The 56,032-nt window shown below is 68.7% G+C and carries 53 protein-coding genes, 1 other RNA gene and 1 pseudogene (1 of these 55 cut by a window edge); 16 read left to right on the forward strand and 39 right to left on the reverse strand.

Annotated elements, in window-relative coordinates; translation table 11 throughout:
• Window positions 1-373 precede the first annotated feature (373 nt).
• Both F3H13_RS09240 and F3H13_RS09245 read right to left on the reverse strand, forming a co-directional pair.
• Complete coding sequence (locus tag F3H13_RS09240; protein WP_149798752.1) at window positions 374-574, reverse strand: dodecin; 201 nt, start codon at window positions 572-574, stop codon at window positions 374-376.
• A 128-nt stretch (window positions 575-702) separates the two neighbouring features.
• The gene (locus F3H13_RS09245) at window positions 703-1,488 is read right to left on the reverse strand and encodes a sulfite exporter TauE/SafE family protein (protein WP_149798753.1); all 786 of its coding nucleotides are present in this window, start codon (window positions 1,486-1,488) and stop codon (window positions 703-705) included.
• Window positions 1,489-1,662: 174 nt separating this feature from the next.
• On the opposite strand from F3H13_RS09245, the gene F3H13_RS09250 reads away from it, so the two are divergent.
• Together F3H13_RS09250 and F3H13_RS09255 are read left to right on the forward strand one after the other, a co-directional pair.
• The gene (locus tag F3H13_RS09250; protein ID WP_149798754.1) at window positions 1,663-3,462 is read left to right on the forward strand and encodes a 5'-nucleotidase C-terminal domain-containing protein; all 1,800 of its coding nucleotides are present in this window, start codon (window positions 1,663-1,665) and stop codon (window positions 3,460-3,462) included.
• Window positions 3,463-3,546: 84 nt separating this feature from the next.
• Complete coding sequence (locus F3H13_RS09255; protein WP_149798755.1) at window positions 3,547-4,695, forward strand: MBL fold metallo-hydrolase; 1,149 nt, start codon at window positions 3,547-3,549, stop codon at window positions 4,693-4,695.
• 133 nt (window positions 4,696-4,828) lie between these two features.
• On the opposite strand, the gene F3H13_RS09260 is transcribed toward F3H13_RS09255, so the two are convergent.
• From F3H13_RS09260 to F3H13_RS09325, 15 genes are all read right to left on the reverse strand, one after another.
• On the reverse strand, window positions 4,829-5,167 hold the full coding sequence (locus F3H13_RS09260) for a DUF7116 family protein (RefSeq protein WP_149798756.1): 339 nt from the start codon (window positions 5,165-5,167) through the stop codon (window positions 4,829-4,831).
• Between the two features lie 103 nt (window positions 5,168-5,270).
• On the reverse strand, window positions 5,271-5,516 hold the full coding sequence (locus F3H13_RS09265) for a DUF5816 domain-containing protein (RefSeq protein ID WP_004597528.1): 246 nt from the start codon (window positions 5,514-5,516) through the stop codon (window positions 5,271-5,273).
• A 90-nt stretch (window positions 5,517-5,606) separates the two neighbouring features.
• The gene (locus F3H13_RS09270; RefSeq protein WP_149798757.1) at window positions 5,607-5,981 is read right to left on the reverse strand and encodes a HesB/IscA family protein; all 375 of its coding nucleotides are present in this window, start codon (window positions 5,979-5,981) and stop codon (window positions 5,607-5,609) included.
• Window positions 5,982-6,067: 86 nt separating this feature from the next.
• Entirely contained in the window at window positions 6,068-7,267 is a 1,200-nt protein-coding gene (locus F3H13_RS09275; RefSeq protein WP_149798758.1) for a mechanosensitive ion channel family protein, read from the reverse strand.
• Window positions 7,268-7,319: 52 nt separating this feature from the next.
• Complete coding sequence (locus F3H13_RS09280; RefSeq protein ID WP_149798759.1) at window positions 7,320-8,012, reverse strand: HAD family hydrolase; 693 nt, start codon at window positions 8,010-8,012, stop codon at window positions 7,320-7,322.
• Window positions 8,012-8,806 (reverse strand): phosphonate ABC transporter, permease protein PhnE, encoded by a 795-nt coding sequence (gene phnE / locus F3H13_RS09285; protein ID WP_149798760.1) that lies wholly within the window; start codon window positions 8,804-8,806, stop codon window positions 8,012-8,014. Before phnE (F3H13_RS09285) ends, F3H13_RS09280 begins: the two co-directional genes overlap by 1 nt.
• Window positions 8,806-9,642 (reverse strand): phosphonate ABC transporter, permease protein PhnE, encoded by an 837-nt coding sequence (gene phnE / locus F3H13_RS09290; protein WP_149798761.1) that lies wholly within the window; start codon window positions 9,640-9,642, stop codon window positions 8,806-8,808. Before phnE (F3H13_RS09290) ends, phnE (F3H13_RS09285) begins: the two co-directional genes overlap by 1 nt.
• Before the next feature lie 3 nt (window positions 9,643-9,645).
• Entirely contained in the window at window positions 9,646-10,494 is an 849-nt protein-coding gene (gene phnC, locus F3H13_RS09295) for a phosphonate ABC transporter ATP-binding protein (RefSeq protein WP_149798762.1), read from the reverse strand.
• Window positions 10,495-10,497: 3 nt separating this feature from the next.
• On the reverse strand, window positions 10,498-11,715 hold the full coding sequence (phnD, locus tag F3H13_RS09300) for a phosphate/phosphite/phosphonate ABC transporter substrate-binding protein (RefSeq protein ID WP_149798763.1): 1,218 nt from the start codon (window positions 11,713-11,715) through the stop codon (window positions 10,498-10,500).
• A 331-nt stretch (window positions 11,716-12,046) separates the two neighbouring features.
• On the reverse strand, window positions 12,047-13,324 hold the full coding sequence (hisD, locus tag F3H13_RS09305) for a histidinol dehydrogenase (protein ID WP_149798764.1): 1,278 nt from the start codon (window positions 13,322-13,324) through the stop codon (window positions 12,047-12,049).
• Window positions 13,325-13,389: 65 nt separating this feature from the next.
• On the reverse strand, window positions 13,390-13,599 hold the full coding sequence (locus F3H13_RS09310) for a hypothetical protein (RefSeq protein ID WP_149798765.1): 210 nt from the start codon (window positions 13,597-13,599) through the stop codon (window positions 13,390-13,392).
• 6 nt (window positions 13,600-13,605) lie between these two features.
• Window positions 13,606-14,571 carry a phytoene/squalene synthase family protein gene (locus tag F3H13_RS09315; protein WP_149798766.1) on the reverse strand — a complete coding sequence of 322 codons (966 nt, stop codon included), beginning with the start codon at window positions 14,569-14,571 and terminating at the stop codon, window positions 13,606-13,608.
• 159 nt (window positions 14,572-14,730) lie between these two features.
• Window positions 14,731-14,862, reverse strand: coding sequence for an HVO_2523 family zinc finger protein (locus F3H13_RS16525; protein WP_262488597.1), 132 nt, complete (start codon window positions 14,860-14,862; stop codon window positions 14,731-14,733).
• 128 nt (window positions 14,863-14,990) lie between these two features.
• Entirely contained in the window at window positions 14,991-15,539 is a 549-nt protein-coding gene (locus F3H13_RS09320) for a hypothetical protein (protein WP_149798767.1), read from the reverse strand.
• Between the two features lie 149 nt (window positions 15,540-15,688).
• A complete protein-coding gene (locus tag F3H13_RS09325) occupies window positions 15,689-16,267 on the reverse strand; it encodes a cysteine hydrolase family protein (protein ID WP_149798768.1) in 579 nt (192 codons plus the stop codon).
• A 180-nt stretch (window positions 16,268-16,447) separates the two neighbouring features.
• Here F3H13_RS09325 and F3H13_RS09330 point away from each other — a divergent pair, with 180 nt between their 5' ends.
• Both F3H13_RS09330 and F3H13_RS09335 read left to right on the forward strand, forming a co-directional pair.
• The gene (locus F3H13_RS09330) at window positions 16,448-18,196 is read left to right on the forward strand and encodes an Hvo_1808 family surface protein (protein ID WP_149798769.1); all 1,749 of its coding nucleotides are present in this window, start codon (window positions 16,448-16,450) and stop codon (window positions 18,194-18,196) included.
• A gap of 94 nt (window positions 18,197-18,290) precedes the next feature.
• Complete coding sequence (locus tag F3H13_RS09335) at window positions 18,291-19,451, forward strand: nicotinate phosphoribosyltransferase (protein ID WP_149798770.1); 1,161 nt, start codon at window positions 18,291-18,293, stop codon at window positions 19,449-19,451.
• A gap of 24 nt (window positions 19,452-19,475) precedes the next feature.
• Here the strand turns inward: F3H13_RS09335 and F3H13_RS09340 are convergent, their stop codons facing one another.
• Window positions 19,476-20,078 (reverse strand): TIGR00296 family protein, encoded by a 603-nt coding sequence (locus F3H13_RS09340; RefSeq protein WP_149798771.1) that lies wholly within the window; start codon window positions 20,076-20,078, stop codon window positions 19,476-19,478.
• Between the two features lie 174 nt (window positions 20,079-20,252).
• Between F3H13_RS09340 and rnpB the strand changes: the two genes are divergently transcribed.
• An RNA gene (gene rnpB, locus F3H13_RS09345) (RNase P RNA component) lies at window positions 20,253-20,636 on the forward strand.
• A 592-nt stretch (window positions 20,637-21,228) separates the two neighbouring features.
• Here rnpB and htpX read toward each other — a convergent pair.
• Window positions 21,229-22,098, reverse strand: a complete 870-nt coding sequence (gene htpX, locus F3H13_RS09355; RefSeq protein WP_149798773.1) for a zinc metalloprotease HtpX — start codon at window positions 22,096-22,098, stop codon at window positions 21,229-21,231.
• A 139-nt stretch (window positions 22,099-22,237) separates the two neighbouring features.
• Between htpX and F3H13_RS09360 the strand changes: the two genes are divergently transcribed.
• Both F3H13_RS09360 and F3H13_RS09365 read left to right on the forward strand, forming a co-directional pair.
• Entirely contained in the window at window positions 22,238-23,176 is a 939-nt protein-coding gene (locus tag F3H13_RS09360) for an NAD-dependent epimerase/dehydratase family protein (RefSeq protein WP_149798774.1), read from the forward strand.
• Between the two features lie 190 nt (window positions 23,177-23,366).
• Window positions 23,367-23,819, forward strand: a complete 453-nt coding sequence (locus F3H13_RS09365) for an OsmC family protein (RefSeq protein WP_149798775.1) — start codon at window positions 23,367-23,369, stop codon at window positions 23,817-23,819.
• A 55-nt stretch (window positions 23,820-23,874) separates the two neighbouring features.
• Here F3H13_RS09365 and flaJ read toward each other — a convergent pair whose 3' ends face one another.
• The 10 genes from flaJ to F3H13_RS09415 all read right to left on the reverse strand — a co-directional run bounded on the left by flaJ (window position 23,875) and on the right by F3H13_RS09415 (window position 35,637).
• A complete protein-coding gene (gene flaJ, locus F3H13_RS09370) occupies window positions 23,875-25,611 on the reverse strand; it encodes an archaellar assembly protein FlaJ (protein WP_149798776.1) in 1,737 nt (578 codons plus the stop codon).
• 58 nt (window positions 25,612-25,669) lie between these two features.
• Window positions 25,670-27,343 carry a type II/IV secretion system ATPase subunit gene (locus tag F3H13_RS09375; RefSeq protein ID WP_149798777.1) on the reverse strand — a complete coding sequence of 558 codons (1,674 nt, stop codon included), beginning with the start codon at window positions 27,341-27,343 and terminating at the stop codon, window positions 25,670-25,672.
• 71 nt (window positions 27,344-27,414) lie between these two features.
• Window positions 27,415-28,164 (reverse strand): ATPase domain-containing protein, encoded by a 750-nt coding sequence (locus tag F3H13_RS09380; protein ID WP_053770468.1) that lies wholly within the window; start codon window positions 28,162-28,164, stop codon window positions 27,415-27,417.
• A 1-nt stretch (window position 28,165) separates the two neighbouring features.
• On the reverse strand, window positions 28,166-28,660 hold the full coding sequence (locus tag F3H13_RS09385) for a flagellar protein G (RefSeq protein WP_149798778.1): 495 nt from the start codon (window positions 28,658-28,660) through the stop codon (window positions 28,166-28,168).
• A complete protein-coding gene (locus F3H13_RS09390; protein WP_149798779.1) occupies window positions 28,661-29,134 on the reverse strand; it encodes a flagellin in 474 nt (157 codons plus the stop codon).
• Window positions 29,124-31,052, reverse strand: a complete 1,929-nt coding sequence (locus F3H13_RS09395; RefSeq protein WP_149798780.1) for a FlaD/FlaE family flagellar protein — start codon at window positions 31,050-31,052, stop codon at window positions 29,124-29,126. The genes F3H13_RS09390 and F3H13_RS09395 overlap by 11 nt, the downstream gene beginning before the upstream one ends.
• 151 nt (window positions 31,053-31,203) lie before the next feature.
• Window positions 31,204-31,791, reverse strand: coding sequence for a chemotaxis protein CheD (locus F3H13_RS09400; protein ID WP_149798781.1), 588 nt, complete (start codon window positions 31,789-31,791; stop codon window positions 31,204-31,206).
• The gene (locus F3H13_RS09405) at window positions 31,788-32,978 is read right to left on the reverse strand and encodes a chemotaxis protein CheC (protein ID WP_149798782.1); all 1,191 of its coding nucleotides are present in this window, start codon (window positions 32,976-32,978) and stop codon (window positions 31,788-31,790) included. Before F3H13_RS09405 ends, F3H13_RS09400 begins: the two co-directional genes overlap by 4 nt.
• The gene (gene cheY / locus F3H13_RS09410) at window positions 32,978-33,334 is read right to left on the reverse strand and encodes a chemotaxis protein CheY (protein WP_149798783.1); all 357 of its coding nucleotides are present in this window, start codon (window positions 33,332-33,334) and stop codon (window positions 32,978-32,980) included. Before cheY ends, F3H13_RS09405 begins: the two co-directional genes overlap by 1 nt.
• A gap of 92 nt (window positions 33,335-33,426) precedes the next feature.
• Window positions 33,427-35,637 (reverse strand): BGTF surface domain-containing protein, encoded by a 2,211-nt coding sequence (locus F3H13_RS09415; RefSeq protein WP_149798784.1) that lies wholly within the window; start codon window positions 35,635-35,637, stop codon window positions 33,427-33,429.
• Window positions 35,638-36,048: 411 nt separating this feature from the next.
• On the opposite strand from F3H13_RS09415, the gene F3H13_RS09420 reads away from it, so the two are divergent.
• Window positions 36,049-36,489 (forward strand): zinc ribbon domain-containing protein, encoded by a 441-nt coding sequence (locus tag F3H13_RS09420; protein ID WP_149798785.1) that lies wholly within the window; start codon window positions 36,049-36,051, stop codon window positions 36,487-36,489.
• An 11-nt stretch (window positions 36,490-36,500) separates the two neighbouring features.
• On the opposite strand, the gene F3H13_RS09425 is transcribed toward F3H13_RS09420, so the two are convergent.
• The 5 genes and pseudogenes from F3H13_RS09425 to F3H13_RS09445 all read right to left on the reverse strand — a co-directional run bounded on the left by F3H13_RS09425 (window position 36,501) and on the right by F3H13_RS09445 (window position 40,453).
• On the reverse strand, window positions 36,501-37,259 hold the full coding sequence (locus F3H13_RS09425; protein ID WP_149798786.1) for a DUF7500 family protein: 759 nt from the start codon (window positions 37,257-37,259) through the stop codon (window positions 36,501-36,503).
• A gap of 518 nt (window positions 37,260-37,777) precedes the next feature.
• A pseudogene (locus F3H13_RS16725) lies at window positions 37,778-38,326 on the reverse strand (archaellin/type IV pilin N-terminal domain-containing protein); the annotation flags it as partial.
• A gap of 2 nt (window positions 38,327-38,328) precedes the next feature.
• Window positions 38,329-38,940, reverse strand: coding sequence for an archaellin/type IV pilin N-terminal domain-containing protein (locus F3H13_RS09435; protein WP_149798787.1), 612 nt, complete (start codon window positions 38,938-38,940; stop codon window positions 38,329-38,331).
• Between the two features lie 356 nt (window positions 38,941-39,296).
• Window positions 39,297-39,893: an SHOCT domain-containing protein gene (locus F3H13_RS09440; RefSeq protein WP_149798788.1), complete on the reverse strand. Its 597-nt coding sequence runs from the start codon at window positions 39,891-39,893 to the stop codon at window positions 39,297-39,299.
• 221 nt (window positions 39,894-40,114) lie between these two features.
• Window positions 40,115-40,453 carry a hypothetical protein gene (locus F3H13_RS09445; RefSeq protein WP_149798789.1) on the reverse strand — a complete coding sequence of 113 codons (339 nt, stop codon included), beginning with the start codon at window positions 40,451-40,453 and terminating at the stop codon, window positions 40,115-40,117.
• A gap of 186 nt (window positions 40,454-40,639) precedes the next feature.
• Here F3H13_RS09445 and F3H13_RS09450 point away from each other — a divergent pair, with 186 nt between their 5' ends.
• Window positions 40,640-40,978: a helix-turn-helix domain-containing protein gene (locus tag F3H13_RS09450; RefSeq protein WP_017343751.1), complete on the forward strand. Its 339-nt coding sequence runs from the start codon at window positions 40,640-40,642 to the stop codon at window positions 40,976-40,978.
• Window positions 40,979-40,996: 18 nt separating this feature from the next.
• Here F3H13_RS09450 and F3H13_RS09455 read toward each other — a convergent pair whose 3' ends face one another.
• Window positions 40,997-41,728, reverse strand: coding sequence for an RAD55 family ATPase (locus F3H13_RS09455; RefSeq protein ID WP_121598121.1), 732 nt, complete (start codon window positions 41,726-41,728; stop codon window positions 40,997-40,999).
• A gap of 144 nt (window positions 41,729-41,872) precedes the next feature.
• Here F3H13_RS09455 and F3H13_RS09460 point away from each other — a divergent pair, with 144 nt between their 5' ends.
• Complete coding sequence (locus tag F3H13_RS09460; RefSeq protein ID WP_149798790.1) at window positions 41,873-42,436, forward strand: HalX domain-containing protein; 564 nt, start codon at window positions 41,873-41,875, stop codon at window positions 42,434-42,436.
• Between the two features lie 204 nt (window positions 42,437-42,640).
• A complete protein-coding gene (locus tag F3H13_RS09465; RefSeq protein ID WP_149798791.1) occupies window positions 42,641-44,161 on the forward strand; it encodes a molybdopterin-dependent oxidoreductase in 1,521 nt (506 codons plus the stop codon).
• A gap of 22 nt (window positions 44,162-44,183) precedes the next feature.
• On the opposite strand, the gene F3H13_RS09470 is transcribed toward F3H13_RS09465, so the two are convergent.
• A complete protein-coding gene (locus tag F3H13_RS09470; protein ID WP_149798792.1) occupies window positions 44,184-45,602 on the reverse strand; it encodes a single-stranded-DNA-specific exonuclease RecJ in 1,419 nt (472 codons plus the stop codon).
• A gap of 178 nt (window positions 45,603-45,780) precedes the next feature.
• Here F3H13_RS09470 and F3H13_RS09475 point away from each other — a divergent pair, with 178 nt between their 5' ends.
• From F3H13_RS09475 to F3H13_RS09485, 3 genes are all read left to right on the forward strand, one after another.
• Window positions 45,781-47,079 carry an O-acetylhomoserine aminocarboxypropyltransferase/cysteine synthase family protein gene (locus F3H13_RS09475; protein WP_149798793.1) on the forward strand — a complete coding sequence of 433 codons (1,299 nt, stop codon included), beginning with the start codon at window positions 45,781-45,783 and terminating at the stop codon, window positions 47,077-47,079.
• 4 nt (window positions 47,080-47,083) lie between these two features.
• A complete protein-coding gene (gene metX, locus F3H13_RS09480; protein WP_149798794.1) occupies window positions 47,084-48,382 on the forward strand; it encodes a homoserine O-acetyltransferase MetX in 1,299 nt (432 codons plus the stop codon).
• 497 nt (window positions 48,383-48,879) lie between these two features.
• Entirely contained in the window at window positions 48,880-50,532 is a 1,653-nt protein-coding gene (locus tag F3H13_RS09485; protein WP_149798795.1) for a long-chain fatty acid--CoA ligase, read from the forward strand.
• A 40-nt stretch (window positions 50,533-50,572) separates the two neighbouring features.
• On the opposite strand, the gene F3H13_RS09490 is transcribed toward F3H13_RS09485, so the two are convergent.
• A complete protein-coding gene (locus F3H13_RS09490) occupies window positions 50,573-51,040 on the reverse strand; it encodes a DUF5807 family protein (RefSeq protein WP_149798796.1) in 468 nt (155 codons plus the stop codon).
• 315 nt (window positions 51,041-51,355) lie between these two features.
• On the opposite strand from F3H13_RS09490, the gene F3H13_RS09495 reads away from it, so the two are divergent.
• Together F3H13_RS09495 and F3H13_RS09500 are read left to right on the forward strand one after the other, a co-directional pair.
• A complete protein-coding gene (locus F3H13_RS09495; protein WP_149798797.1) occupies window positions 51,356-53,839 on the forward strand; it encodes a DEAD/DEAH box helicase in 2,484 nt (827 codons plus the stop codon).
• A gap of 46 nt (window positions 53,840-53,885) precedes the next feature.
• Complete coding sequence (locus tag F3H13_RS09500; RefSeq protein ID WP_149798798.1) at window positions 53,886-54,110, forward strand: antitoxin VapB family protein; 225 nt, start codon at window positions 53,886-53,888, stop codon at window positions 54,108-54,110.
• 8 nt (window positions 54,111-54,118) lie between these two features.
• On the opposite strand, the gene F3H13_RS09505 is transcribed toward F3H13_RS09500, so the two are convergent.
• Window positions 54,119-55,237, reverse strand: coding sequence for a molybdopterin-dependent oxidoreductase (locus tag F3H13_RS09505; RefSeq protein ID WP_149798799.1), 1,119 nt, complete (start codon window positions 55,235-55,237; stop codon window positions 54,119-54,121).
• Window positions 55,238-55,298: 61 nt separating this feature from the next.
• Window positions 55,299-56,032 carry the 3' portion of an MBL fold metallo-hydrolase gene (locus F3H13_RS09510; RefSeq protein WP_149798800.1) on the reverse strand. 94 nt of this gene lie beyond the right edge of the window, so the window shows 734 of its 828 coding nt (coding positions 95-828); the start codon falls outside the window, past its right edge; it ends in the stop codon at window positions 55,299-55,301.

Raw genomic sequence — 56,032 nt, forward strand, 5'->3', positions numbered from 1 at the left:
GCCGCTGACTCCCACCTGTTATTTTTGCCAGCAGGGAGTCGCCGACACTTCGACGGACTTGGAGGTATCTTTGGGCTTGCTCGACCAACAGGCACAGACGAACGCTTCTGGCATTCGCGTTCACCGTGTTGGTGTTTCGGATATTGTCTCATTAGCGGCGGCGAGGCCGCCTCCGAAGGCCGTTCGGAATCGCTCCGTTCCGACCTGACCTTACCCTCAGATACGAATTGACACCACTTGAAACTGCGGACTTTGGAAACTCGGGGATACCACCGGACAGTGGTTCGTGTAGAGTTCTGTCGGATTCATCCTGCGGCTAAAGCCGCAGGTATTCTCCTCGAATCTGTATAAATGACCGAAAACCGCGTTCCGCTCAGCCTTCGAGCTCGAACGCGACCTCGACTTCGGCCTGGTACTCGCGGTCGGCGTCCCCCTGAAGCTCGACTCCGAACTCCTCTACCTCCGCCCAGTAGACGTTCTCGAGGGTGTCCTCGGCGCGGTCGAGGGCGTCGTCGGCCGCGGCGTCGAAGCTCTCCTCGCTCGTCCCGATCAGCGTGATTTTCTTGAACACCATGTCAGGTGCTGGTAGGACACACGGGGGGATAAAAATGGGCGTCCGCGGACGAGGATGAGAGACGGCGGCCCGAGCGCGACGCGATCCCGTCTCGCGGTCGATCTCGGGAGCCGAGGAGCCGAACGCGCTCAGAGTTCCGGAACGGACGTGTACAGCAGGATGACGGCGTTCACGGTCAGGAGCGCCAGCACGACCCACTGGAAGATGCGCTCGGGGATGTGGTCGAAGATGTACACGCCGATCCAGGCGCCGAGGAACACCATCGGCACGGCGACGAGGGCCTCGATCATCAGCGGCGCCGTCACGTCGCCGGTGTAGGTGAGACTCCCGAGGCGGTACAGCATGAGCGTCCCGAAGAAGGCGGTGAACGTTGCCTTCATCTCCTCGTCGCTCCAGAACCCGCTCGCCGACATGAACGCCCCGTAGACGATCATCGGCGGGCCGGGAACGGCGACGGCGCCGCCGAGGACCCCCGCGAGCAGCCCGGCCGTCGCGCCGATTACCTTCCCCGGTCGGTAGTCGTTCTCCTCGATCCAGTCCGTGACGACGTCGAGCTGCTGGGTCGCGCCGACGACGATGACCGCTAGCACCAGAACCCCGCCGATAGCGACGCGCATCTGTGCCGCGTCGAACCCGCTGAACACGACGATTCCGAGCGGCATCCCGACGAGGAGCCCGCCGACGGGGACGATCCATATCTCCCAGTCGAACGCGTCCCGGACGCTCCACCAGACGCGGCCGTTGGCTACCACCGCCGTCGCCGTGAAGATGATCGACGCGCTCGAGGGCGACCGAAACAGCGGCATCATGCCCATCGACACCTGCGCGAAGCCGAACCCGGCGATACCGTGAACGGCGGCCGCGACGAGGATGACGACCGCGGACAACCCCGTTGTCACCCAGTCGCCCGTCACCGAGACCGCCTCCGGTACTGCGGGAGCGTGTGCATCTGAACGGGAGAGACGTCGGCTACATCTGTTATTGTAATGTTCGACGCTAAAGCGGTAAGTGAATCATATCTCAGAGATACGGTCTCTGTAATTATAACCAGACATTCCGAACAGCCGGTGTCGATAACGACACTCAGGATGAACGTACACGAAACGGATATCGGCGACTGGCGGACCCTCGACGGCGCCCCCGTCGACGGCGACCCTGTCGGCGGCGACACCGATGACGCCGACGCGGTCTTCGCTCACGTCAGCGACCTCCACGGGCAGCTAACGCCGCGCCACCAGGTCTACTACGACAACCCGACATCGGGGCCGGAGTTCGACTTCGGAGACGACGACCGCGTCATCGAGCGCGGCGGCGGGATCCCCCTGCTCGCCGCCAAACTCGACGAACTCCGCGAGGCGTACGACGCCTGTACGCTCATGAGCGGGGACACGTTCCACGGGTCCGCCGTGACCGCCTACACGGACGGGCGAGCGATGCTCGCCCCCGTCAACGGACACGTCGCGCCCGACGTCTACGTCCCGGGGAACTGGGACTACTCGAACGAGGCCGCCGAGGACGGCGCCTTCCTCGAACTGATGGACGACCTCGACGCCCCGATTCTCGCGAACAACCTCTACGACTGGGAGACCGAGGAGCGACTGTACGACGCCTACCGAGTTTTCGAGGTCGGTGGGCTCTCCGTGGGCGTCGTCGGGATGACGAACGTCTACGTCGACCGGATGGCGCCCGCGTTCTACGAGGGGAAGTACCGCTTCGGCAAGCATCCCGCGCTCCTCGAGGAGTCCGCACGGGCCGCCCGCGAGGACGGCGCCGACGTCGTGGTCGCGGTCACCGAAATCGGTCTCCCGTGGATGGTCCAAGCCGCCAAGGACTGTCCGAGCGTGGACGTGGCGTTCAGCGCGCACACCCACGAGTACACCTACGACCCGATCGTCGTCGAGGAGACCGAGACGGTCGTCGTCGAGTCCGGCATGGGGGATGCGCTCGGCCGGGTAGACCTCCGCGTTCGGGACGGGAAGGTTCAGTTCCGTCACCGCCTCTACTGTCTGACCGAGGACGGCGAGCACACGCCGGAGCCGGACGCCGACGCGGCGGAGACGGTCGAAGCCGTGCGCGCGCCGTTCTTCGAGGAGACCCCGGGATTCGAGCGCGGGGCCGGCACGCTCGACCGCTCGCTGGAGACGGTCGTCGGTCGGACGGAAAAATCGCTCTCCCGCCAGTCGCTCCTCGAGAGCGCGTGGAACACGCTGTTCAACGACGCCCTCCGGGCGCACTTCGACACCGACCTCGCCGTCTCGCACGGGTTCCGGTACGGGACCGCCGTCCCGCCCGGCGACGTCACGCTCGGCGAGCTGTACACGTTCTTCCCGATGACGACGCCCGTCGCCCGCGGCGTCGCCTACGGCCAGCAGCTCACGACCCACATGGAGCGGTTCCTCGAGGACAGCTTCACGCCGTACCCCTACGACCAGGAGGACGGCCGCGTCCGGAACTTCTCCTCGAACGTCGAGGTGACGATCGACCCGACCGCGAAGCGCGGTCGGCGCCTCGTCGAGCTGCGAGTCGACGGCGAGACGGTCGACCCGGAGGAGACGTACTCGGTGGCGACGTTCCGCCGCCCCGGCGATCCGGAACGCGACCTCGGCAACTGCGGGTTCCCCTTCCGAGACGTCGAGGTCGACGACGGGACGATACCGGTCGACGTCATCGCCGAGTACCTCGACGAGCACTCGCCCGTCGACTACGAGGTGACGGGGCTCGTCGAGACCGCCGAGGACGGCGGCCGAGCCCAGAACACGCCCGCGGACGGGCCGTACCCGTTCATCCAGCCCGGCGTCGACTACGCGTCCGGCGAGGCGTACTGCGAGACGGCCATGATTCCGCGCGGGAACGCGTTCCCCGAAGCGGGGCGTAATCGAACGCGCTAGGCGGCGACGGCGAACGCGACGGGCCCGGCGAACGCGACGGGCCCGGCGAACGCGACAGACCCGACGCGACACAGGCGAGAGACGATGGTCAACAACATCACTGCGGAACGACTCGCGGAGGAGATCGGCGCCGACGAACAGTTCACGCTCATCGACGTGCGCCCCGAGGAGAGCTTCGAGGCCTGGCACGTGCGCGACGCGGAGAACGTGCCGTACGACCCCGACAAGGGGTTGAGCGAGGACCGACTGAACGAGGTGGACGCGCTGGTCGACGACCGACCGGTCGTCGCTATCTGCGGGAAGGGCCTGACGTCGACGCCGTTCGCGTTCGAACTCGACGAGCGCGGCTACGACGACGTCTCGGTCGTCACCGGCGGGATGGAGGCGTGGAGCAAGCTCTACGAGACCGTCCCCATCGAGACAGCCGACGACGACCTCGTCGTCCGGCAGGTCCAGCGCCGAGCGAAGGGCTGTCTCGGCTACGTCGTCGGCTCGAAGGAGGCGGCGGAGGCCGTCGTGGTCGACGCGACCAGACAGACCGATCGGTTCAAAATCGCCGCACAGGACGCAGGGCTCTCCGTCGGGCGCGTGCTCGATACGCACGTCCACGCCGACCACGTCTCGGGCGGTTCGACGCTCGCCGACGAGGTCGGCGTGGCCTACCACCTCGGCGACGCGGCCAGCGAGCGCGGCGTCGAGTACGAGTACGACCCGCTCTCGGACGGCGACGTCATCGAGGTCGGCGACGTCGAGATCGAGGCGCTACACACGCCCGGCCACACCTCGGAGATGCTGAACTACCTCGTCGACGGGGACCTCCTGTTGACGGGCGACACGCTGTTCGTCGACTCCGTCGGGCGGACCGAGCTCCAGTTCGGCGAGGACGACGCCTCGCGCGGAGCGGAGCTGCTGTACGACTCGCTCCACGAGACGATCCTCGAGCTCCCGGACGACACGACGGTTCTGCCGGGCCATCTCGCCGTCACGAGCGACGGGCGCTACGAGAACGGCTCGCCGGGCGAACCCCTCGCGGCCCGGCTCGGAGACCTCCGCGACGAGCTCGACTTCCTCGGGTTGGATCGCGATGCGTTCGTCGAGCGACTAACCGAGGATACCCCGGAGAAGCCCGCGAACTACGAGCGAGTCATCGCCATCAACACCGGCAAAGACACCGTCGACGACGAGAAGGAGGCGACCGAACTCGAGCTGGGGCCGAACAACTGCGCCGCCTGACCGCCATCCTCGCGCTGAGCCACGGGGGTTCCAGCGTCGAGAGACGTGGTCGTTTGTCGCGCCGATACCGTCCGACATCCCGGAGGCGAACGCCGGATCGAAGGGCGCCCGCAGCGTTCGCCGTTGGAAGGCGTCAGGGACTGCCGGGCGCGCCTTCCATCACCGCGAAGTCCTCGCCGTCGCGGTCGATGCCGATGACCGCCCAGTCGTAGGGCGGTTTGGCGTCGACGAGCCGCTCTTGGAGGGCGGCCGCGCGGTCGCGCCACGTGACGAAACACCGGAGCCGGGCCGGGTCGCCCCCGTCTGCGAGATACGGGTCGAGCTCGTCGTCGTCCATACACAGCACCGTCACGAACACGCGCCGCCACTTGCGTTCCGCGACGAACTCGCGTCCGTCCTCGGAGACGGTGTATCCCAGTTCGCGGAAGACGTCTCTGGCCTCGGTCGTCGGGGGGATGCTCGCAGTGGCCATCTACCTCGAAGTTCGGCACCATCCGTGATAAACTTTCTCACGATTCCGACCGCGGAGAATCGGCGGCGCCGTCGGGAACCGTCCGGAGAGCAGCGAACGCGGCTTACTCGTGAGCCGCGTCCCACTCGTCCGGCTTCCGGAGGTTGCCGCACTCAGTACACTGGATCCGGCCCATCGTGTCCATCGCGGTGTCGAACGACCCGCAGTTGCCGCAGCGGAACCCCCAGCGGGACTCGCCCGCCTCGTCCTCGAAGACGAGGTAGAAGGGGCCGTCCGCGCCGCGCTCGGTGCGCGACCGGTCGGTGTACACCCGCTCCCCGCTCGGCGTCGTCGACGCTTCCAAGCTCATAGCGTCCCGTACCCTCCCGAGCGACTTAAGCGGCGGACTCGTGCGTCGGGAGAAAAGGGAACAAAAGCCCGAGAATCGGACCGCGACTCGCTACGTCCGGAACGACTCGCCGCAGCCGCACTCGGAGACGACGTTCGGGTTCTCGACCTCGAAGCCGGCCGCCTGAAGCCCGTGTTCGTAGTCGAGCGTGCTCCCGCCGATGTAGTTCTTGCTCGCAGGGTCGACGAACACGCGGAGTCCGTGGTGTTCCACGACGAGGTCGTCCGATTCCGGCTCGGTGTCGAAGCGCATCCCGTACGACAGCCCCGCGCAGCCGCCCTGCTGGACGAACAGCCGCAGTCCGGCGATGTCGGTGTCAAGCCCCTCGCCCTCCAAGAGCGAGAGCGCCTCCTCCGCGGCGTCCGGCGTTACCTCGATCGCCGGGTCGTTCCCCTCGGTCCCGGTGTCGGCCGGTTCGGTACTCATGCGAACGGGTTCGGCACGGACACTCAAAACCCTGCCGGCGGGAGCGATCCGGGCGACCGACGGTCTCGGGCGTAGCGGGGGCCCGCTCACGGCGTCTCCGCGCGGGAGTCGGGCGTCTCCGCGTCGGCGTCCGGTCTCGCCCCGGACGCCGCGTCGGCCGCCGGATCGCGGGGGGGTTCGGGGTCGGGAGCGGGGGATTCGGCGTCGAGAGACGAGGCGGCCGGGAATGACTTGCCGGCGCTCGTGACGGTCACGTCACGTTTCGGGTACGGGATCTCGATCCCGGCGTCGCCGAGCGCCACGTACAGCGCGCGGTTGAGTTCGTGTTGCGCGCGGCGGCGCCGAGTCGGGCCGTTGACCCAGCAGAGGAGCTCGTACTGGAGCGCGGAGTCGCCGAACGACCGGAAGCGGGCGCGGGGTTTCGGCGAGTCGAGGACGAGCGGCTCCGCGGCCAAGACCTCCATGGCGAGCGTCTCGAAGGCGTCGACGTCGGTGCCGTAGGCGACACCGATGGGAACCCGGATGCGCCGGCGGCGCTGCGGGGCGGACTCGTTCGTCACCTTGGCGGCGTTGAGCGCCGCGTTCGGCACCGTCACCAACACCTCGTCGCGGGTGAGCAGCGTCGTCGAGCGCACGCCGACCTTGATCACGGTCCCGGCCGTGCCGTCGTCCAAGACGATGTAGTCGCCGATCTTGTACGTGTCGTCGAAGTACAGCGCGATGCCGCCGAAGAAGTTCGCGACGGTGTCCTTCGCCGCGAAGCCGACCGCGATGCCCGCGACCCCCGCCGCGCCGAGCAGGGGCGTGATCTCGATGCCCCACAGCCACAGCAGGGTGCCGGCGCTCCCGACCAGCACCGCGAGCGTCCAGACGTTCGAGAAGACGGGCGCGAAGTCGAACCGGCCGCCCTCGGCGTTGACCGCGGCCACGAGCCGGTTCACGACGGCGTTGGCCGCGTACGCCCAGACGAGGACGATCACCGACAGCGACGGCCGCCCGAACACCGCGTCGAGCAGCCGCGGCTCCACTATCACCGACGCCCGCACCGCGGGGACCTGCGTGAGGACGAAGACGCCGGCGAGCGCGGCGGTGACGACGAGCGGGGCGCGCAGCGAGGCGATGACGATGTCGTCGTACGCGGAGTCGGTGGTCGAGACGATCCGACGGGCGACTCGCAGGACGACGAACTCCATCCCCACGGCGGCGACGATCGAAACCGCGAGGACCGCGAGGGTCGCCTCGACCGCCGAAAACCCCTCGAACAGCGCCGCGAGCGACGGTATCATGCCTTCGAGACGCCGCTGTGCGAGATAACCGTTTCTGCGGAAGACGCGTCGCTCACCGGGTCGGTGTCGTCCCGACAAGATCGACGAGGTCGCGGAGGGTGTCGATCTCCGCGGTCGGCTCGACATCGAGGTCGAGCGCGGCGTTGTGCTCGCGCCTGAGGAACACGCCGTCGAGGCCGGCCCGCTCGGCGGCGATCACGTCGGTGGCGCGGTCGCCGACGTAGAGTCCCCCGGTCGCGTCGAGCGCGTCGAGCGCCTCGTTCAGGTAGTGCGGGTCCGGCTTGCGGCGGCGGAACCCGTCCGGACCGAGGTCGCGGCCGCGGACGAACGAGAACGCGTCGAGCCGGAAGTGGTCGACGACGAACTCCACGGTCGGGTGGTAGTTGTTGCTCACGAGCCCGACGGGGACGCGCTCCGCGAGCTCGCCGATCGCGTCGACGTCCGGACAGAGCCGTCTCGTCCCGGCCGCGAGCCGGGCGACGGAGCGCTTCGCGCTGCGCTCCTCGCGGGCCCGGAACAGGGTCGCGGGATCGACGCCGAGCTCCTCGCAGGCGCCTTGGAAGCCGTCGTCGTACTCGTACGTCTCCAGCGGGCGCCGGAGGTCGCCGGGAACCCGCAGGTCCCGTTCCTCGAGCACGTCGTCGAGCGCACGGCTGTGAACGGCGTCGTCGGTCCCCCAGCCGTCGAGGATCACGCCGTCCATGTCGAAGAGGACGACCCCCTCGCTCCGTCTCTCGGTCGCCATCAGCGCACCTTCCGTCGGGCGTACGCCGACACGCCTTCGCTGACGAGCACGACGCCGAGGATGGCGACGAGGAGCGCCGACACCGTCCGCCACGCGAACGAGTCGATCGCCTCGAACAGCTGGACGCCGATCCCGCCGGCGCCGACGAACCCGAGGATCGTCGCCGCGCGGACGTTGATGTCCCAGCGGTACACGCTGAGCCCGACTAAGGCGGGCTTGATCTGCGGGACGATTCCGTAGACGAGCAGCTGAGCGGGGCTCGCGCCGGTCGCCCGGACCCCCTCCACCTGCCCGAAGTCGATCTCCTCGATCTCCTCGCCGAGGAGCTTCGCGAGGAACCCGATCGACCGGACCGCGGTCGCGACGGTGCCGGCGAGCGCGCCCGGCCCGAACATCACGACGAACAGCAGCGCCCAGACGATCGTGTGGACCGACCGCGAGACGGTGACGATGACCTTCCCGAGCGCGTACGTCGCCCGGTTCGGCGTCGTGTTCTCCGCGGCGATGTACGCGACCGGCGCCGCCATCGCCACCGCCGCGATCGTCCCGACGACGGCGATCTGTATCGTCTCGGCGAGCGGGCCGACCGCGTTCGGCAGGTACGCCCAGTCCGGGGGGTACATGCGTCCGATCAGGTCACCGACTTGTGTCGGAGCCGTAGTCACGTACCGGAGACTCATGTCGAGCCACTGCCACGAGGCGATCACCACCGCGGCCGCGATGACGACGGACCCGATCCGGAAGAGACGCTCCCTCGCGTCGAACCGGCTCCAGTCGCGGGTGGCTCCCGCCATCACTGGACCCTCCGTCTGACGAGGGCGCTCACGAACTCGGCGACGAGGACCACCGCGATGATCGCGATGAGAATCGCCGCCACGTAGTCGTACTCGTACCGTTGGTAGGCCCGCTGGAGGAGGACGCCGATCCCGCCGGCGCCGACGATCCCGACGATCGTCGACGACCGGATGTTGATGTCCCACCGATACACGGCGAGTCCGGCGAAGCGCGGAACGACCTGCGGGACGACCCCGTAGACGAGGCTCTGGAACCGGGAGGCGCCGGTCGCCCGGACTGCCTCGACACCTCCCATGTCGATGTCCTCTAAGTCCTCGGCGAACAGCTTCGAGAAGAAGCCGATCGTCTTGAAACTGATCGCGACGATCCCGGCGAGCGGGCCGAACCCGAGCGCGATGACGGCGATGATCGCGACGATCAGCCCGTCGATGGCGCGCGTGGCGCTGATGATACCGCGACTGAGGTAGTAGGTCGGCTTCGGCGAGATGTTCTCGGCCGCCCCGAACGCCACCGGGAGGCTGATCGCGATCCCGGCGACGGTCGCGACCATCGCCATCGCGATCGTCTCGATCATGCGATCAAACAGTCTGAGCATGTTTTCGTTGCCGGTCTCGGGCGGCAACATCGAGTCGATCAGCTCGTAGCCGTACCCGATCCCGGAGAGGAAGCGGGCGGGCGTGATCTGGAGGCTCGCGACCGACCACGCGATCAGCGCGAGGACGAGGCCGTACACCAGCCACTTGACTCGGCGGCTCCGGAACGCGGTCGGGCGCTGCCACGACCGTCGATTCGCCGCGCCCGTCGACCCGGCCGGCGAGGACGACTCGGTCGCCACGGGTCAGTCCTCCGCGGGCAGGCGGTCCGGGTCAACGTCCGAGCCGTTGCGGGCGCTCGATTCTTCGTCCGGACCCGACAGCCAGTCCGGGTCGGTGGCGGCCGACTCCGGCGCCTCCTCGCCGCGGTAGATGACGCCTTTCGACTCTCCGGTGAGATCGCACGCCGGCCCGTCGAAGACGAGCTCGCCGGCGTGGAGCCCCAGGATTCGGTCCGCGTACGCCTCCGCGAGGTCGACCTCGTGGATGTTGATCAGCACGGGCACGTCGCGGTCCTCGGCGATGTCGGTGAGCAGCTCCATCACGTCGCGGGAGGTCTCGGGGTCGAGGCTCGAGGTCGGCTCGTCGGCCAACAGGATCTTCGGCTCCTGAACGACCGCCCTCGCGATCCCGACGCGCTGGCGCTGCCCGCCGGAGAGCTCGTCGACCCGCTTGTCCTCCATGCCGTCGAGCCCGACGAGGTCCAGCAGCTCGTAGGCGCGCTCGACGTCCTCCGGCGGGAAGTTCCGCCGGAGCGCGGCCCAGTTCGAGACGTAGCCGAGGCGCCCGGAGAGCACGTTCTCCATCACGGTGAGCCGCTCGACGAGGTTGTACTCCTGGAACACCATCCCGATGTTCCGACGCGCGTCCCGCAGGTCGTCCTCGTTGAGCGACGTCAGCTCCTTCCCGTCGAGCCGAACGCTCCCGGCGGTCGGCTCAGTCAGCCGGTTGATACATCGGACGAACGTGCTCTTCCCGGCGCCGCTCGGACCGATCATCGCCACGAACTCGCGGCCGTCGATGGTCACGGAGACGTCCCGGAGCGCCTCGTCGCCGGTCGGGTACGTCTTGCCGAGGTTCTTCGTTTCCAGCATCGGTCACAGGTTCCCGCTCTCGTACTCGACGCCGTTGTACCGCTGGATGATCAGGATGTCGTTGAAGACGTTCTTGTAGTCGATTTCGACGTACTCGGCCTCACCGGTGTTTTCGGCGTACTCGGTGTCCGTCCAGTCGGTCCCGATGGTCGCCTCCTTGATCCCTTCGACGATGTCCGGGTGGAGGTCGTATCGGTGGACCATCGGACCCGGCGGGAACGGGTTGCTCGCCCAGACCACTTTGAAGTCGTCGTAGTCGATGTCCTCTGTCGACCCGATGAGGTCATCGACGCAGGTGCTGCAGATCGGACCGGCGTCGTAGTCGCCAACCGCGATGCCGCGGGCGGTCTGGTCGTGGCCGCCCGAGAATTCCCTCTCGTAGTCCTCGCCGGCCGTCACGTCGAAGAACTGGTCGAACAGCGCCGACGGCGCCTGGTTACCGGAGTTCGACGCAGGCTCGGAGTGCGTGACTGTGACATCGTCGCGCGCGAAGTCGTTGACGGACTGGATGTCGTGCTCGTCGTCGCGGGTGATCGCCAGCAGCCGGTAGCCGAACTGTCCAGAGGGACTTATCGGGACCGCGAACGGCACGATGCCGCCGAGGTTGACGCCGAACGCCGACGTCCCTGTCGAGATGTCGCCCAGGTGTCCGCGACCCGCCCGGAACGCCTCGACCGTCGCCGCGTTCGAGTCGACGGGCTGCCACTCGACCGTCCGGCCCGTCGTCTCCTCGAGCCGATCCAGGAGCGGCTGGATGGTCTCCTGGTACTGCGCCTGGCCGGATTCGCCGGGCTTGTCCACGAAGATGAGCGGGTCGGGGTCGACCCACTCGCTCTCGTCGTCGGGCAGATCCCGCGGCGGCTCGCCGTGAGCGATCTCGTCGACATCCTGGTTCCGCATGTTCTCCAGGTCCGTCTGACTCCCCTGGAAGTAGTCGTTCTCCGCGATCGCCGTCATCAGGTAGTTGTTCTCCTCCCAGTTGGGCTCGGCGGGATTGAACTCCGAAGCGTCCGCGAGCATCGGGTCGCCCGACCCGCCGTCGCCGCCGTCGCTTCCGTCACTGCCGTCTTCGCTGCTCGACTCTAGGCCCGCTCCGGCCTCGTTGCCGCCGCCGCTCCCGCCGGAACAGCCTGCCAAGCCGGCGATTCCGACCGCGCCGCCAGCGAGGATGAACTTCCGTCTGGAACTCGTCTCCGTCCGTTTGCCGGTGTCTTCCACCATTACGACTCAAACTCCGCATTTCGGGGTAAGAAGGCTGCTATGAGCCGAACATGGCCGATCGTACCAGCACGTGGCCGTCCCGAGCGGAACGTACCGTTCGCACCGCTACGAGAGGAACTGTGACATATAAATCGGTACATATCGCTCCGGAGACAGATACCGGGCGGAGAAGAGGTCCGGGGTACGGGGACGAGAGCGGGGGTACGGGGACGAGGACCGCCGGACGGGAGCGAGGACCGCCGGACGGGGACGAGGGCCGCCGGACGAGGACGAGGGCCGCCGGACGAGGACCGCCGGGCCGCGTTTCCGCCCGGCGGAGCGGCCGCTCGGCCTACTCGAACCGCTTCCGGACGCTCTCGGCGTGCGCCTCCAGTCCCTCCGCCTCGGCGAGCGTCGTGATCGGCTCCGAGAGGTCCGCGAGCGCGTCGCGGTCGAGCCGCTGGACCGTCGACGACCGGAGGAAGGTGTCCACGGAGAGCCCGCCGTACCGCTTCGCGCCGCCGTTCGTCGGCAGCACGTGGTTCGTCCCGGCCGCGTAATCGCCCGCGGCGACCGGGGAGTACGGCCCCAGGAACACCGAGCCGGCGTTGGTGATCCGGTCTAAGAGCGCCTCGTCGTCGTCGGCCACGATCGAGAGGTGTTCGGCCGCGTACTCCTCGGCGAACAGGACGGCCTCCGGCATCGAGCGCGCGTGGAGGACGCCGGAGGCGTCGTTGTCGAGGGCGGCCCGGATCGTCTCCCCGCGCTCGCGATCGGCGGCCTGCGCGTCGACCGCGTCGGCGACGGCGTCGGCGAGGGCGGCGTCGTCCATGACCGCGACCACCGAGGCGTTCGGGTCGTGTTCGGCCTGCGCGACGAGGTCGGCCGCGACGAGCTCGGGGTCGGCGGTCTCGTCGGCGAGGACGAGCACCTCGCTCGGGCCGGCGAGGAAGTCGATCTCGACGTCGCCCTGAACGATCGACTTGGCGGCCGTGACCCACTTGTTACCCGGCCCGACCACCTTCTGGGTCCGCGTCACCGTCTCGGTCCCGTACGCGAGCGCGGAGATGGCCTGCGCGCCGCCGACCTGGTACACCGCGTCGGCGCCCGCCTCGTGGATCGCCGCGAGGGTGACCGGGTTGAGCTCCTCGGCTGGCGGGGTCGCGACCGCGACGTGGTCGACGCCGGCGACGACCGCGGGGACGATCCCCATCAACGCGCTGGAGGGGTACGCGGCCGCGCCGCCGGGCACGTACACCCCGACGCGGTCGATGGGGCGGAAGCGGCGGCCGAGCTCGCGGCCGCCGAAGTCGTCGCGCCAGTCCTCGGGGCGCTGCCGCTCGTGGAACTCGCGGACGTTCGCGGCCGCCTCTTGGACCGCGTCGAGGACCGGGTCGTCCGCGTCCGCCAGCTCGTCGTGCGCGCGCGCCGCTTCGTCCGTCACGTCGATATTGCCGACGGCGACGCCGTCGAACTCCTCGGCGAACTCGCGGACCGCGACGTCGCCCTCCTCGCGGACCCGCTCGACGATCTCCCGCACGTCTTCGCGGACCCCCTCGACGCCGGCGTCGCGCTCGAAGAGGGCGCGCCGCTCGGCCGGCGAGAGGTCCGCGACGGTTCGTACGTCCATACGCGTCGTCGGGGACGGCGGGGCAAGGGCGTTCCGACTCGGCCGAACGCGCCGACGGCGACGACTCACCCGAGCCGACGGATCCCGGTCACGTCGAGGAGGGCGAGGACGAAGAGGCCGATCAAAAGCGCCGCCGCCATGAAGAAGACGGGGGCCGACGCCGCGACGGCGACCCCGTAGGGCGCCACCAGTCGCGTCGTGCCGCGGATCAGGAAAGAAACGAACACGAGGCCGAACGCGGCGAACGCGAGGGCGACGAACCGGGAGCGGTCCATCCAGGCTCAGTCCGTCTGCGGGACGCCCGTTCCGTGCGGGCCGTGACCGTGGCGCTCGCGGCTGGGGTCGAAGTCGGTACACATGTCGTAGAACACCGCCTCGGGGTCGCGGTTCCACTGCCACTTCCAACGGGTGCGGACGAGCAGCGACAGCTTCCGGGTGAGCGACAGCTCCGGGGTCGCCGAGACGGTGTCGTAGCCGCGGTTTCGGATGAGTCGGTGGTGGTCGACGTACAGGACCGCCGCGAGCAGCACCGCGAGCTGGCAGTCCTCGGGGAGGTACTTGATCCCCGCGACGCCCTCCTCGTAGAGGCGCTCGGTGCGGGCCATCTCCTCGCGGATCGCGGCCGCGACGTTCTCGTCGAACTCCAAGTCGAGGATCTGTTGCTCGCTCACGCCGTGGCGACGGAGCGTCTCCAGCGGGAGGTAGATCCGGTCGCGCTCGACGGCGTCCTCGCGGACGTCGCGGAGGAAGTTCGTCATCTGGAACGCCTCGCCGAGCTTCGTGGCGTGCGGGAGCGCCTCGGCCTCTTCCTCCGGGTCGAGGTCCATGATCGCCGTCATCATCCGCCCGACGGCGGCCGCGGAGCCGTCCATGTACGCCTCCAACTCCGCGTAGGTCTCGTAGCGGTCGGTGTCGATGTCGCTCTCCATGGCGTCCACGAACGAGTGGACGTCCTCGTCCGGGATGTCGTTGCGGTCGACCACCTCCGCAAACGCCTCTAACACCGGGTCGTCGGTCGGCTCCTCGCCGAGCGCGGCGGCCCGGAGCCGGTCGAGCTCGGCCCGCTGTTCGGCGGGCGTTCCGGTGTCCTCCGCGTCGACGACCTCGTCGGCGATGCGGAAGAACCCGTACAGCACGTACGTCGGGTGGCGGATCCGCTGCGGCAGCAGCCGGGTGGCGACGTGGAACGTCTTCCCGGTGCGGCGCTGGATCCGCTTGCTCCGGGCAACCTGCTTTTGCTCTACCATGCTGACCTCGGAAGGCCGGCGTGGAGGATCACGTACGGGTCGCCCATCATGGAAGAAAGGTCGGCCTCCAAGAACATAACAGTTCGCACGACCTAGTCTGGTCCTCGGTCCCTCCTGTTAATTCCCGCGGATCCCGGAGGGCGCACAGCGGAGCCGACATTAATAGAACGTGTCGCTACAGTCGTAGACGACGCCGTGCGCCGGGCAGACGTACTTACAGTGCCGGTGGTACATCGGTGTTTCACAGACCGGACACGGGCGACCACCGTCGTTCCCCGGCTCCTCGTTCACGCTCGTGATACGCGGCCGACCATCAAAACGCTGTCCACCGATAGAGCAGCCGCGACACCTATTCTCCGATAGAGCGGCCGCGACACCTGACCAGTTAGCCGTCCGGAACCGGTGGCCCGCGAGCCCGGTTAGCTGTCGGCCAGCCGGTCGTAGACGGACCGGGCCACCGACGCCTCGCCGAACGGGAGCGTCAACACGCCCTCCCACTCGGAGCCGGTGAGCGCGTCGACCGTCTCCCGGTCGAGTTCGACGCGCCGCACCTCGGTCCCGTCGAGCGTCATCGACACCACGAACGCCGCCGGGTCGTCGGTCGCGCCGGCCTCGTCGAGGCGGGTCCGGAACGACTCGACGCCGACGTCGGGGAGCACGACCTGAACGAGGTACTCGCCCTCCTCGGAGAAGACGCCCTTGACGCGGTCGAGGTCGCTCGCGTCGAACAGGGGCGCGTCGGTGCCGTCGGCGGCGGTCAGCCGCGCCTCAAACGGCGCGTCCGGGTCGACGGCGGCCGACTCGGGGCCGTCGTCGCCCGCGTCCGACTCACCTGCCGGGCCCGGTCCGCCGCCGACACCGCCGATCGCCTCGCCGTCAGTCACCGTCGCCGCGCCCGCGAAGCCGACGGCGCCAACCGCGCCGACCGCGCCGAGGCCGCCGAGTACGCCCCGTCGAGAGATGTCCATACCCCGGAGTCCCGGCGAGCCGTAAAAAGGGTTACACGCCGATTTCCGCGCGCGATAATTGCGGAAATCCGGAACGTTCGCGGCCGCCGGTCGACGGCGGCCGATGCGGACGCGAGCGCGAGCGACGCGGACGCGAACGACGAGGGCGGCTACGTCGACTCGAATGCGACTTCGTCCCGGGTCGCCGTCTCGCCGAACAGCCAGTCGGCGTGGTCGACGGCGTACTCGCGGTGTTCCTCGGTGATGTAGCCGAGCGCGTCCTCGACGACGACGGGGCGGTAGTCGCGGAGGCCCGCGCTGCCGGCGGTGTGGAGGACGCAGACGTTCGCGAGCGTGCCGCAGATCAGCAGGTCAGCGATTCCGTGCGCGTCGAGGTATCCCTCCAGATCGGTCCGATAGAAGGCGTCGTACGTGTGTTTCTCGACGACGTGGTCTTCCTCACGCACGTCGAGGTCGGCGAGGAGCTCCGCGTCCCACGACCCCTCGACGACGTGTTCGCCCCACCGGTCGAACTCGTCGTAGTAGTGGGTCTCGTCGAACTGCTCGGGCGGGTGGACGTCGCGGGTGTAGACCACGCTCGCGCCGGCGTCGCGGGCGCGGTCGACGAGCGCCGTTACGGGCTCGACCGCCGCCTCGCTCGGCTCGGCGTAGAGGCTCCCGTTCGGGTGACAGAACCCGTTTTGCATGTCGACGACGACCACCGCGGTTGCTGTGGGATCGAACGCCATACCGAGGGTTGGGGCGGGCGCCTCAAAAACCGTCGTCCCGGTGGAGCGGCGCGGACCGCCGTCTCCGCGAGGCCGCTGAGCGCCCGGCGCCGCGCACCGCCGGCCCGCGCCGAAAAATCCGCCGGCTGCGGCGCCGAAGGAACCGACAAACTACTTACCGGAGCGTCCGATACGATTCGTATGCGACGGGTTCTCACCCTCTCGACCGCGGCCGCGGCCGTCGCCGCGGTCGCCGTCATGTGTGTCGCCTTCACCGCCGGCGCCGGTGCCGCCGCTGCCCCCGACGCCGGCGCGGTCTCCGCCGCGTCCGGGAGCGGGCCGACCGCTCCGGGCGCGGCGCCCTCCGCGTCGGCCGACGAGTGCGACCCCGGCGACGGCACCGAACTGGTGGGGTGCTGGAACGGGATCCACTACGAGGAGTCGGTCGACTTCGAGGAGACGGACGGGCTCAACGAGACGCAGTTGGAGGCCCTGACGGACCTGACGATGGCGCGCGTCGAACACGTCCGGCAGCGACCGTTCAAGGAGGACGTGCCGGTCGAGACGGTCACCCGGAGCGAGTACGCCAACGACACCGCGGGCGGCAACAGCTCGGAGGCGTTCCGGCGCTGGAACGACCAGGTGTGGGAGGCGCTGTTCGTCGTCGGCGACGACGCGGACGCCAACGACGAGATCGACTCGGTGTTCGGCGGCGCGGTCTCCGGCTTCTACTCGCCGTCGGACGACCGGATCGTCATCGTCGTCCCCGACGGCGAGTCCCCCGACATCGACCCCTCGACGCTCGCGCACGAGCTGCTCCACGGGATGCAAGACCAGTACCACGACCTCACTGACCCGCGCTACGTCGGCGCGACGCAGGACGGCGACCTCGCGGTCAACGGGATAGTCGAGGGGGAGGCCGTCCACGTCGAGGAGCGGTACGCGGCCCGCTGCGCGGACAACTGGACCTGCGCCGAGGCGCCCGAGGGCGACGGTGGCGGCGGCGACGGCCCGGACTTCAACTTCGGCATTCTCCAGACCGTGCTCCAGCCGTACGGCGACGGCGCGCTGTACGTCCGCGAGCTCCGCGACGAGGGGGGGTGGGCCGCCGTCAACGCGACGATGAACGATCCGCCGGAGTCCACCGCGGAGGTCATCCACCGGAACCCCGACTACGAGGAGGGGAACGTCACGTTCGAGGACGCCGCGACCGGCGGGTGGGAGACGTACGAGGACCAGGGCGTCGCGGGCGCGGAGACCGCCGGCGAGGCGTCGATGTTCGTGATGTTCTGGTACCAGAGCTTAGAGTACCGGCACGCCGTGTTGGAGCCCGACGCGACCGTCCAGCAGAACGTCCAGATCCACCTCGACGCGGAGGCCGAACTCGAGACCCGGGCGGCGTATAACTACGCGCACCCCGTCACCGACGGGTGGGCCGGCGACGAGCTGTACCCCTACCGGAACGGCGACCGCGACGGCTACGTCTGGGCGACCGAGTGGCAGACCGAGGCGGACGCCGCGGCGTTCCGCGACGCCTACGTGCGGATGCTGACCGCGCACGGCGAAGGCGACTACAACGACGGGACGGTGTACACGATAGACGACGGCGACGACGCCGACTTCCCCGGCGCGTACGGCGTCGAGCGAGACGGCACGAGCGTGACGGTGACCCACGCGCCCTCCCCGGAGGGCGTCCTCGATCTCCGCCCGGACACCGACCTCGCGCTCCCGGACGCAGACGGCGAGGACGGGAGCGACGGCGGCGACGACGGCGAAAACACGAGCGACGGCGACGACGGTACCGACGGGAACGGAAGCGACGGCGACAACGGCACCGACGACGAGAACGGGAGCGGCGAGACGGACGACAGCACGCCCGGGTTCGGCGTCGCGGCGGCGCTTGTCGCGCTCGCGGCCGCCCTCGGGCTGTTCGCGCGACGGTCGGCGTAGCGCGGCGCTCGCTCGGCCGGGACTCTCGGACGCTCGCTCCCGGCGGCCGCCGCGACACGGGTGGCTTTTCGTCCCCGCGGCCGAATCACCGGGCATGAGCGAGTTCGACATCGTCGACGCGGCCGCGGTCCGGGAGGGACGCGCGACCGACGCGTACTTCGAGCGGACCGAGGCGGCGCTGGAGGCGGTCGGGAGGAACCCCCGCGTGGTCGCCGAGGTGACGGCGGACCAGTTCCCGGACGGGGAGTTCGAGCTGTTCGCCGGCCTCGGAAACGCCGTCGAGCTGCTCGCCGGCCGCGACGTCGACGTGGACGCGATCCCGGAGGGGCGGCTGTTCGACGGCGGCCCGGTGATGCGGATCGAGGGACCGTACCTCGCGTTCGCGCGGCTGGAGACGTCGCTTCTGGGCTTCCTCTCGCACGCGTCCGGGATGGCGACGGCGGCGCTCGACTGCCGGGTCGCCGCGCCGGACGCGTCGGTGCTCTCCTTCGGCGCGCGCCACGTCCACCCCGCGATGACCGCGGCGGTCGAGCGCTCCGCGCTGGTGGGCGGGTTCGACGGCTTCTCGCACGTCGCCGCCGGCGACCTGATCGGGCGGGAGGCGTCCGGGACGATGCCCCACGCGCTCGCCATCTGCTTCGGTCGGGGCGAACAGGAGGCGGCCTGGCGCGCCTACGACGAGGGCGTCCCCGCGGACGCGCCCCGGATCGCGCTGTGTGACACCTACTCCGACGAGGTCGACGAGGTGCTCCGCGCGGTCGAAACGCTCGGGGACGACCTCGACGGCGTCCGCCTCGACACGACCGGCTCCCGGCGCGGCGACTTCCGGCACATAATCCGCGAGGTACAGTGGGAACTCGACGCGCGGGGGCACGAGGACGTCGACGTGTACGTCTCCGGCGGGCTCGGCCCGGCGGACCTCCGCGAGCTGCGCGACGTCGTCGACGGGTTCGGCGTCGGCGGCTACGTCTCCAACGCGGACCCGGTCGACTTCGCGCTCGACCTCGTCGCCGTCGGCGGCGAGCCGGCGGCCAAGCGGGGGAAGCTCTCCGGCGCGAAAGACGTCTACCGCACCGCGGACGGCGCCCACGCGGTCGGGCTCGCGGAGCGCTCGGGGCCCGAGGGCGCCGAGTCGCTCATGCAGCCCGTGATTCGCGACGGGGAGGTCGTCGTCGAGGACGCGTTCGAGCTGTCGGCGGCGACGGAGCGAGCGCTCGCGGACGCGGAGGCGGTGGGGTACGGGACGGACAGCTGAGAAGAAACGGAACGGGACGGCAGTCTACAGCTCTTCGACGGCGCCGCCGTCGGCGCGCTCTCGGAACACTTGGCCCTCGATGAGCGTCACCATGGTGTCCTCCTCCTGCCACGCGGTGGGCGAGAGCTTCGCCTTCCGGCAGGTGCGCGAGAGGAACTCCGCGGCCGACCAGCCGTTCTCGACGGGGACCGTCGGGTAGAGCCAGCCGTGGGCGTTGCCGCTGTCGACGGCGACGCCGTGGGTGCCGATCTGGAGTTCCTCGGCCGGGTCGTTCGTGAGGACGGTGTTCGAGACGACGAACACCGAGACGGTGATGTTGTCGAGCTCCTTCGGCTCCACCTCGGAGCCGCAGGAGTCGCCCGAGGCAGCCTTGATCGCGGCCTCGACGATGGCGTGGCCGAGTTGGTCGGAAGTGTCCCACGCGCCGGCGCAGCCGCGGAGGCGACCGCGTCCTCGAGTCGACTGGAGCCGGACGAACGCGCCCGTGCGGGCGTAGAACGCCTCTCGCATGCTGCCGGGCTGTTCGCGTTGCCCGTGTCGAACGAACGACTCGACCGCCTCCCTCGCGAGTTCGACCGCTCGTGCACCGTCGTCGTACGACAGCTGAACGGTCTGAGCCTCGGACATGAGAGTCCATTACAGTGCTGACGACTTGAACGCTTCCCTTGTTCACCGCTCGCACGGCGCTCGCGGCGTCTCGCTCGAAAGCCGTCGTTCTCGGCGTGACGATCCGACCGAAGACAAACCCGAAGACGCGCCCGACCGAACCGCTTATTCGCCGGCGGGCGATAGGACAGTCCGGACAGAGGGAGCCCGACTCCCGTGCCTCTGGCATGAGGAAAGTCCCCCCACCGGCCGGACAGGCGACCGGGCACACGCCCGGAGTCGGAGACGGCTGGCTCTGGAACAGCAACGACACCCCCCGCCCCGACCGATGAGTCGCGTGCGGTCGCCTCGGCGACCGACGGCGTTCGCGGGGTCACCCGCGAACGCGCGAACCGACCCGCGAGGGAAGGGAGTTAACCCGATGAGGGCAGCGTGGCTTTGCCACGTTATAGACGGGCGGGAACGGATGGAACGGCGAATCCTCGCCGGTGCAAGTCCGCGCCACAAGGTAGTCCGGCCACGGCGCGGACGCTCAGCCGAATGTCGGGACGAACCGAAGGGGGCTTACTCCCCTCAGTCCGCTCGCACCGACCAGCGGAGCGACTGTCCCGCGGCTATTTATAAATCGAAGATGCGGCGGCGCGTGCCGACGAGCGCCCGAAAGGCGCGAAGTCGCACGCGCGAGGGACGCCGCGAACGCCCGAAGGGCGTGAGCGGCGAGGCTGGGGAGGTGTGAGGTGCTGTGCGGTGCGGGGCGGGACTCGAAGGGGCAGTCGCGAGGGCAGCGCAGGCGACGTAAGCACCGCAGGAACGAGCGGAGCGAGTGACGAGGAGCGCAGCGAGCGTGCGCCGCCCTCGCGGCTGGGGCTTCGGATGTGTTCGCCGTCAATTCGGCCTCGACGATTTATAAGCGAGCGGCTGGGGCTTCGGATGAGTTCGCCGTCAATTCGGCCTCGACGATTTATAAGCGAGCGGCTGGGGCCTCGGATGAGTTCGCCGTCAATTCGGCCTCGACGATTTATAAGCGAGCGGCTGGGGCCTCGGCGGTGTGCGTCACCGATCCGCTCTCAACGATTTATAAATGAACTGCTAGGGCTTCGACGGCGTTCGTCGCCGATCTGCCCGCACTAGTTTATAAACGATCGACTGGAAACTCCGACTCAGATCCGTCTCAAGCCGTCTCCATCTCCCGCTCCAGCTCGCGGAGCTTCTCGATGCGGTTCTCCGTCGAGGGGTGCGTTGAGGCGATCTTGCCGACGAAGCCGGCCTTGATCGGGATGATGAAGAACGCGTTCATCTCAGCCTCCTCGCGGAGGTCCTCCTTGGGCACCTTGTCCATCCGGCCGTCGATCGTCATCAGCGCGGAAGCGAGCGCGCCGGGCTTCCCGGTGATGAGCGCCGCGCCGCGGTCCGCGGAGTACTCGCGGTAGCGCGAGAGCGCGCGGATGAGCAGGAACGAGACGACCCACACGACGAGCGACACGAGGATCGCCACGATGACGGGCGCGCCCTGGCGGTTGTCGCCGCCGAGCAGCCAGCCCCAGCGCACGATGAAGAAGGCGATGGTCGAGAGGAACGAGGCGATGGTCATCACCATCACGTCGCGGTTCTTGACGTGGGCGAGCTCGTGGGCTAAGACGCCGTCGAGCTCGTCCTCGTCGAGGCTCTGTAGGAGGCCGGTCGTCACCGCGACGGTGGCGTTCTTCTTGTTCCGGCCGGTGGCGAATGCGTTGGGAACCTGCGTGTTCGCGACCGCAACGGTCGGCTTCGGCAGGTCGGCCTGCTGGCTCAGCCGCTCGACGCGGCGGTGGAGGTCGGGATACTCGTCCGGGCTCACCTCGCGGGCGCCCATGCTCCGCAGCGCCAGCTTGTCGCTGAAGAAGTACTGGGCGATCGAGAACCCGCCGAGCATGATCAGCGGGAAGAGGAAGTCGCCGAAGTACACCGTCAGGGCTCCGACGAACACGACGTAGAGGGCGAACAGGAGGAACATCGTGAACGCCATCCGTCCACGCAACCCCCAGTCTGTCTTCCAGTCCATACGCCTAAATTACCGTTCGGCGCGTTAAAGCCTGCCGGAGCGGGAAGGCGTGGTCGCCGAACGACGCCGCGAATCGGAACGCTCCTGCGGGGACCTCGGCGAGCAACGCCCTTTTTCGGGCGCTCCCCGAGGGACAGATATGGAAACCGTCCTCGTCACCGGCGGCCGCGGCGCCTCCGGCCGCTGGGTCGTCGACCGCCTCGCCGGCGACTACGACGTCGTCGTCGTCGACTACGACCACCCCGGACTCGGCGTCGACCCGGCCCCGAACGTCTCGTTCCGCGCGGCCGACCTCGCCGAGCGCGACCAGGCCCTCGACGTCGTCGCCGCCGTCGACCCCGACGCGGTCGTCCACTGGGCGGCAATCCCCGTCGCCGGCACCCACCCCGAGGGCCGGGTGTTCGAGACGAACGCGCTCGCCGCGAAGCACGTCCTCGACGCGGCCGGCCGGGCCGACACCCCGATCGTCCAGGCCTCGAGCGACGGCGCCTACGGCTTCTTCTTCGCCGACCCGACGCCGTTCCCGGACGAGCTACCGGTCACCGAGGAACACCCGCTCCGCCCGGAGGACCCGTACGGGCTCTCGAAGGTGACCGCGGAGGCGGCGGCGGGCGCGGTCGCGCGCCGCCACGACGTGCCAGCGGTCTCGATCCGGCCGTCGTGGATCCAGTTCCCCGGCGCGTACGCCTGCCGCGACGACGGCTACGTGAGCGACCTCGACGCGGGCGCCGGAAACTTCTGGTCGTACGTCGACGTCCGCGACGTCGCCGACCTCGTCGCGGCCGCGCTCGCGGACCTTCTCGGCGACGACCCCGCCGTGGCCCCCGGCGCCCACGAGGCGGTCAACTGCGTCGCGGCCGACAACGCCCTCGGTCGCCCCCTCCTCGACCTGTTGCGCGAATCGTACGGCGAGATTCCCGAGGACTGCGCGGTCGACGAGACCGAACTCGCCGAGGGCGACGACCGCGGTGCCTACGCGATCGCAAAGGCGGAGGAGCTGTTCGGGTGGACGCCGTCGCGCTCGTGGCGCGATGCGGCCGACGAGGCGATCGAGGAGCCGACGCTGTTCGAGGCGTAGCCCGCAGCGAACGCTCGCTGTCGATTCAATACTTGCCGCGACGAACGATCTCCCTCAGCCCCCCGTCTGCGACGCTCCGGGGGTCTGCGTCGCTTTCGACGGCGAATCGGCCGACGGAGACCGTCACGGACGTCAGCGGTTCTGCCCACTGCCGGTCGCTTGATGCGGCGATGTCTCGTCGGATGGAAACATGAGCGAGGCAGATCACACCGAACGGTTCGCGGTATCGGCGGAAAGCGAGAGCGAGACCAAGACGGTCGTCGAGGCGCGCGACTTCGAATTCGTCGTCGACGAGCCGTCGTCGCTCGGGGGGACGGACGACGGACCGAATCCCGTCGAATACCTCATCGGCGCGTGGGCCGGTTGTCTCAACGTCGTGGTACACACCGTCGGCGAAGAGCGCGGGATCGACCTCGAACGCGTCGCGATAGACATCGAGGGCGACCTCGATCCCCGGAAATTCATGGGTATCGACGAGGATCCCCGAGCGGGATACCGAGAGATCAACGCGCGAATCGAAGTCGAGTCCGACGCCGACGAGGAGGCGCTGGAAGCGTTAGCCGCGGAAGTCGAGGAGCGGTGTCCGGTCGGCGACAACATCGAGAATTCGACGCCGACAGACGTGGTCATCGACGCGGCCTGAGACGTGGCTATCGACGCGACCCGATCAGTTTCGCGACATAAACGGCCAACTGACCTCAAATCGACAAGATTGCGTTGACGAGCGTCCGCGTCGCGATGGCGGTGACCGCGCCGAGCCACGTGAGGAGGACGAAGTGGATGTAGCCGTTCGCGGGGTTCCCGCCGTCGATGCGGCGGATCATCTGTGAGGAGAGCGCCGCGTTGAACAGCACGACGGTAAGGAGGAGGTACTCGATGAGCGGGATGTCGTAGGCGCCGGGGTAGACGATCTGGCCGATGTCCATCTCTTCGAGCCCGAAGTCGGCGGTCAGATCGGCGAGGATCGCGACGATCTCCAGCCCGATGAAGAAGGCGAACGTCGCGGCCGCGGTGATCCCGTACAGCAGGCCGATGAACGTCATCGCCGCCTGCCGCCGCTGCTCGCGCAGCTGGTTGACGGCGTTCATGTTCTTCGAGATCAGCTCGCCGAGCATCTTCGGGTCCCCGCCCATCCGCCGCCCGACGAGGTACATCTCGGAGAACTTCTGAATGAGGTACGACCGCGTGTCACGTGTGAACGCGCGCCACGCGCCCTCGGTACTGATCCGCATGTTGAGCCGGCGGTAAAGCCGCTCGATGGCCTCTGAAAGCTCGCCGAAGTTCTTGTCGCGCAGCGTCGTCAGCACGTCGGTCGTCGTCGACTGCTTCGCGCTCTCGGTCGCGCCTAGCGCGCGCACGAACGACGGAAACTCCCCGTCGCGGGCGGAGATCGCCTGCTCCTCGTTCCGGAGGACCACCCCGGTGACGATGAGCGGGGAGATGGGGACCGCGAGGTACAGCGGTAGCTGGACGTCGTCGAGGAAGAAGAGGAGGCCGGGGAGCCCGGGACCGTAGCCGAACATCCCGGCGGCCGTGATCCCGATGAGGACGAACGTGAGCGCGCCGCCGCCGATCAGAGAGCCCCACAGCCTGAGGTCGCCGGGCGCCCGCTCGTCGGGGTGGTACCAAATCGGGTCGTACGGCGACGTCGCGCGGATCATCGCGTAGAAGCCGAGCTGGACGAAGACGAAGAGGACGATGACGGCCGCCACCGTCGCGGTCGGGTCGTTGCCGGTGAGGATCGGGAGGACGACGGCGAACACCAACGCGAACGTCATCGAGAGGATCATCGACATGTACAGATCCTTCATCACCTCCAGGTTCGAGAGCGCGGACTCGTAGCGTGTCTCGTACTGCGCTAACATCACGTCCTGCTCGGAGACGAGGAACTCCTCGAGCGACTGCCCCGCGCCCATCGTGTAGCCGAGGCGGTCGAAGAAGTCGGCCATCGCGTCGGAGGGGACTTCCTGCGCGCGGCGGCGACACGCGTCGTCGAGGCTCTGGTTCCACGTGTCGACGAGGTGGACGACGCGACCGATCTCCTCGGCGGCGACGCCGTACTCCTCCTCTTTCGCCAGCGTCCGGAACACCTCCATCCGGTCGATGTTCGTCGTCGACAGCACCGTCATGTGCGTCATCACGAGGTGTAGCTGGTTGTCGATCTTCGTCTCTAAACTGGAGAGGTAGATCTTCGGGTAGATGACGGCCGCGAACAGGATGAGCCCGCCGAACATCGGGATCGGGACCCGGGCGGCGAAGGGGAGCGGGAGCGCGACCAGGCCGACGACGCTGCCGAGGAACACGAACACGGCCGGCAGCAACACGAGGCCGACGTACTTCCCCTTGGAGATGTCGAGCTGCTCGTACGACTCCATCACCTCGGAGGTGAGCTTGGCGGCCATCGCGAGCCCGTCGCCCATCTGTTTCACGGCCATCGCTAGCTCGCCTCCGTCGTCGGCTCGCCGGCCGCCGTCAGTGCGCCCTGCATCGTCGCTACCTCGTGTTCCGATGCATGTCGAAGGGGAGCCCCTCGACGCCGTCGCGCTGGAAGGCGTTTATCGCGTCGTTCACCTCGTGGTAGCCTAAGATACCCTCCTGGATCATCCGCTCGATCAGCTCGGCGCGGAAGTCGAGGTCGTCGTAGATGTCGCGGGTGTCGGCGTACCCGAGCAGGGTCGCGATCTGCTCTTCTAACACGTAGGAGTTGTTCATCCCCTGGAAGACGATCTCGTCTTCGACGGGGTCCCAGCTGAACACCTCGCGGGTGACGACCCCCTCCATCTCCTTGGAGTACCCCTCGATCTCTTGGACGCTCGTCACGCGGCGCAGGACCTGGTCGCCCTGTTTCACGCGGTTCTGGAACAGCGCCACGTCGGCGTTGTCCATGAACGTCTCGGGGACGTTGATCGGCTCGGAGGTGAACCGCTGGATCATCGAGACGATGTCGGACGCGTGGAAGGTCAGCATAACCGGGTGACCGGTCTGGGCCGCCTGGAACGCCATGCGCCCCTCCGCGCCCCGGACCTCGCCCACGATGATGTAGTCGGGGCGCGACCGCAGCGCGGCGGCGACTAAGTCGAACATGTCGACGTCGGAGCTCCCCTCGCCGCCCCCCTCGCGGGTCAGCAGCTGCTGCCAGGTGCTGTGGGGCGGGATGACCTCCGCGGTGTCCTCCGCGGTGTATATCTTCGAGTCGTCCGGGATGTACGAGAGGATGGCGTTCAGCGTCGTCGTCTTCCCGGACGCCGTCTCCCCGACGACGAACACCGTCTGCTCGTTCTCTAAGCAGAGCCAGAGGTACGCCGCCAGCTCGGGCGAGAGCGTCCCCCAGTTGGTGATCTGGTTGATCGACAGCGGCACCTCTTCGCCCTGCCGGATCGTGAGCGAGGAGCCCTTCAGCGAGACGTCGTCGGAGTAGATGATGTTGATACGCGACCCGTCCGGCAGCGTGGAGTCGACGATGGGGTCGGAGTCGGAGAGGGGGTCGCCGATCCGCTCGCCCATGTTGCGCAGCCAGTTGTCGAACTCCTGGGGCGTCCCGAAGTCGACGGTCGTCTCCAGCATCCCGAACGTGCCGTGGTCGACGTGGCACTCCTTGGGACCGATAACGTGGATGTCCTCGTTGGCCGGGTCGCGCATCACCGGTTCGAGCGGGCCGAGACCGACGATGTCGCGGTTGAGCCGGTAGCGGATGTTCTCGTAGGTCTCCTCGGTGACCGACAGCTTCCCGAAGTTGCGGAGCTTCGAGAGCCCGCGGCGCCAGCCCGTGGCGGTGTCGTCGACGTGGGTCACCTCCTCTAACAGCTCCTCGATGAGGTCGTCGTACTCCGCCTCGTTCTCCGGCGCGCTGTGCTGGCCGCTCACGGTGAGCAGCCGGTTTTTCACCTTGTTGAGGATCTCCGCCTGGGGGCCGGACACCTCCGGCTCGATGGCGTAGTACTTCGTGTCCTGCCCGAGGTCGCCGTAGATGTGGCTGTAGATGGGGCCGCCGACCGGGTAGATGACGTTCGGTCGGGCCGACTCGTACTCGTCTTTCGGCTCCTCGATGAACTGCGGGAACTCCCCGGTGATCTGTTTGAACTCGCGGAGGTGTTCCCGGAGGTGCGGCCGCCGCATGGCCGCCTTTCGGAGCTCTTCAGACGGTTTCGCGGTGCCGTGTTCGGTCATGTCCTCACCCCGGTCGCCGTAGTGGTCGCGGTCCGCGCGCGCGGACCGGCTGTGCGTCTGCTGGTCATGTGTCAGGCGACGCTGCGGCTCTCGATGACGATTCCGGTTCCGGAACGGACCGAGAACCCGATCGTGTCGCCGACCTGTTCGCCCATGCCCGCGAACCGCTTCACGTTGATCTGCCGGCGGATATCGTTGCCGACCTCGATCATCTCCAGTTCGAGGAACACGTCGGCGATGGAGCGGAAGGGCCCGATCGCGTCGTCGTCGACCGCAGAGGGGTCGACGGTGAGCACGACGACCTTCCCCTGCGAGATGATCTCGCGGAAGAAGGAGATGATCTCCAGAGCGGCCTGCCGCTCCTCGTTCTTCCGGACGAGCGCCTCGAAGGTGGGGTCGTTCCGGAAGATGGCGTCGAACGTGTCGAGGAAGACGACGTCGGAGTTCCACATCGCCTCGGCGTTCATCAACCGCTTGAGCAGCTCCTTGCGCTCGCCGTCGCCGTCAGAGAAGGCGCCGCCGGAGTCGAAGTCGGCATGGAGGAAGAGCAGCTCCTCCTGCAAGAGCGGCTTCACCATGTCGTACTCCAGCGAGTGCATCTGGTCGATGAACCCGCGGACGGTGAGCTCCGTCGACATCATCGTCACGGAGGCGCCCTCCTGGACGAGCCCGTAGGCGAACCGCTGGGAGATGGCGCTCTTGCCCGCCCCGTAGTCGCCCTCCATGAGGACGATACTGCCGCGAGGGATACCGCCGCCGAGCTCCTTGTTGAGCCGGTCGCGGTCGCCGAGGCCGAGCGAGAGGAGGTTGTCGTGGGGCATCTCAGTTACCCCCCTCCACGCGGAACTGGAACAGCTCCTCGTCGCCGTTCACCGAGAGGAACACCCGGTGGTCGCCGTCGGCGAGGCCGCCGTTCCGTCCCTCGATAGCGTCCACGTCGATTGTGAGCCGCAACACGTCGCCGCGGCCCCACGCGTTCCCGCCGTCCGCGGAGACCAGCTCTCCGGAGGTCGCGCCCGGCCGGACGTACTCGCCGTCGAGGACGACGTCGAGGTCAGAGCCGTCCGGCGCCAACCGATACGTGCCGGTGTTCTTTATCAACAGCGTGACGTTCTCCTCGCTCGCGTTGTACACCCCCGCGCTGGAGTCCGAGATGATCGTCACGTCGGTGCGGAGCTGCTCGGTCGCGTCGAGGCCGGCGTCGTCGACGGCCGCGCTCACGCGGTCGACCCCGGTCGTGATCGTGCCGACGACGCCGGCGGCGATCACCAGGCTCGCGATGAACAGGATGAGGTGCGAGACGGGGACGCTGGCCATTTACGCGGCCACCTCCGTCACGGTCGCGGCGTCGCGGACGCCGGACTCGACGACGAGGACGACGCGCGTCCCCTCGCCGATATCCGTCGTCGTGTCGCCCTGTCCGACCCGCACGGTGAGCGTCTCGTCGCCGAGCCAGAGTTCGGTGTCGCCGTCGCCGTCGACGGTCGTATTCGCGTTCGCCCCGCCCACGTCGACGTACTCGTTACCGACGACGAGCGTCGCGTCGCCGGCGACGAGGCCGACGGAGCCCTCGTTGGTGGCGTTGACGGTGAGCGTCTCGGTGCCGGCGTCGAAGGTCGCGTTCGTCACCGAAAAGTCGGTGTTTTGCCGTTCGAGCGCGCGCTCGTTGACGCCGTGCTGGGCGTCGGAGACGCGGTCGAGCCCGTTGGCCGCCACGGGGTAGAACGTCGTGAACGCGAAGAACAGCCCCGCGACGATGATGGCCGTGGACGCGGAGACGCTAACGCCCATCTCCCCACCCTCCGTCGGCCGGATCGGCGCGGTCGGAACGGGGATTCGGGTCGTTCATCGGTCGCGTGGAGCCGTTCCGGTCGCGCCCGTCGTCGCGGTGCCCGTCGCGTCGGTCCGCGTCCGCCTCGCGCGTCGCGCCGCCGTGGTTCGCGCCGTTCGTACGTCGCTCGCGTTCGTCGGGCGCGTCCCGCCGGCCGGGTTCGTCGTGGCCGTTCCGCTTCGATCCCGGCCGATCGCTGCGGTCGTTGCGGCCGTTGCGACCGCTGCGACCTGACTCGACGCGACCGCCGCGGCGGCCGCCCCGAGGCCCGCCGACCGGGCCGCCGCCGACGAGCGAGCCGCCGGCGAGGTCGTCCCAGCGGTCTAAGAGGACGGTGTGGCTGCTGGTGCCGTTGAGCTGGGTCACGTACCGGAGGCTGCGGGTGTGGTGTTCGCGGACGAGCCGGTCGGTGCCCGGCCGGTCGACGAGGTTGCGGTCGATCGTCCCGAACCCGGAGAGGAAATCCCGGAGTCGCGCCGCGGCGTCGGGACCGATCCACTCGATCCGCTCGTAGTAGTTTATTGCGCGCACCGCGTCGGTGACGTCGCTCTCGGAGACGAGAAACTCCAGCCACTCCATCACGAGGAGGTCGCCGACGTAGTCGCCGGGGAGCTCGGTGAGGTACGGCTTGCCGCGGCCGTTCCCTCCCGAGAGGTCGTCTTTCCCGACGTACTCGAAGCCGCCGGAGGCCTCGGCGGGGTCGCCGCCGGGCCGGCGGTCGGGCGCCGGCTCCGGATCGGCACCGCCGGCCGGTTCGGGGTCGGCCGCGCCGCCCACCGGCTCGGGGTCCGCCGGCTCGTCGAAGTCGTCGAGGCCGTCGTCCCCGGCGCCGCCGAGGTCGTCGTCGCCGAAGCCGTCGTCCGCGTCGTCGAACGAGTCGGTTTCGTCGCCGGGGTCGGCGAACGAGTCGTCCCCGTCCTCGAACGGGTCGTCGTCCGCGGCGTCGTCGCCCTCCTCGGCCCAGTCGGCCTCCCCGGAGTCGTACTCCTCTTTCAGTTCGCTGAAGCTCTTTCCGTCGTCGTTCATGTCGTCTCCCTCGTCCGCCGTTTCGGTCTCGGACGCGGCGTCGTCCGTGCTGTCGTCGTCCAGTTCGTCGAACTCCTCGTCGAGGTCGTCGAACCCGTCGTCGCCGTCGAGGTCGTCGAACCCGTCGTCGCCGTCGATGTCGTCCAAGTCGTCGTCGCCCGCGTCGTCGTCCAAGTCGTCGAACCCGTCGTCTTCCGCGTCCTCGTCGAGGAGGTCGTCGTCGAAGAAGCCGTCCGCGTCGGCGTTCGCGACGTCCTCATCGAGGTCCTCCTCCTCGCCGCCGTCCTCGTCGTCGAAGATGCCGAACGACCCCTCGCCGCCGCCGGCGACGCTGTCGAAGCCGCCGGAGTCGTCGACAAACGGGTTGATGCCGCGGGTGACCATCTCGTAGATGTCGAGGAGGTTGCGAACGTCCTCCTCGATGTCGTCGACGGCGTTCGAGATCTCCTCGTTCTCCGAGCGGACCGTCGAGACGGTCGAGGAGAGCGACGCGACCTCGTTTTCGAGCTCGTCGAGCCGGTTCTCGAGCTCGTCGGTGGCCGCGCCGCCGCCGCCGCCTCCGTCGTCGAACTCGTCGTCCCACTCGTCCATTCCGTCGAAGTCGTCGAAGCCGTCGCCGCCGCCGCCGCCACCGCCACCGCCCATGCCGCCGTCCATCCCGCCGCCGCCCATCCCTCCGCCGCCCATGTCGCCGCCGAAGGGATCGTCGTCGCCGTCCATACCTCCGGAACCGTCGTCGTCGGATCCGTCGTCGTCGAGGAACCTGTCGAGGACGCTCGCACCGACGAGCCCCAGCGTGGCGACTGCCCAGGCGGCGGTTGGAGCTCCCCACACCGGTAGTTCGAGGCCCATTACCGTGTACGACCCGCAGAACGCACTTCAATTCACCCCTCAAAATATCAGCCGTGAGAAAGCACGGCACGAGGCGATATTCGGCCGCTCTCAGGTTCGAAACGCGGGACCCGCGACGCTGAAAGGTGCGAGACCGGCGACGGATCGCGCCTCAGATCGCCCGTTCGAAGCCGTCCGCGGCGCGGACGACGAGCCGGCCGTCCGGACCGAACCGGACGGTCCGACCCACTCCGTCGCCGACGTCGCTGGCGACGACGGGGACATCCGCGGCGTCGAGCACCTCGCCGACCCGCTCGACGTTCCGCGGGCCGACCGCGTCGGTGAGGTCGAGCATCTCGGCGCCGCCGGCGACCCGCGCCTTCAGGCGGCGGGGGTCGGCGCCGGCGTCGTCGAGCGCCCCGATCAGCGAGTCGATCCCGGTGTCGACGTACTTCGCTGGCCGCGAAGCGGCCGTCGTCCGCCCCTCGCCCGCGGGCAACATGGCGTGGAGGAGTCCGCGGACGCCGGCCCGCTCGTCGACGAGCGCGACCGCGACGCAGGACCCGAGCCCGCTGGTTGTCAGGACGGCGTCCTCGGTGGTGACCGCGAGTTCGCCCACGCCGACCCTGATCCGGCCGGAGCCATTGGGGACCGCGCCGCCGGTGACGGCGTCGGGCTCCGCGTCGGTGACCGCGCTCCCGTCGCTCTCCGACCGGTCCGGCGAGTCGTCCGGCTGATCGTCGGAGAGCGAGCGGGTCACGACTCGGAGAGTCGGTCGAGCGCCCGAGCCAGTTCGCGCTCGTCGGGGAGGGCGTACACGTCGCAGCGCGCCTGGATGCCCTCCGTCCGGATCGCGGTGTCGATCACGAACCCGTAGTCCTGTCGCTCGCTCAGCTTCGCGACGAGCGGGCTGATCGTCGACGCGCCGATGTCGTGGACGAACTCCGGCGGCGAGTGGGTGATCGACGTGCCGAGCACGTTCGCCCACCCGTCGATGAACCCGCTCGTCATCACGTTCCCGAGCTCGCAGAGCGCGTTCTGGGCCATGTCCCCAAGGGGCTCGTCGGGGTCCATCGGCAGCATCGCGTCCGCGACCGCCGCCGCCGAGGACTCCTCGAAGAGGATCGCGAGGTAGCCGCTCGGCTCTCCCTGAAGCTCGAACACCGTGCCCGCGTGCGGATCGGTGCCGACCTCCGCGGGCACGTCCGCGAGCGGGACGAACCGGAGCCGGCTCACGTCGACGCTCGTCTCTAATCCGGTCATCATCGCGATGTTGTCGGCGGCGTTCGCCGACCCCTGCTTCGCCAGCGACGAGAACGTCGACAGCGACTCGTACGGTACCGCCGTGCTCGTCGTGCCGCCGTCCGCCGCGCCGCCGGCCGCCGCCGCGGGCGCCGTCTTCCCGACGATGAGGTCGCGGAACGGGCCGGAGTCGGGCAGCATGTAGATGGAGAAGTCGAGGTCGGTCGTCGTCGCGTCCAAGCGGCTCTCGAAGAGGAACACGCCGTCGCCCGCGAGCGCGCCGTCCGGCAGTACCGCCGCGCCGTCGGCCTCGAAGTAGCGCGGCGGCGACATGTCGATCGCCTTCCCGAGGTAGTTCGCCCAGCCGTCGAGGAAGCCGCCGAGCGCGATGTTGCCGACCTCCGTCACCGCGCTCCGCTCCATCGACTGCCCGCCGGGTAAAAGCGAGAGCAGGGCGTCCGCGTTGACGGCGTCGAACGCGAGGACCGCCTCGCCGTCCAGCCCGCCCCGAAGGCCGACGCTCACGCCGATGGACTCCCGGCCCGCGAACAACTCCGCGAGGTCCTCACCGCTGGCGACGCTCGCGCCCGTCACCTCCACGGCGAGGTCGGTCCCGGTGAGATCCGAGAGCGCGCCGGCGGCCTGTTTCGCCCCCCGCTCCGCGAGGCGGTTACAGGCGCCGAGCGCGCGGACGTCGACGCGCATTATACCGCCGAGCCGATGGCGTCGAGCACGTTCGGCTTCTGGAACGGCTTCGTGATGTACCCCTCCGCACCGGCCTTGATCGCCGCCTTCATCTTCTCCTCCTGCCCGACGCTGGTACACATGATCACCGTCGCGTCGGGGTTCTCGTCTAAGATCTCCGTCGTCGCCTCGATCCCGTCGCGGATCGGCATCACGATGTCCATCATCACGAGGTCCGGCCCGTGTTCCTCGTACATGTTCACCGCCTCCACGCCGTTCTCCGCCTCCCCGACGATCTCGAACTCGCCTTCGAGGATCTCCCGGAGGAGGTTCCGCATGAACTCCGAGTCGTCGGCGATGAGTACCCGCGTAGCCATTGTTGTCTGGATCGGGGCACAGCGATCACTTAATCGCTCCCCCGCGGTTCTCAGCGATGAGAACAGAGCGGGACGCCGGAGGAGACCGAGCCTTACACCCAGTGTCCGAGGATGTGGATCGCGCCGACGACGACCGTGCCGACGAGCGTCTCCCGGGTGCCGATCCCGAAGGGGAGGAAGGTCGTCGGTTCGTCGGTGGGTGGGGTCTGCGAGGGCGGGTTGTTCTCGGAGCCGTTTCCGGACCCGGCGTCGTCAACCGATTCCGTCCCGTCGGTCGCGTTCGTTTCGGCCGGTTCGGTTCCGTTGTTCGGGCCGTCGCTCGTCGTGGAACTCGTGGAGTTCTCCGCGGAATCGGAGCCGTTGTCGGTCGTCGACTCTTCCCCTCCGGGGTTCGAATCGGAGACTGAACCGTTCCCGTCGGGCTCGCTCGCTTCCGACGTGCCGTTCCCGTCCGAGTCGATGCGCGTCACCGCCGGATCGTCCTCGACTATCACGGTCCCGTTGATCCGGTCCCCGTCGATCGCGAGCGTGTACGGATACGTCCCCGGTTCGAGGTCGGCGTCGACGCCGTCGAAGGTCTCGTTGCGCGGCGCGTCCGGCCCCACCGTCACATAGCGCTCCTCGACGATCTCGCCGTCGGCGACGTCGAGTGACAGCTTTCGGCGATCTTCCACCGCGCCGACGTTTCGGATCGTCGTCGACAGGGAAGACAACGACTCCTCGCGGGTCACCGTGAAGTTCGTCGTCGTGTTCGTCAGGCGCAGGCGGTGCGGGTCCGCGGCGTCGGCGGTGATGATGACCGTCCGGCTGTCGCGCAGCCCGGAGTCGTCGCGGAGCTCAAACAGGACACGGTCCCCGGGCGGTGCGCCAGAGAGACCGAGGTCGGCGCTGAAGTTGCCGTCGTCGTCGATTGAGACCGTCGATTCGGACAGCTGCGGTCTATCGCCCCCGTCGTACGTGAACTCGGCGTTCAGTTCGGTCGCCGGTAGCAGGGTCGTGGTCCCGGTGATCTCGCCGCCGTCGGCGAATAGTTCGCCGTCATCGGTGTGGTGATCGTACTCGATATACCGCTCTTGGATCGAGAACGTCGTCTCGACCGAGACGCCGGCCTCATCTGTGGCGAAGTACGGGAACTGTTCCGGTGTCGAGTCGTCCTCGACCGAGGCGGCGTCGAACGGCCCGTCGGGGTCGTCCGCGAACCGGTACCGCTCGCCCCGTTCGCCGGCCAGTTCAAACGTGACGCGGTACTCCTCGCCGGGGTCGAGCCGCTCGCCGATCGCGTTGTCGTCGCTCGTGTCGATCACGAGGTAGAACCGGCCGGCGCTCGGGTCGGCCGACGCGGCCTCGATCTCCTCGGGCGACTCGAACAGCACCGTGGCGTCTTCGAGCACCGACGCGTCGATCCGGGTCGGCTCGCGGTTTCGACCGGGGTTAGTGTGTTCGATCCGTAGGTCGATTCCCTCTTCCTCTGCGAGGAGGTCCCGCAGAACCTCGCCGCTCGCGTTCCCGCCCGCGGTGACGGGTCCGCCGCCGTCGTTCGCGACGTGCGACAGCGCTCCCCAGATCCCGGCCGCCTCGAAGCCGATCACGAGGCGGTCGCCCTTCGTGACGGCCGAGCGTTCGAGGCTGTCGCTCCGAAGCGAGCTGACGGAGTCGATCGACCCACCCGGCATCGTGGTGAACAGGTCGACCTCCTCGCCGAGGTACCGCTCCGACTCGACCACGAGGACGTTCGACCGCGCCGCAGAGGCCGCCGGGGAGACGACCCCGTCGCCCGTGACGGTGAAGGTCGGGTCCTCGACGGCCGCGAGCCGGTACCGTTCCGGGGCAAGCGGTCGGGACAGCCCCCCGGCACCGGTCGCGGTAGAGAGGTCCGAGAGGCCGCCGAAGTTGTCGCCGTTCTCGTCGTTGAAGCTGAGACCCGGGCAGGAGCTGACCGAACAGCTGGTCGCCTCCCCATCGCCCGAGACGGAGACGTACTCCGCTCCCGTCCCCGCGACGCGGGTGTTGAGCGTCACGTCCATCCGGCTACCGCCGGCAGGATTCAGTCTGATCACGTCGGTGAACCCTACCGACGTCCCGGAGTCGCTCAGGCGGTTCCCGCCGACGAGGAGGTAGGTCTCCCCCTCGACGAGGACGGTGAACTCGACGGGGGCGCCGGCGGTCGTCTCGTATATTTCCCGGCTGAAGGAGGCGTTCGCCTGCGCCGGCGCACCCCCGAGGGCGTCCGCGTCGATCGCCGCCGAAGTCGCGCCGCGATCGAGGCCCGACGCGTCGCTCGCGGTCGCTCCGTCCGCCGGCACGGCGCCGACCGAGGGAGCGCCAGCAACGAGCAGCGACGCGACGAGCGCGGTACAGAGAACCCATGCGACTCGGCGCGCGATTCGACGAGCTTGGCGGCGTCGGTCAGGCTGACCGGGAGCGGTCGCCGTCTCGGTCAACGGCTCGGCGGAGGGCGAGCGGGCGTTCGTCGGGGATCGCGAGAGTGTCCGTGACATCGTATGGTCAGCGCGTGGGCCGCCGGTCGGCGGCCCGCGTCGTTCGTCCTCGGCTCCGCGGGTCGACGACTAAAGCGTACTCCCCGGATTATCAACGAGGAGAAACGCAGCGCGCGCCGAACCCCCTTGGAGACGTAAATCGGAAGACTCGGGCGGGGTCACCGCCGACCCATCTCCCGAAGAATTAAGCCCGACCGGCGTACGCTTTCGATCAGAATGGCATCGTGTCCCCGCTGTGAGGCGTCGATAGACGACGAGGCCCGATACTGCGCGCAGTGTGGCGCCCCGCAGACGGAGGACGCGGCCCAGGAGTTAGACGAGTACGTCCAGCGACAGGCGGAACAGGTCGCGGGCAGTGGAGGCGGCGGCAGCGACGGGGGCGGGCCCGACGGGTTCGCGGACATGGCCGATCTCAGCGACCGCGAGCAGCTCTGGCGGCGCGGCTGTTACGTCGTCGGGTACGGAACGGTCGTCGTCGCGCTCACCCTCGTCCCGGCGGTCGGCGCCTTCCCGCTGATTCTGGCCGGAATCGCGATCCTCCCGCCGATCCGGCGGCTCACCGCCGAGCCGCTCGGGAGCTCGCTGAAACGTGAAGTGATGGTGGGGCTGTACGCGGTATTCGCGCTGATCGGCGTCGCGCTGCTGTTCCTGTTATAATTCTCCTCGGGTCAGTCGATCCGGAACCCGCCCGCGTCCTCGGCGGCGCGCACCAAGTCGCCAATGCTATCGCTCGCGGAGAGTCCCTGACTCGCCGCGAACCGTTTTATCATCACCGGCGGAATATCCACCGTCGTCTCGGAGGCCGCGAGCAGCAGGCCGATCGCCTCCGGCGTCGGCGAACTCGGGCCGGCGTTCGACGCGAACCAGGATATCAGCGTGTCGAACGTCGCCGTCACGTCGTTCGACACCATCCGCTGGCGGGTGGTGTCGCCGTTCGCGTGGAGCGTCGCGTCGATGCCGTAGTCGAAGCCGTCGCCGTCGAAGGAGGTCGCCAGCCACCGGCTCACCGCCTGCCGGTCGACCGCGTCCGCGCCGGTCGGCGGCTGGCGTCCTCCCGGACTCGATCCGGCGTCTCCCTGCCCGGCTCCGCGGGCCTGTCCTCGTCCGCCGGCACCGCCTTGCCGGTCGGTTTGTCGCCGATCGCGGTCGCCGACGCCGGGACCGGCCGCGCTCGCTCGAGGATCGTCGCCCGCGGGTCGGCGCTCGTCCGCGTTCGCTGGCTCCGCGGCGGTGAACCCGGAGGCGTCGTCCGGCGGCCGCTCCCGTCCGCCGCCTCGCGATCGACCGACATTGGGCCGGCCGTTCGTCCCGACGACGTACCGGCCCTCCTCGATCTCGACGACGTTCTCGTCGTCGGTGAAGTCGAGTTCGTCGGGGTCGGCCGGCGGCGCGTCGGGGTCGGCGGCCGGTGCGTCGCGGTCGCTCATGGTAACGCCGTGAACGCGCGAGAAAATAGGTGTTCCGGGCGGATCGGTTCCGCCGAAGCGGTTAGCGGGTGATTCGAGGCTCGTTAGAGCCGGACCGCTTCGCCGTCCTTGTTGAACAGGTCAGGTGCGCGGAGTTCGACGCTCGTCGTCGCACCGGCGGGCGAGACGATGTCGAGCGTGGCACTCTGTCCTTCCCCGAAGGGCCCCGTGTCTGCGAACGCCCCAGCGTCAGGGTTGATCAGGATCGTGTAGTCGTTCTCTTCATCAAGCACCGGTGTCGACTCGAAACTACCATCAGAGCCAACAGCGAACTCGTTGGCACCGAGTCCGTCAATACTGGCTACCTCGTTGACTATCTCAAAACTCGATCCACTACCAGAAGCCGCAACTGTCTCGGTGTCCTGAATGAGAGTGTTACCCGAGCCATCCTCGAGAGTGATCGTGACCTCCTCGCCTTCGGTCAACTGGTCATTGCTGGCTTGTAAGGTGGCGTCACCAGCTGTACCATCGAGGCCGAACTCCGTCCCACCGAGGTTTTCGACGCTATCAGTAACTTCCGCAGACTCACCTTCGGTTTCAAATCGAAGGGTTGCGGAGTCACCACTACTGATGTCGTCAATTTCAGTTTCATCAACCGTATCAACCGTGACAGAAGGAGTAATACCGTCCTCAATGGATTCACTAGTACTCAGTTGCGTGTTTCCACTTCCAGTACTGGAAACGAACACGAGATTCTCTTGCCCACCAGGACCAACAGCTTGGATCGTCGTTTCGCTCAGATCGATTTGATCGGCACCGGGTGCGCCCGAGACACTCAGACGAATCTCGCTCAGTTCGCCGTTTGCCTCACTACCAACGATACCGACCTCGCTCGTCACGTCGATCCGTTCGGAGACGAGGTCAGTACTCTCTTCGCCCGTTGCCTCCGCTTGCGTCTGGAGGAACCCGGCCGTGTTGATCAGGACGCCGGCGGCGATCGCCGCCACCAGCACCATCGCGATGAACACGATGAGCGTCCCGATCCCCACCTGACCGCGCTCCTCGGGGTTAGTGATGAATTCGAACATTGTTACAGCCTCACTGAGTCGCTAACGACGGTGCTTGGCACGCGGATCTCGGTGGTTGTCGTCGCACCGCTCGCGGTGGTGAACGTTATCGTCATCGAGTCGCCTTCCTCGAGAACGTAGGCGCTGTCACCGGCGTTGTTATCGACATCTGAACTAGTGTCGTCAAGCCCGAGCGTTACCTGCGCTCGATCACTAGTATCGGTGAAGACGACATTGTTGTCTCCTTTGAACATGTCAATACCAGTTCCATCAGAGTCTGTACTGAGCGTGAACGTTTCCTGTCCACTTTCCCCGATGAGTTCGACCGAGGTTTCACTCAAGTCGATATTGGACGCACCCGGCGACTGAGCGAGCACGAAGTCCAGTTCAACGATCTGACCGTTATCACCTACACTATCGTCGAACGTCCCGGACTGGCTCACGACTTGGAGCCGGTCGCTGACCTGCTGTGTACTCTCTTCGCCCGTTGCTTCCGCTTGCGTCTGGAGGAACCCGGCCGTGTTGATCAGGACGCCGGCGGCGATCGCCGCCACCAGCACCATCGCGATGAACACGATGAGCGTCCCGATCCCCACCTGACCGCGCTCTTCCTCGTCCAGTATGGTTTCGAACATTGGTTGTTTGCGTCGGCCCCCGGCCTGCCCGGCGGGCGTTATCGATAGCGTTGGGGATTTCCTACTTAAGATCACGTTCCCGGTTATCCGAGTTGATAAACATCTCACGTCGTGCGGTTTTCGTGTTTGTTTTAGATATATAATTACAGAATGTATCAACTATTCCGGCGTAGCGATATCAGTTCTGGATCTGGCGCGTAACGAGGCGTGCGTTCCTGACGCGGCCGAGCGTCGGGAGCCCGACGACCGAGGTGGCGGTCAGACAGTCGAGACCAACCGAAGTACCAGCGGTCAGTGGTACCGACACGTTGGAGGGTGACTTCGAAACGAGGACAATCGGGGCCGGAGGAACGGTCTCAGCGCTCGCGTTCGCGTTCGCGCGCCAGCGAGTCGGTAGATTCGGGCCGAGACCGCGATTCGGCGCGGTCCCCCTGACGGTCGGCCGCAAGGAGTCGGTCGAGGCGGCGCTCGAACTCCGCGTCGGAGAGTTCTCCCTCGACGTAGCGGTGTTTGAGTCGCTGGATCGGAGTCTGGGGCACCTCGCGGTCGGCACGTTCGTTCGGCGCGTCGCGCTCCGCGGCGATCCGGTCAGCGAGGTACCCGCCGAGCGCGCCGCTGCCGACGACGTACGCCGCGCTGAACAGCGTGAGCGCGAGGACCCCGACGGTCGCCGCGGGCGACACCGCGGCGGCGACCCAGACTGCGAAGAGGGTCACCGGCAGCGAGAGCAGCGCGACCAACGCGCCCGTCGCGGCGCCGATCTGCGGGCCGCGGGGCGTCTCCGACTCGTCGGTCCAACTCGCCACGCCGGCGCCGACCGCGGGCGCAAGCAGGCCGACGACCGGCAGGACGCTCACGAGCACCGTGACCCCGGCTCCGACGCCGGCGCGCGCGGCGAGGTCGGAGAGGCGAGCGACCGACGAGGGGCCGCCGCGGCCGTCCGCAGTCGTCATCGTCGGCGCTCCGAGCGTCGCGGCGGGTCGGTTGGTCGGCGCCGCCACGGGGCCGCCGGCGCGTTCGAACTCACGCCCTCGTCTCGACAGCCGTCTGTCATCGAGATCAATATGGGTCGAGAAATCAAAAGTGCGTCGGGGGGGACGTACGCTCAGAGGAATCGGGGTCGGCAGAGTCGACTCAAGGGCGGCTCGGGACGGTCGACTGGCCGTGATCGGCGCTACCGTTCGCGCAGGCGGGACAGCTCCGACTCGGGGATCACGAACTCCCGGGTGCCCGGCTCGTAGACGGCGAGGCTCCCGGCGACGAGCGCCATCGACGCCGCCAGCAGCCCGGTGTTGACCAAGAGCAGTGCCTCAGCGTTCCCGAATCCCGTCCGAAAGGCGGCCGCGGGCGTTCCGACCGCCGCGACGACGACGAGTCCGAAGCCGACCGCCAGGAATGCCATCGCCGTGCGGCCGGACGACCGATACGCCGCGACGGCGAACGCGACGAGCGTCGCGCTCGCGACGGCCAGCACGGTGGTCGTCATCAGGTACAACCCCTCGATGAGCTCCATACCCTCCTTGCTCGAACGCCGGTGATAAACCCACGGTGGCGGGTATCAGCGGCGATAACACGGTGTTCGGGAACGAGGACAGATATCCCGCCGTGATCCCGTCCCGCACGCCGAATCGGACCGTTTGCCGATCGGGACAATCACCGGTATTCTTATAAGCCATAAAAATCAATCTCGATAACGTGAATGGTGGGGGACGATCTGATCACCGTACTCGGTAACAAATACAACACGGACATCCTGACGGCGACGGGCGAGGCGAAGTCGGCGCAGGACCTCAGCGACCAGCTGGACGTCCCGATAGCGACGTGTTACCGGCGGATAAACGAGCTGGAGGAGGCGGACCTCCTCGAGCTACACGACCGACCGCTCTCGGACGAGCACCGGCGCGTGAAGGTGTACCGCCGGAAGGTCGACGGGGTCGAGGTCGACTTCCGCGACGGACTCACGGTCGAGGTCGAGGAGCGGTCGGCGGTGAAGAACCGCCTCGACGACGTCTGGCGCGACCTCTCCTCGCGCGAGTAGTCCGGCGCCCCGTCGACGTCAGAACGACGGCTGGTCGTCGGAGCCGCCCATCATCGAGAAGCCGCCCGCGCGCTCGTGGACGGTGATCCCGCCCTGCCCGATCTCCATCGGGAAGATGTCGGTGTCGATGTCCTGTTTCCGCATCTTCGCCACCCAGACGTAGCGGTTGACGCCGGAGTCGGTCGGCGTCTGGATGAAGTAGATGTTCCCGTCCGTGAGGAAGTTCTCCAAGCCGACCTCGGTGTCGGGGAAGACGGCGCCCTGCTCGTTGATGAGCAGGGAGGTGAGCCCGTTCGCCTTGAGGATGTCCGAGAACTTCAGCAGGTACGTGCGCTTCTCCTGTTCGGCGTCGAAGAAGAGCTGGAACATCGACAGCGAGTCGAGAACGAGGCGGTCGAACTCGCCGTCCTCGACGGTGTCGAGCAGGCGGTCGACCGCGGTCGAGAAGTCGGTCTCCCGCAGCATCTCGCGTTTGTCCAAGATGACGATGTCGCCGTCGTCGACCATCTCGTCGAACCCCTCGAAGCCGACGGACTCGGCCGCGCCGCGGATGTCGGCCTCGTCCTCCTCGAAGGAGACGTAGACGCCGCGCTCGCCGTGTTCGGAGACGCCGTGATGGAGGTACTGGATCCCGAAGATGCTCTTGCCGGTGCCCGGGTTGCCGGAGACGAGGACCGTCGACCGCTGGGTGATCCCGCCGGTGAGGATCGAGTCGAGCCCCTCGACCCCGGTGGAGACGAGTTCTGACATTCGTCTCCCCTTTGGCGACCGGAGTATATAAAAGACGGTTCAGTACATCGCGCGAACGGACGGCGACAGTTTTATCTCTCGACACGCCGCCCGTTCGTGTATGCCCGGTGAAGCGTGTCCGGTCGCTCCCGGCGGTGATCGACGGTGAGCGACCCGTCGATACTCGTCGTGGAGGACGAGCCAGACATCGCGGCGCTGTACGCCGGCTTCTTAGAGGAGCGGTACGCGGTCGACGTCGCCGAGACCGCGGCCGAGGCGATCGGCCGGGTCGACGCCGCCGTCGACGTGGTGCTCCTCGACCGTCGACTCCCGGACGGGAGCGGCGACGACGTCTTAGAGCACATCCGCGAGGAGGGGTACGACTGCCGCGTGGCGATGGTCACTGCGGTCGAGCCAGACTTCGACATCATCGATATGGGGTTCGACCTCTACCTCACCAAGCCGGTGAGCCGCACGAAGCTCCTCGCCGCCATCGACACCCTCCTGACCCGCAACGAGTACGACGACCTCGTCCAAGAGGCCGCCGCGCTCGCCAGCAAACGCGCCGTGTTGAGCTCCCAGAAGCCGGCCGCGCAGCGCGAGGGGAACGACGCATATGCCGAGCTGGTCGACCGGCTGGAGGAGTTAGACGCCGACATCGACGATCTCGGCGAGTCGCTGTCGACCGACGACTACCGCGCGATGTTCCGCGACCTCGGCGAGGCCTGATTCGAGGCCGGCCGCTCGCTGAGGCCGCTCGTAACGCTTGCTCCGGATCCCTTTTGACGCCGCCACCGCGGTGAGTGCTCCGTTGACATCGACAACGGTGGAGTATCGCCGGGTCGACGACGGCGGAGTATCGCCGGGTCGACGACGGCGGAGTGTCGCTGGGTTGAGGACGCAGTTCAAGTGACTGTGGCCTCAACGCTAATCGTGATCAACGTTACCGAGCGGCGAGAAGCGCTCCTCGCCGCGGCGGCCGGCGCGGCCGCGATCGCCGGCTCGTACCTCGTCGCGGGGTGGACCCCATCGTTCGTCGTCAGGCCGGTCGACCAGACCGTCGTCAACCTGACGCCCGGACCGATCGTGACGGCGACGATCGAGACCCTCGGCGGCGCGGGCCACCTGATCCACATCGCGCTGGCGTTCGCGATCGTCGTCGGGCTATTCGGTGCGGTCGCGTTCGCGGGACTTCGGCTCGCCACGCGCACGGATCGGCGAGCGGTCGGCGCCGCGGTCGCGGGAGGGGGGTCCTGGCTGCTCGCCGCCGGCCTGACGGGCGTCTCGACGGGGGCGCTGGGCGCGGCGCTCCCCGCGGCGGCCGTCGTCGGGATCGGGTGGCTCCCCGCGTCCGCAACCCCGTCCGGAGGCGACACCCCCGCGGTGAGGGACGCACCGGCCGTCGTCGACGCGGTGCGCCGCCGGACCCTCGGCGTCGTCGCCGGGTCGCTCGGGTTCGTCGCCGCGACCGCGGTGGGGCGGCGCGCGCTCGCGTCGGACGACGAGCCCCTTCCCGACGCCCCGCGGTCGGAGGGCGCGGCCGCGCGGCTCGAGGAGCTCGACTCGTCCGCGCTGGCGTTCGAGAGCGCCGACCTCCGGGGCATGGTGACGCCGATCGGCGAGTTCTACAACGTCGACATCGCGGAGTTCGACCCGGAGGTCACCGCGGACGAGTGGTCGCTGACGTTCACCGGCGAGACCGGCGGCGAGCGGACGATCGACTTCGACGAGCTGATCGATCGGCCCGTCGAGAACCGGGCGGTGACGCTGCGGTGCGTCGGGGAGGACCAGAACGGACGCCGCATCGGCAACGCCGTCTGGACGGGGACGCCGATCCGCCCGCTGCTGGAGTCCGTGGACCCGCGGGGCGACTGCAACTGCGCCATGCTGCGCGGCGAGGACGGCTACTACGTCCAGTTCCCGGTCGACGTCCTCGCGGACGGGTTCCTCGCGTGGGGGATGAACGGGCGGGAGCTCCCGACCAGCCACGGCCACCCGGTCCGGGTGCTGATCCCGGGCCACTGGGGCGAGACGAACGTGAAGTGGCTCTCGGAGATCGAGCTGCTGAACGTCGAGGAGGACGGCTACTGGGAGGAACGCGGCTGGGAGGGGACCGGCGAGGTGACGACAACCGCCAAGCTCTGGGACGAGGGGGTCACGGAGCTCGGCGACGGCCGGATCGAGCTCGCCGGCCACGCCTACGCCGGGACTCCCGGCGTCGAGCGCGTCGAGGTGTCGACCGACGGCGGGGACTCGTGGACCGACGCCGAACTCTCCGACCCGCTGCCCGACGCCGACGTCTGGCGGCAGTGGCGCCACGTCTTCGAGTCCGACGGGGAACACGAGGTCGTCGTCCGCGCGGTCGACGGCGCGGGGACGCTCCAGACCAGCGAGGAGTCGGGACCCGTCCCGACCGGCGCGTCGGGGTGGGTACGGCGGACGGTCGGGGAGTGAGCGGTCGGCGCGGCGACGGCGTTCAAGAGAGCTGATCGCCGACGACCCGGTCCGCCTCGGCGAGGAACGCGTCGCGCTGGTCGATCGGAATGGTCGCGCCGGCGGCCACGTCGTGCCCGCCGCCGTCGCCCCCGACGGCCTGGCTCGCTTCGCGCATCGCCGTCGAGAGGTCGAGCCCCCGTCGGACGAGGGCGTGCGAGCCGCGCGAGGACACCTTCAGCTCCTCGGCGTTCTCCTCCGCGAACGCGATCACCGGCTTCGAGCGGTCGACGGCCGGGGATCCGATCGCCATGCCGGCGACGATGCCGACGATGGTCTCGCGGATGCGCGACCCCGCGTCGAACCACTGGAGGTGGTCCTCGTGGGTGACGCCCTCGTTTTTGACCCACTGGAGCCCCTCGGAGAGGTTTCGGCGGTGGGTGCGGAGCAGCCGGCGCGCCTCCGCGAGCGCGTCGCCGCGGTCGCCGAGACACACCGCGAGGCCGACGTCGCCGCGCTCGTAGCGCGCGGTCGCGTTGAGCAGCGTGGAGAACTCGCTGACGTCGCGCAGTTCGGTTCCGGGCTCCTCGTCGACGAGCGTGTAGGAGGTGCCGGCGAGCGCCTCGATCCGTTCCGACGGGACGCCCGAGGCAACCGCGCGGCGCATCAGCGCCGACGCCAGGGTCTGCCGCTCCTCAGCGTCGAGGTCGACCCAGCGCCGCCACTCCCCGTCGCGTTTCACGTCGACGTCGAGCTCGGTGAGGAAGGATATTGCCCCCGCCTCGTCGTTCGAGATCCCCGGGATCTTCACGTCGGAGGCGTACTCCAAGAGCTTCGGGAGCGGGCGGGTTTGTCTGCCGTACAGGTCGAGGTCGGTCCGGGCCTCGAGGACGCCGGCGTCGACGCCGTCGGCGACGATCGACTCGTTGGCGCCGACGAGGCCGCCGTCGGAGTTCTGCATGTCGCCGACCGCGCCGACGACCGCCAGCGCGGCGAGGTCGCGGTTGTCGCCGTCGGGGCCCTCCAGCGCGCGGGCGAGGAGGTAGCTCGTCCCGGCGCCGGAGAGTTCGCTCGCGCCGTCGATCCCCTCCAGCAGGGGGTTGAGGTGGTACCGCGTGTCGCGGTCGGCGGGCTGGTGGTGGTCGGCGATGACGGGGACGAAGTCGCCGCGGTCCTCGTGGTCGGCGATGACGTCGAGCTGGCCGGAGCCGAAGTCGGTAAAGAGCGCGACGTCGAACTCGCGGGCGGCGAGGCCGGCGATCGAGTCGGCGTCCAGCTGCTTCTCGAAGACGACCTCGTGGTCGATCCCGGCCCGGGCGAGCGCGGTGGACGCGATCGCGGCGCTCGTGATCCCGTCGGCGTCGATATGCGAGGCGAGCAGCACCCGACCGGCCTCGCGTAGACGGTCGGCGCAGTCAGTCGCGCGGTCGGCGAGGTCGGGAACTGGGGCGGCGACTGCCATTACCACCGGTTGGCGCCCGATCGGTCATAAACGCACGCTTCGGCAGGACGGGCGCGGACCGGCGCGGCGGCGGCGACTCCGGAGCGCCGCCGGCCCAGCGCGTCCGCGGCGCCGCCGAAGGGGCATCAATTGCCGTAACTGACAGTTATAGAAGTACGGAGTCGTATGAGCAACAAACATGACACGTGGGTTCACCACCCGGAGTCTCCACGCCGGCACCGAGCCCGATTCGGCCACCGGCGCCCGCGCCACGCCGATCCACCAGACCACGTCGTACGTCTTCGACGACGCGGACACGGCGGCGGAGCTGTACGCGCTCCGGGCGGAGGGGCACATCTACTCCCGGCTGTCGAACCCGACGGTGAACGTCTTGGAGGACCGGATCGCCGACCTCTCCGGCGGGTCGGACGCGGTCGCGACCGGATCGGGGATGGCCGCGTTCGACGCGATCACGACCGTCCTGGCGAGCGCGGGCGACAACGTTGTCGCCAGCTCGGAGATGTACGGCGGCACGGCCGCGTACCTCACCAGCATCGCGGACCGCCGCGGGATCGAGGCGCGGCTGGTCGACACGCTCGATTACGAGGCGTACGCGGACGCGGTCGACGACGACACCGCGTTCGTCCACGTCGAGACGATCGCGAACCCCTCGCTCGTCACGCCCGACTTCGAGCGGCTCGCCGAGATCGCCCACGAGCACGCGGTCCCCCTCGTGGTCGACAACACGTTCGCGACGCCGTACTGCTGTCGCCCGTTCGAACACGGCGCGGACGTCGTCTGGGAGTCGACGACGAAGTGGATCACGGGCAACGGCACCACCGTCGGCGGAGTGGTTATCGACGGCGGGCAGTTCCCGTGGGACCACCCCGACGCCGACTACGACGAGCTCGACGGCGAGTCGCCGGCCTATCCCATCGACTTCGTCGAGCAGTTCGGCGACGCCGCGTTCGCCAACGTCGTTCGCCAGCGCGGCGTGCGCCCGACCGGCGGCCAGCAGTCGCCCTTCGACGCGTGGCAGACGATCCAGGGGCTCAACACGCTCCCGCTGCGGATGGAGCGCCACTGCGAGAACGCGCGGCGAGTGGCCGAGTTCCTCCGCGAGGACGACCGCGTCGACTGGGTGAGCTACCCCGGGTTCGATGACCACCGGAGTCACGACAACGCCGCGGAGTACCTCGACGGCTTCGGCGGGATGGTCACCTTCGGCGTCGACGGCGGGTACGAGGCGGCGAAGGCGTTCTGCGAGTCGGTCGAGCTGACGAGCTTCCTCGCGAACATCGGCGACGCGAAGACGCTCGTCATCCACCCGGCCTCCACGACGCACGCGCAGATGGACGAGGAGCAACAGCGGCTCGCCGGCGTCTACCCGGAGATGCTCCGGCTCTCGGTGGGGATCGAGGACGACGACGACGTGATCGCCGACCTCGACGCGGGGCTGGCCGCGGGTGAGCGCGCCGCGGGGGGAGGGGAGGTGTGAACCGATGAGCGCCGTCCCGACCGATCACGGCGTCGCCTCGCTCGGCGAGTTCACCTTCGAGTGCGGGCAGTCGGTCCCCGACTTCGAGGTCGCCTACGAGACCCACGGCGAGTTCGACGGCGACAACGTCGTGCTGGTCTGTCACGCGCTCACCGGCAGTCAGAACGTCGCGCGGTCGCCAGAGCCGGAACGCGACGCCGAGACCACCGGGGCCGGGCAGGCGGGGCAGGCCCGCGCGTGGTGGGACGACGTCGTCGGCCCGGGGAAGGCGATCGACACGACCGAGTACTACGTCGTCTGCGCGAACGTCCCCGGCTCCTGTTACGGGACGACGGGCCCGGCCAGCGAGCGGCCCGCGGACCTGGACCTGCGCGAGGAGCCGGACCACGACCGCTGGGGCACCGCGTTCCCGCCGGTCCAGGTCGAGGACTGGGCGCGCGCGCAGCGGCGCCTGCTCGACCACCTCGGCGTGGGGCGACTTCGAGCGGTCGTCGGCGGGAGCGTCGGCGGGATGAACGCCTTAGAGTGGGCGAAGCGGTACCCGGACGACGTCGACCGCGTGGTCGCCATCGCGACCGCCGGGCGCCTCGACGCGCAGTGCCTCGCGCTCGACGCGGTCGCGCGCCGCGCCATCCGCGCCGACGCGGATTGGAACAGGGGGAACTACTACGGCGACGACCGGCCCGACCCGACAGAGGGGCTCGCCATCGCCCGCCAGATCGGGCACATCATGTACCTCTCGAAGGCGTCGATGGAGCGGAAGTTCGGGCGGCGGTCGGCCGGCCGCGACTCCCTGACGCGAGAGGACGGTGACCTGGGCCTGCCGCCGGAGCCGACGGCCGGCTTCTTCCCGTACCGCGAGGTGGAGTCGTACCTCGACTACCAGGCAGAGGGGTTCGGCGACCGCTTCGACGCGAACAGCTACCTCTACCTCACGCGCGCGATGGACGAGTACGACCTCGCCGCGGGCCACGGAAACGACGCCGACGCGCTCGCCGCCTTCGAGGGCGAGACCCTCCTCGTGAGCTTCACCGCCGACTGGCACTTCACCGTCGAGCAGTCCGCCTCCCTCGCGGACGCTTTCCGCGAGGTCGACGTGCCGGTCGCGCACCACGTGGTCGACTCCGACCACGGCCACGACGCGTTCCTCGTCGAGCCGGAACACGTTGGCCCACCGGTCCGCGACTTCCTCGCGGACGGCGTCGACGGCCGCGCCGTCTCCGACGAGGGCGGCGACGACGGCGACGACCCCCGACCGGATTCCGACCACGCGCCCGTCCACGCGAGCCTGTTTCGGGGGTAGGAAGCACCCTTTTAAATAGCATCTGTGCGGTGGCGCGTGCCGATGAGCGCCGCACCGCGGCGCGAATCGCACGCGCGAGGGAGTCGGTGGTCCGGAGCGAAGCGGAGGACCACCGACGAGGCTGGGGAGGCGTGAGGCTGCGGTGCTGTGCGGTGCGGGGCGGGACTCGAAGGGGCAGCCGCGAGGCGGTGTTCTCCGCGGTAGCAGCTACGTATTGCCGAGCGGCTGGGGCTTCGGCGGTGTTCGTGTCGATCTGCTGTTTATAAGAACCACCTTCGTACGGCCGAGCGGCTGGGGCTTCGGTGGCGTTCGACATCGATCCACCAGCAGCAGTTTATAAGCGATCAGCTGAGACTTCGACGGCGTTCGCCGGCCACCCACAGTCGCCCATTTATAAACGATCGGTCGAGGCGGGACACGCGTTCCCCAATTATTCGTGAAGATTCACGATCAATCATGAGAACGTTCATAATTCTCGCCCACGTGGTGTGTGAGGTATGCCAGGCGGACACGCTCAGACCCTGCGACCGTTCATGTGGCGTGCGGAACGACTGTACCCGGACACGGAGATCGTCTCGCGCACCCACGAGGGGCGCACCCGGCACACGTACGCCGAGTACGCCGGCCGGACCGCACAGCTGGCGAACGCCTTAGACGACTACGGGATCGAGCGCGGCGACCGCGTCGCGACGTTCTGCTGGAACCACACGCGGCACTTTGAGACGTACTTCGGCGTCCCGAACACGGGCGCGCAGCTCCACACGATCAACCCGCTGCTGCCCGACGAACACATCCAGTACATCGTCGACGACGCCGACGACGAGATCATCTTCGTCGACCCGTCGCTTGCCGAGAAGATCGCGGGCGCCGCGGAGAGCGCCGAAGAGTTCGAGGACGTCGACTTCGTCGCCATGGGCTCGGACGGGATCGACGCGCTCGACGCGCCCGCCTACGAGGAGTTCATCGCGGACCACTCGACGGAGTACGACTGGCCCGACCTCGACGGGGACCAGCCCGCCGGCCTCTGTTACACCTCCGGCACGACGGGGAAGCCGAAGGGCGTCGAGTACACCCAGTCGATGCTGTGGAGCCACACGATGGCCTCCCAGACGCCGCAGGGGATTCCGATGGAGGACTCCGACGTCGTCATGCCGGTCGTTCCCATGTTCCACGTGAACGCGTGGGGGATGCCGTTCACCGCGGCCGCCGCTGGCGCGAAGCACGTCTACCCCGGCCCCTCGCCCGATCCCGCGGACCTCGCAGCGCTGATCGAAGAGGAGGGCGTGACGATCTCGGCGGGCGTCCCGACGGTGTGGCTCGGGCTCCGCGAGTACATCGATGCCGGGAACGACGTCGACCTCTCGACGCTCGACACCGTGATCATCGGCGGCGCGGCCGCGCCGCAGGCGCTGATCGAGTGGTACGACGAGCGCGACGTCGAGGTGCTCCACGCGTGGGGGATGACCGAGCTCTCGCCGATCGGCACCGTCTCGCACCTCAAAGACGACCTGCGCGACGCGGACTACGACACGCAGGTGAACAAGCGCGCGAAGCAGGGGCTCGTCGCCCCCGGCTTAGAGTTCGAGGTCATCGACGAGGACGGCGAGGAGGTGCCGTGGAACGGCGAGGACTTCGGCGAACTCCGGGTCCGCGGCCCGTGGGTGACGAAGGAGTACTTCAAGCGCCCGGAGGCCAACGAGGCGGAGTTCGTCGACGGCTGGCTGAAGACCGGCGACGTGGTCACCGTCGACGAGGACGGCTACATGCAACTCGTCGACCGGACGAAAGACGTGATCAAGTCCGGCGGCGAGTGGATCTCCAGCGTCGAGTTAGAGAACGCGATCATGGCCTACGACGGCGTCAGCGAGGCGGCCGTCGTCGGCGTGCCCCACGAGCGCTGGCAGGAGCGCCCCGTCGCGTTCGTCGTCGTGGCGGACGGCGTCGACCGCGAGGAGATCGTCGAGCGGATCGAGACCGGCCTCCGCGAGGAGTACCCCAAGTGGTGGGTGCCGGACGCGGTGGAGTTCATCGACGAGGTGCCCAAGACCGCTACCGGGAAGTTCTCGAAGAAGGACCTCCGCGAGCAGTACGGCGACCAGTCGCTCGTCGACGGGGCAGTACCGGAAGACGACGCGCCCGAAGAGGAGTAACGCGGACGCGAACGCCGCCGTCGGTCGTCAGGCCGTTTTTTCAGTCGTCGCGGTCGCCGATGACCCACTTGTGCGAGTAGCTCTCGCCGCACGTACAGTGGGCGTACGCGTGGACCACGTCGCCCTCGGCGTAGAGGCCGCCGACCTCCTCGTTTTGCGCCTCCGCGAACGCGAAGACGAACCGGATGTCGTGGTCGTTGTCGGGACCCTCATCTGTGTCCTCCCCGTCGTCCGCGTCGGCCGCGAACGGGCACGCCCCGTCGTCGAGGGTGCGCGCGATCTCGCCTTCGGCCCCCATCGCGGTCTTCGCGAACTCCATCGCGCCCATCCCGGTGCCGGCCTGGAACGCGGACCGCCCGGTCTCGCCGTCGAGGATCAGCCGAACGCCGCCGTCGGTCTCGGTGCCGACCTCGCGCAGCCGGGAGTCGTCGTCGAGGTACGCGTCGCTCACGTAGAAGACCACGTCGTCGAGCCGCTCGCCCGCGAGGAACTCGTCGAGGTTGCTCATGCCGGCCGGAGGCGCGTGAGCGGTAAAAGGCGTGCGTGTCGGGCCGAGCGGATCCGATCCGTTCCGCGGCCGATCGAGGACGCCGCGCGCCCGAGTCGATGGTAAATCATGTAGAATTGGGGTAACTGTTAATACGCACCACGGAGATCCGTCGCGTGATGAGCACGCAGACCAGATCCGGCGACCGGCTCGCGGAGTGGGCGCAGCTGGTCGACGAGGACGTCCCGGAGGAGCTCCGAGAGGAGCGCTCGACCGACGGATAACTTTCACCCCGCTTCGGGAAGGCTTTAGGCCGAAGGCGGCGAAGCACCGCCGATGGCGACCGAGGCCGCCGGGATCGACCGACACCTGCTCGTCGACGACTTCCTCCAGCGACGCCGCTACCAGCTCCAGCTGGCGGACGCCGCCGCCGACGAACACACGCTGGTCTGCCTCCCGACCGGCCTCGGCAAGACGACGGTCAGCCTGCTCGTCACGGCCGAGCGCCTCCACGAGGCGGGCGGGAAGGCGCTCTTCTTGGCCCCCACCAAACCCCTCGTCCAGCAGCACGCCGACTTCTACCGCGAGGCGCTCTCGGTTCCGGACGACGAGATCGTCGTGTTCACCGGCGACGTGAAGCCCGACGACCGCGCCGCGCTCTGGGACGACGCCCGGATCGTGATCGCGACGCCGCAGGTCGTCGAGAACGACCTGGTCGGCAACCGGATCTCGCTTCGCGACGTGACCCACCTCACCTTCGACGAGTGCCACCGCGCCACCGGCGACTACGCGTACGTCTACATCGCGGAGCGCTACCACGCCGACGCGGCCGCCCCGCTCGTCACCGGGATGTCGGCCTCGCCCGGCGGCGACACCGAGGAGATCGAGACGGTCTGTGAGAACCTCGGGCTCGTCAACGTCGAGGTGATGACCGAGGAGGACGCCGACGTCGACGAGTACACCCACGACACCGACGTCCAGTGGGAGCAGGTGACGCTCCCCGACGAGGTCCTCGCGATCCGCGACGCGCTCAACGAGGTGATCACGGACCGGTTAGAGAAGCTGAAGCAGCTGGGCGTGACGAACACGACGAACCCCGACCTCTCGCAGAAGGACCTCAACAAGATGCGGGGGCAGCTGAAACAGATGATGGATAACGACCAGTCGGACGGGTACAAGGGGATGAGCACCCACGCTGAGGTGATGAAGCTCCGGCGCGCGACGGAGCTGGTCGAGACCCAGTCGGTCGAGTCCGTCCGGCGCTACTTCGAGCGCCAGCGCGAGGCCGCCCGCTCGTCGGGCGCGTCGAAGGCGAGCCAGCGCATGGTCGCGGACCCGAAGGTTCGGGAGGCGATGCGGAAGGCGGAGTCGTTCGACGGGCTCCACCCGAAGTTCTCGAAGGCCCGGATCCTGCTGGCGGAAACCCTCGGCATAAACGGCGGCGAGCGCGCCATCCTCTTCACCGAGTCGCGCGACACCGCCGAGGCGCTCGTGGAGTTCCTCTCTGCCAGCTTCGACGTGCGGAAGTTCGTCGGGCAGGGCGACAAGGAGGGCTCCGACGGGATGAGCCAGAAGCAACAGCAGGAGACGCTCGACGAGTTCAAGGCGGGCGAGTTCGAGGTGCTCGTCTCCACGAGCGTCGCGGAGGAGGGTCTCGACGTGCCCGAGGTCGACCTCGTCTGCTTCTACGAGCCGGTCCCCACCGCGATCCGCTCGATCCAGCGCAAGGGCCGGACCGGCCGGCAGGCCGAGGGGAAGGTGGTCGTCCTGATGGCCGAAGACACCCGCGACGAGGCGTTCTTCTGGATCTCACGCCGCCGCGAGAAGAAGATGGCCAGCCAGCTCGCCGAGCTGAAGGCGGCCACCGACGACATCGAGGACTCCGTCGGCGACGACGGGCAGGCCGGCCTCGACGCGTTCGGCGGGGGGTCCGGTGGCGAGGGTGGCGACGGGGACGCCGAAGTCGACGCCGACGCCGACGCGGAGGCGGTCGACGAGGACGCCGACGACAGCGAAGACGGCGACGCCGGCCTCACCGACTTCGCGGCGGAGGCGCGGGAGGGCGAAGACGAGGAGGACGACGAGAGCGGGGAAAGCGACGAGGCCGACGCGACCGACGAGGGCGCCGACAGAGACGAAGACGGCGTTGTCGCGACCGCCGGCGTCGAAGACGGCGTCGAGGTCGTCGTCGACCAGCGCGAGCTGGACTCCTCCATCGCGAAGGACCTCTCGACGCGCGACGGGCTCGTCACCCGGCTGGAGACGCTCGCGGTCGGCGACTACGTGCTCTCCGACCGCGTCGCCGTCGAGCGCAAGTCGGCGGCCGACTTCGTCGACTCGATGCTCGACTCCGACCGCTCGATGTTCGAGCAGGTGGGCGAGCTCTCGCGGGCGTACGCCCGCCCCGTGATGGTCGTCGAGGGGACGAACCTCTACGGCCAGCGCGACATCGACCCCAACGCGATCCGCGGCGCGCTCGCGTCGCTCGCGGTCGACTTCGACGTGAGCGTCCTCCGCACCGAGGGCGAGGAGGACACTACCGAACTGCTCGCGACCATCGCCAAGCGGGAGCAGGAGACGCGCGACCGGGAGGTGAGCGTCCACGGCGAGAAGACGACGAAGACCCGCGCGGAACAGCAGGAGTACGTCGTCTCCTCCATCGCGGACATCGGCCCGGTCACGGCGCGCACGCTGCTCGAACACTTCGGCACCGTCGAGGCCGTGATGACCGCGCCCGAGGACGACTTACTGGAGGTCGACGGCGTGGGACCGGTGACCGCCGAGCGCATCCGCGAGGTCGTCGGGAGCGAGTACGAGTAAGCGTGGTCGGCAAAACGATATTGGAATCGAGTCGTAACGCGTTCACATGGCGAAGCGTATCGGCGTCGGCGAAGAGACGTACGACGCGCTCGCGTCACTGAAACGCGACGACGAGACCTTCGACGACCTGCTGACGCGGTTGCTTCGCGAGCGCCGCGAGGATAGCCGCTCCGGGGCTAGTTTTTGGAAAGGAAGCGACGCACCCGAGCACGCTCGGGAGACGCGTCAGGAACTGAAATCCGGATCCGATACACGGGGATCGGAGCCCTGACTCCGGGTTCACTCGAACCCGCTCACCAGGGTCACCACCCACTGTCCGAGGTCGTACTCCGCCCGGACCTCCACGCGCGTCACCCACTTCACCCACTGGAACCCCCGCCGGTCGGGCGCGACCAACCGCGCGGGCGCCCCGTGGCCGTGGCTCAGTCGCTCGCCGCCGACGTGCGTCGCGAGCAGCGCGTCTTCCGCCTCCTCGAGCGGGAGGCTCCAGCGGTATCCCGTGACGGACGTGAACCGGACGTACGCAGGCTCACGATCGGGGTTCGCGGCGTCGTCGCTCGCGGCCGCGACCCCGCCCGCCGCCTCTAGCAGGTCGCCGACCCGGATCCCGCCCCACTCCTGGACCGTGTACCAGCCGCTGGTACAGTCGAGGAGCGCCTCCGTCTCATGGCCCGCCGCCAGCTCGTCCGCCGTCAGTTCGACGGGGTCGCTCACGAGGCCGTCCACCCGGAGCCGGTAGTCGTCGCGGTCGATCGGGTCGGGATCGTCCGCGACCCACGAGGTGATCGGGAACGCGGCGTTGCCCGCGCCCTCGCGGGGCTGCGAGCCGGTGAAGCGGCGGTCGGCGCCGGCGGTGTCGAGCGCGTCGTTGACGCCCTGCTGGAGCCGGTAGGTCGCGCCGCCGGCCGCCAGCAGCGCGAAGTAGCGCACCGCGGTCCGCCGGCGCTCGAAGTCGACGCGGCGCGGGAGCCGGAAGCGGGTCGCAGCGTGCGCGGCCACGAGCGGAACCAGGGCGAGGCCGAACCCGACGTGGACGGACAGCAGGGTCCAGTACGAGAGGCGCACGTCGAGGCCGAACACCCACGCGACGCCGGTCGCGAGCGCGCCGACCGCGGCGACGAGCGTCAGGACGGAGAGCGCGGTCGACCGCCGCCACAGGCCGGGATCGGTGAGCCGGCGGCGAACGCGCGCGAGCTTCCACGCGAGCAGCGCGACGATCCCGACCCCGAGCGCGCGGTGGAGCCAGAAGAGCGGCCACCCCTTGGGGACGCCGACGGTAAAGGAGACCAGCCCGGTGACGGCCTCGGCGACGACGAACGTGAACAGCGACCAGTCGACCGCGCGCGGCGGCGGCTCCAGACGGTCGAGCGCGCTTCGAAGTCGGTCCCTCGTGACCATCTATGCGTGGTACGTGCTACCGAGTCAAAAGGATACAGCCCGCGGACGGTCGCCGCGCTCGCTACAGGTCGTAGACCTCGCCGTCGACCGCCAGCGGCTCTTCGAACGCCTCGTCGGCGGGGTAGTAGTGCGCGAGGTGGACGAGCCGCGTCCGGTCGGCGTCGAGGTCGTCGGCGAGCGCGAGCGCGCCCTCCCGAGTCATGTGCTTTGTCCCGAAGGTGCGCGGGACGCCGTCTGGCCCCTCGTGACGGCCGCCGATCGGGTGGTGTTCACAGAGCGAGGCCGGGACGATGGCGTCGGCGAGCAGGAGGTCCGGGTCGGCGAGCGCCTCGCGGGAGCGCTCGGGGACGTCGTAGCTGGTGTCGCCGGTGAGCGAGAGCGTCGCGCCCGTCTCGGGGTCCTCGATGGCGACGCCGTAACAGAGGAGCGGCGGGTGGTCGACGGGGACGAACCGCACCTCGAACCCACAGGTCTCGAACGGCTCGAAGGGGTCGCGGGCGTGGACGCCGATCCGGTCTTCGAGGTAGTCGTACTTGCGCCGGATCGTCTCCGCGACGCTCTCGTCGGTCGCGGGGTCGGTCTCGTTGGGCGCGTGGACCGGGAGCCCGTCGACGAGCCGGTAGACGTTCCCCAGCCCGTCGAGGTGGTCGAAGTGGATGTGCGTCACCAGCCCGGCGTCCGGCAGCGGGACGTCGGCGGCGAGGAACTGCTGTCGGAAGTCGGGACTGAAGTCGACGAGCAGCGACTCGCCGGTACGCTCGTTGGTCACGTGGACGGAGAAGCGCGACCGCGACA

The organism is Halorubrum xinjiangense, from assembly GCF_900102375.1.
Lineage (GTDB): Archaea > Halobacteriota > Halobacteria > Halobacteriales > Haloferacaceae > Halorubrum > Halorubrum xinjiangense.

Bases quoted from the DNA above. Each gene is read 5' to 3' on its own strand.
- F3H13_RS09240 (WP_149798752.1), bottom strand. From the start codon at position 574: ATGGTGTTCAAGAAAATCACGCTGATCGGGACGAGCGAGGAGAGCTTC.
- F3H13_RS09250 (WP_149798754.1), top strand. From the start codon at position 1,663: ATGAACGTACACGAAACGGATATCGGCGACTGGCGGACCCTCGACGGC.
- F3H13_RS09255 (WP_149798755.1), top strand. From the start codon at position 3,547: ATGGTCAACAACATCACTGCGGAACGACTCGCGGAGGAGATCGGCGCC.
- F3H13_RS09260 (WP_149798756.1), bottom strand. From the start codon at position 5,167: ATGGCCACTGCGAGCATCCCCCCGACGACCGAGGCCAGAGACGTCTTC.
- F3H13_RS09265 (WP_004597528.1), bottom strand. From the start codon at position 5,516: ATGAGCTTGGAAGCGTCGACGACGCCGAGCGGGGAGCGGGTGTACACC.
- F3H13_RS09270 (WP_149798757.1), bottom strand. From the start codon at position 5,981: ATGAGTACCGAACCGGCCGACACCGGGACCGAGGGGAACGACCCGGCG.
- F3H13_RS09275 (WP_149798758.1), bottom strand. From the start codon at position 7,267: ATGATACCGTCGCTCGCGGCGCTGTTCGAGGGGTTTTCGGCGGTCGAG.
- F3H13_RS09280 (WP_149798759.1), bottom strand. From the start codon at position 8,012: ATGGCGACCGAGAGACGGAGCGAGGGGGTCGTCCTCTTCGACATGGAC.
- phnE (WP_149798760.1), bottom strand. From the start codon at position 8,806: ATGGCGGGAGCCACCCGCGACTGGAGCCGGTTCGACGCGAGGGAGCGT.
- phnC (WP_149798762.1), bottom strand. From the start codon at position 10,494: ATGCTGGAAACGAAGAACCTCGGCAAGACGTACCCGACCGGCGACGAG.
- phnD (WP_149798763.1), bottom strand. From the start codon at position 11,715: ATGGTGGAAGACACCGGCAAACGGACGGAGACGAGTTCCAGACGGAAG.
- hisD (WP_149798764.1), bottom strand. From the start codon at position 13,324: ATGGACGTACGAACCGTCGCGGACCTCTCGCCGGCCGAGCGGCGCGCC.
- F3H13_RS09310 (WP_149798765.1), bottom strand. From the start codon at position 13,599: ATGGACCGCTCCCGGTTCGTCGCCCTCGCGTTCGCCGCGTTCGGCCTC.
- F3H13_RS09315 (WP_149798766.1), bottom strand. From the start codon at position 14,571: ATGGTAGAGCAAAAGCAGGTTGCCCGGAGCAAGCGGATCCAGCGCCGC.
- F3H13_RS09320 (WP_149798767.1), bottom strand. From the start codon at position 15,539: ATGGACATCTCTCGACGGGGCGTACTCGGCGGCCTCGGCGCGGTCGGC.
- F3H13_RS09325 (WP_149798768.1), bottom strand. From the start codon at position 16,267: ATGGCGTTCGATCCCACAGCAACCGCGGTGGTCGTCGTCGACATGCAA.
- F3H13_RS09330 (WP_149798769.1), top strand. From the start codon at position 16,448: ATGCGACGGGTTCTCACCCTCTCGACCGCGGCCGCGGCCGTCGCCGCG.
- F3H13_RS09335 (WP_149798770.1), top strand. From the start codon at position 18,291: ATGAGCGAGTTCGACATCGTCGACGCGGCCGCGGTCCGGGAGGGACGC.
- F3H13_RS09340 (WP_149798771.1), bottom strand. From the start codon at position 20,078: ATGTCCGAGGCTCAGACCGTTCAGCTGTCGTACGACGACGGTGCACGA.
- htpX (WP_149798773.1), bottom strand. From the start codon at position 22,098: ATGGACTGGAAGACAGACTGGGGGTTGCGTGGACGGATGGCGTTCACG.
- F3H13_RS09360 (WP_149798774.1), top strand. From the start codon at position 22,238: ATGGAAACCGTCCTCGTCACCGGCGGCCGCGGCGCCTCCGGCCGCTGG.
- F3H13_RS09365 (WP_149798775.1), top strand. From the start codon at position 23,367: ATGAGCGAGGCAGATCACACCGAACGGTTCGCGGTATCGGCGGAAAGC.
- flaJ (WP_149798776.1), bottom strand. From the start codon at position 25,611: ATGGCCGTGAAACAGATGGGCGACGGGCTCGCGATGGCCGCCAAGCTC.
- F3H13_RS09375 (WP_149798777.1), bottom strand. From the start codon at position 27,343: ATGACCGAACACGGCACCGCGAAACCGTCTGAAGAGCTCCGAAAGGCG.
- F3H13_RS09380 (WP_053770468.1), bottom strand. From the start codon at position 28,164: ATGCCCCACGACAACCTCCTCTCGCTCGGCCTCGGCGACCGCGACCGG.
- F3H13_RS09385 (WP_149798778.1), bottom strand. From the start codon at position 28,660: ATGGCCAGCGTCCCCGTCTCGCACCTCATCCTGTTCATCGCGAGCCTG.
- F3H13_RS09390 (WP_149798779.1), bottom strand. From the start codon at position 29,134: ATGGGCGTTAGCGTCTCCGCGTCCACGGCCATCATCGTCGCGGGGCTG.
- F3H13_RS09395 (WP_149798780.1), bottom strand. From the start codon at position 31,052: ATGGGCCTCGAACTACCGGTGTGGGGAGCTCCAACCGCCGCCTGGGCA.
- F3H13_RS09405 (WP_149798782.1), bottom strand. From the start codon at position 32,978: ATGCGCGTCGACGTCCGCGCGCTCGGCGCCTGTAACCGCCTCGCGGAG.
- cheY (WP_149798783.1), bottom strand. From the start codon at position 33,334: ATGGCTACGCGGGTACTCATCGCCGACGACTCGGAGTTCATGCGGAAC.
- F3H13_RS09420 (WP_149798785.1), top strand. From the start codon at position 36,049: ATGGCATCGTGTCCCCGCTGTGAGGCGTCGATAGACGACGAGGCCCGA.
- F3H13_RS09425 (WP_149798786.1), bottom strand. From the start codon at position 37,259: ATGAGCGACCGCGACGCACCGGCCGCCGACCCCGACGCGCCGCCGGCC.
- F3H13_RS09435 (WP_149798787.1), bottom strand. From the start codon at position 38,940: ATGTTCGAAACCATACTGGACGAGGAAGAGCGCGGTCAGGTGGGGATC.
- F3H13_RS09440 (WP_149798788.1), bottom strand. From the start codon at position 39,893: ATGACGACTGCGGACGGCCGCGGCGGCCCCTCGTCGGTCGCTCGCCTC.
- F3H13_RS09445 (WP_149798789.1), bottom strand. From the start codon at position 40,453: ATGGAGCTCATCGAGGGGTTGTACCTGATGACGACCACCGTGCTGGCC.
- F3H13_RS09450 (WP_017343751.1), top strand. From the start codon at position 40,640: ATGGTGGGGGACGATCTGATCACCGTACTCGGTAACAAATACAACACG.
- F3H13_RS09455 (WP_121598121.1), bottom strand. From the start codon at position 41,728: ATGTCAGAACTCGTCTCCACCGGGGTCGAGGGGCTCGACTCGATCCTC.
- F3H13_RS09470 (WP_149798792.1), bottom strand. From the start codon at position 45,602: ATGGCAGTCGCCGCCCCAGTTCCCGACCTCGCCGACCGCGCGACTGAC.
- F3H13_RS09475 (WP_149798793.1), top strand. From the start codon at position 45,781: ATGACACGTGGGTTCACCACCCGGAGTCTCCACGCCGGCACCGAGCCC.
- metX (WP_149798794.1), top strand. From the start codon at position 47,084: ATGAGCGCCGTCCCGACCGATCACGGCGTCGCCTCGCTCGGCGAGTTC.
- F3H13_RS09485 (WP_149798795.1), top strand. From the start codon at position 48,880: ATGCCAGGCGGACACGCTCAGACCCTGCGACCGTTCATGTGGCGTGCG.
- F3H13_RS09490 (WP_149798796.1), bottom strand. From the start codon at position 51,040: ATGAGCAACCTCGACGAGTTCCTCGCGGGCGAGCGGCTCGACGACGTG.
- F3H13_RS09495 (WP_149798797.1), top strand. From the start codon at position 51,356: ATGGCGACCGAGGCCGCCGGGATCGACCGACACCTGCTCGTCGACGAC.
- F3H13_RS09500 (WP_149798798.1), top strand. From the start codon at position 53,886: ATGGCGAAGCGTATCGGCGTCGGCGAAGAGACGTACGACGCGCTCGCG.
- F3H13_RS09505 (WP_149798799.1), bottom strand. From the start codon at position 55,237: ATGGTCACGAGGGACCGACTTCGAAGCGCGCTCGACCGTCTGGAGCCG.